Raw genomic sequence first — 51621 nt, 5'->3', positions numbered from 1 at the left:
TAATATCTAATGCCGGATATCGGTAAGCGCAAAAAATTAAATGGTTTCGAATTCTATAATTCTTCTCAGAAAATAAAACAATAACACTTCTGACCCAACTGACTTCCTATTGAAGAGGGCGAAATATCATGCGAATCCTTGTAATTGAGGACGAGCCTAAAACTGCCGAATACTTGCATCAAGGGCTGACAGAAAGTGGCTATATAGTCGACCGTGCGGTAACCGGAGCAGATGGACTTCATCTTGCACGTCAACATGTCTATGATTTGGTGATACTCGACGTTAATCTTCCAGAACTTGATGGCTGGGGTGTTCTTGAACATCTGCGCCAAAGCAGCAATACCAGGGTGATGATGTTGACGGCCCGGGGACGGCTTGCGGACAAAATTCGCGGGCTCGATCTGGGTGCTGATGACTATCTGGTTAAACCGTTTGAGTTCCCAGAGCTGCTTGCCCGAGTACGAACCCTTATGCGTCGAAGTGAACACATTCCTGTACCGCAGGTACTCAAAGTAGCCGATCTGGAGCTCGATCAAGGGCGCCACCGTGCCTTTCGTGGCGCGCAGCGTATAGATTTGACGACCAAGGAGTTCGCGCTTCTGCATCTACTGATGCGTCAGACTGGAGAGGTACTCTCACGAACCCAAATCATCTCCTTAGTGTGGGATATGAATTTTGACTGCGACACCAACGTTGTAGAGGTTTCAATCCGTAGATTGAGGGCCAAAATTGACGATCCCTTTGATAACAAATTGATCCACACCCTTCGCGGGGTTGGTTACGTATTGGAGGCACGCGAATGAAGCCGGCGAGCCTGTCAATGCGACTTGGTTTGACGGTGAGTATCTTGGGGGCGTTGTTAGTGGTGTTTCTGGCTATATTGGCCTTTTTCGCGCTAACACATGAGCTGGATAAATTGGCGAAACATAGTCTGGAAAAGAAAATGGAGCAGGTGGAACACAGCCTCTCATTTTACGAGGATATGGCGGAGGTGAACTCGAAACCGCACTCCTTGCTGGATCAAGTCATGGGGCACGATAATCTAAATTTGTCCATCTATGACCTGACAAACCTCAGGACCCCAGTACTAAAATTCGGAACTGGTTTGTCGGATCCACGAATCGAATTGAAAGCTGCTAATGCCGCCATCGACAATCTTTCATATTCCTCAAATTCCGACAGCGAAGGTCGACACTTCCTCACCGCATCCAAACTCATCCGATTGAAGAATGGTAAAAATGTCGCCGTATTGCTGTCCATGGATAGTGCGAACGATGAAGCATTGCTCAGCGCGTATCTTCGATCGACGATTATTGCTCTACCGCTTTTACTGATACTCATTGGAATTAGCGCTTGGGCCGTGGTGCAACGAGGGCTCTCTCCCCTGAGAGAATTTCGAAAGGTCGCCGCCATGATCTCTGCCCAAGATCTCAGTCATCGTCTTTCAGTGGTAAAAATGCCTCAGGAACTGAGTGAACTGGCCCATGGTATCAATTTCATGCTCCACAGGCTCGACAGTGGTATTCAGCAGCTGTCGCAGTTTTCCGATGACTTGGCCCATGAATTACGTTCCCCAATCACCAATTTGATGGGAAAGGCACAAGTGACACTATCTCGGGAGCGACCTGCAGAAGAGTACAAAGCGGTGTTGGAGTCTTGCACCGAAGAGTTGGGCCGAGTCACCCGGATCGTCTCGGATATGCTCTTCCTCGCTCAAGTCAGTCATCCAGCGGCGCTCGTCCCGTTCGAGACAATTACCTTAGAAGATGAAGCATTGAAGGTCGTCGATCTGTTTTCACTGTCGGCGGAAGAAAAGCGGATCAGCCTAAGCGTCGCCGGAAATGGCAAGACCATTGGCGACAGGCTGATGATTCAGCGAGCAATATCGAATCTGCTGTCGAACGCTATACGCCACTGCCCGGCCGGCCAATCTATTTCAATTGTTATCGAAAGCCATGCCGAACGAGTCTCGCTACTTGTAGGCAATCCAGGCGCAGGGATCGAACCTCAGCATCTGACGCACTTGTTCGACCGTTTTTATAGAGTCGACACCAGTCGCTCCCGTGCGGAAGGTGGGACTGGTCTTGGCTTGGCGATTGTCAGATCGATCATGAGTCTTCATCAGGGAACAGCGGAGGTTCAGAGCATGCCTGGTAGCATTACCGTTTTCAGGTTGAATTTTCCAAACCTCGAAGGACAAACTTCCTGGCAGCAGGCAAGACGGGTTCAGGGGTGAGTTTCAATATCAAGCTTGCAAAATCCGCACTCATATCCCCCCATACCTCTAGAAATGCTCTGGTGGTGTAGGGGGCCTCCCCTTACGTGCCCTACCACTGACAGGGCTGTACGCGACGTATCTTTCTAGTGCTGCAAACCTTCGTTTTCTTCGAGCCCTTCATGAAACTGCGAATTCTCTAATTGAAGCGTCGTATGGCTTATATGGAACACTTCGCTCATGAGGTGTGTCACTTCAGCCAGTATTTCCTGCTCGGTGCGTGAGAAACGTTGGACGACAAGGTGTGCACTCATGACATTCCTGCCGCTGGTCAAAGCCCAGATATGCAAATCATGAATATCCTCAACGCCTTCAACCGCTCTTATTCTTAGCTCCACTTCAGCGATATCAATGCCCTCCGGAACGCCTTGCAACAGGATATTCATGCTTTCTTTAAGCAGGATCCAAGTTCTGGGAAGGACCCATAACCCAATAGCTGCGGCAACGATCGCGTCCACCCAAGTCCATCCGGTAAAGCGAATGATCAGTGCGGCTCCTATCACGCCTATGGAGCCTAGCATGTCACTCCAAACCTCCAGATAAGCGCCTTTGACGTTAAGACTTTCGTCACTGGCAGACATCAGCAAGCGCATTGAGACAAGGTTCACAACTAGCCCGATCACTGCCACGATCAGCATGCCTGTTGATTCTATTTCTGTCGGAGTTTTAAAACGCTGATAGGCCTCGTACAGGATGTAGACCGCCACCATGAACAACAGAATCGCGTTGAAAGCGGCTGCGAGAATCTCAAATCGTGCATATCCAAATGTCCTTTTTTTATCCGCTGCGCGCTTGGCGATCTGAATAGCGACCAATGAAATAGCTAATGCAGTGCAATCGGTCAGCATATGAGCTGCGTCCGATAACAACGCCAAGCTGCCGGTAATGAAAGCCCCAATGACCTCTGAGATCATAAAACTCGTCGTTAACGCGAGAGCGATCCACAGTTTTTTCTCATGTCCTGCACGTGCTTGACCGTGACTATGACCAGCGCTCATATGCCTCTCCATAGGTGTGTTAGCGGATGCGACAACGACTTAGACCGCACGTGTGGATCAATCTTCATTAAGAAGAGTTTCCAGCTCTTGAGAAAGTGGCATCACCTGAAAGGCACTGACCCGGGCACGACCAGCATTCCCCGAAGGCACTCATACTTTAGAAAATAGCAGTGCAGCGATAACTCGTGTTATTTGTCCCAGGATCTCCCGAGGATCATGTGTCTTGACGCCCACGTACAGCATCAAGACGTGTGACTTTGCACGTAGCAAAGTGCGGCGTTGTGAGAGGATGTGGGTACGTTCAAGCCAATAGTAAGCGCGCCCATAATCTCGGGACAGAATCGCCACCCGAGCTTCGTCGAAGCCCTCAAGAATTGCCCTATGCAAAATCTCTTTCAGCTTGGGCTCCAACTATTTTCAGGGTAACCATCTGCGTCACGATCAATTCTGTCATGACAGCCTGGGCAGAGGAGCATCAGGTTGGCAGTATCGTTTGTGTGCGCCTCAGCATCATGATCCGCACGTCCCCGAGGCCCCTTGGGACTGGCGGGTAGGATATGCGCCACTTCGCCCCATTTCATTGGCTTGCCGGCACGATAGTCGAACGTTAGATCTGCGCCGCACAGTTCACAATGACCAGCGGTCTGTGTCCATACGATCCGCTTCGTCTCATCATTCGTATTAAAGCGCCCACTCGCAGGCTTTGCGTCTTCTTGTTCTGCCATTCCGACCTACCCCCCGAGAAACATCCATGATCGAAAACGATGACGGCAAGATAAGATCATATTAAGGTCATTTGCCTCAATTTCAAGAGAGATATCAGGGTGACGAATGCTAAGTCGGCTTTGAGCAGGGTGCTTTTTTTGGCTCATCGAAACGCAGTGATGGAAGCGGGCGTTTTTCTAGCAAGTGCTGGTGGGGAATGGCACTGACCACAGCGTATGTATCGAAATTAGCGAGTTTATGCAAAATACATAAACTCGCTAATTTCGATACATACCGCGCGTAGAACTGATGACAACGAGATGTGCAACTCAAACGAGGCTGCAAGCGCAGCCCCTTTTGCACATTTTTTCCGCGTTAGTGCCTGCCAGGCTCAGCGGATAGGCGTCGACGGCGCATGAGGTGATAGGCCGCCGGAATGACGAACAGCGACAGCAACGGCGCCGTGACCATACCGCCAATCATCGGGGCGGCAATGCGGCTCATCACCTCGCTGCCGGCACCACCTCCTAAAAGTATTGGTAACAAACCAGCGATAACCACCGCAACGGTCATGGCCTTGGGGCGAACGCGCTGCACAGCGCCTTCACGAATCGCGGCCATCAACCCGCGTTCTGTGTTGTCACCGAGCTCTTGACGCTCGGCCCAGGCATTTTTCAGGTAGAGCAGCATGATCACGCCAAATTCGGCAGAAACTCCAGCCAGGGCGATAAAGCCGACCCCGGTGGCAACCGACAGGTTGAATCCCAACAGATAGAGAAACCATGCTCCGCCCGTGAGAGCGAATGGCAGCGTGGCCATAATCAGCAAAGCCTCATCAAAGCGTGCAAATGTCAGGTAAAGCAGGACGAAGATGATCAGCAGCGTGGCGGGGACCACCAGTTTTAGTCGTGCATTTGCCCTCTCAAGAAACTCGAACTGACCTGAGTAGCTCAGGCTCATGCCGGGCTGCAACTTGACCTGCTCGCTGACGAGCCGACGTAGATCGGCGACTACCGATGCAATGTCCCGGCCACGCACGTCGATGTACACCCAGCCTGAAGGCCGTGCGTTTTCACTTTTGAGCATCGGCGGCCCGTCGTTGACCTTGATCTTCGCCACTGTGCCAAGGGTGATCTGGCTGCCTAGCGGGGTGTAGATTGGCAACTGCTCCAAAGCGCTAAGCGAATCCCGCCACTCCCGAGGGTAACGGACGTTGATTGGGAAGCGTGCAAGCCCTTCAATGGTTTCACCGACATTTTCCCCGCCGATAGCGCCGGCCACGATCGACTGCACATCGGCGATATTCAGTCCGTATCGGGCGGCGGCTTGTCGGTCGATATCCACGTCGATGTAACGTCCACCGGTTAATCGCTCGGCCAGAGCCGAACTGACACCGGCTACGCCCTTGGCCACTCGCTCGACCGCCTGAGTCGCCGAATCGATTTCCGTCAGGTTGGTGCCGGCAATCTTTACACCAATAGGACTTTTGATCCCCGTAGCCAGCATGTCTATTCGGTTGCGAATCGGTGGTATCCAGATATTCGTCAGCCCAGGAACTCGCACCACTCGGTCCAGCTCCTCCACCAGTTTTTCCGGAGTCATGCCTGGTCGCCATTGCTCCTGTGGCTTGAACTGGATGGTGGTTTCGAACATCTCCAGCGGCGCCGGGTCGGTGGCAGTTTCGGCACGTCCCGCTTTACCGAAGACATGTTCGACCTCTGGCACGGTCTTGATCAGGCGGTCGGTCTGTTGCAGCAGTTGCGCCGCTTTCTGTGCGGACAATCCGGGCAGCGCCGAAGGCATATAGAGCAGGTCGCCCTCATTCAAAGGCGGAAGAAACTCGCCCCCCAAGCGCGACATTGGCCATAGCGCACTAAAAAACACCAACGCCGCCACAAGCAGCGTGATCCTCGGTCGCCGCAGCACTGCATCCAGAGCCGGCTGGTAGATCCGGATGAGCCAGCGGCTCAGCGGGTTGTTTTTTTCATTAGGAATCCGTCCCCGAATCCAGTAGCCCATCAAAACCGGCACCAAGGTCACTGACAATCCCGCTGCTGCAGCCATGGCGTAGGTCTTGGTGAAAGCCAGCGGGCCGAACAGCCGACCCTCTTGCGCTTGCAGGGTGAACACCGGAATGAACGAAAGAGTGATGATCAACAAACAGAAGAATAGGGCTGGTCCAACTTCAGTCGCCGCTTCGGTCATTACCTGCCAATGACGTTCACCATTCAGTTCCTCACCTGGATTGGCCACGTGCCATGCCTCAACTTTCTTGTGTGCGTTTTCGATCATCACCACAGCAGCATCGACCATGGCGCCGATGGCGATGGCTATCCCACCCAGGGACATGATGTTGGCGTTGAGCCCTTGGTAGCGCATGACAATAAAGGCCATCAGTACACCGACCGGCAGGGAAATAATAGCCACCAGAGAGGAGCGCAGGTGCCAAAGAAAGATCCCGCAAACCAATGCGACAACGATGAACTCTTCGATGAGCTTGTGGCTGAGGTTTTCAACAGCGCGGTCAATCAGTTTCCCACGGTCGTAGGTGGTGACAATTTCCACTCCGGCCGGAAGGCTGCTTTTCAACTCGTCGAGTTTGGTCTTGACCGCCGCAATGGTCTCGCGAGCATTCTTACCGCTGCGCAAAATCACCACGCCGCCAACCGTCTCGCCTTCGCCGTCGAGTTCGGTGATGCCACGGCGCATCTCCGGCCCCAACTGGATCGTGGCGACATCGCCCAAGTTCACCGGCACACCGCCCGATCCCAGCTTGAGGGGGATCGCCCGAAAATCATTGAGCGTCTTCAGGTAGCCGGATGCACGCACGATGAACTCGGTCTCTGCCATCTCCAGCACCGCGCCACCCGTTTCCTGATTGGCCTTGCCGATCGCTTCGGTCACCTCGGCCTGCGTAATACCAAGACTGGCCAGTTTGAGCGGATCAAGCTGCACTTGGTACTGCTTGACCATGCCGCCCACAGTGGCCACTTCCGCCACATTGGGCAGGGTCTTGAGTTCAAACTTGAGGAACCAGTCCTGAAGTGCGCGTAGCTGCGCCAGATCATGCCCGCCAGTGCGATCCACCAGCGCGTACTGGAAGATCCATCCTACGCCTGTCGCATCTGGCCCCAACGCTGGCTTGGCGCTGGCCGGCAAGCGGCTTTGTACTTGGCTCAAGTACTCCAACACCCGCGAGCGAGCCCAGTACAAGTCAGTGCCGTCTTCGAACAGCACATAGACAAAGCTGTCACCGAAAAAGGAATAACCACGCACCGTCTTGGCACCTGGTACTGAGAGCATGGTGGTGGCCAACGGATAGGTGACCTGGTTCTCGACAATCTGGGGTGCTTGTCCAGGATACGGGGTGCGGATGATCACCTGCACATCGGACAAGTCTGGTAGCGCATCAATGGGCGTGCTCTGCACCGACCAAATGCCCCACGCCGTGATAAACAGCGTCGCCAGTAGCACCAGGAATCGGTTGGTTACGGACCAACGAATCAGGGCTGCAATCATGGCTGGCCCCCTGATTTGTCCAGACGCTCAACACGCAAGCCGTCGTCGGTCTGATTCACACCTATCCGGACCTTGTCGCCCGTTTTAAGACCCTGCATCAGAGCGGGATTGGCGAGCGGGAACGTCATCGTCATGCCAGGCATGCCCAGCGTCTTAAAAGGGCCGTGAGCGAGAGTGACTTCTTTATCGTTGATCTCAACGATTTGCCCATCCGCTTCATGCAAACCGGCGGCGGCTGCACTGGTGGGTGAAGGTTCCTCTGATTTGGCAACGATGCCTTTAAGACTGGCCTCTGAGTCGAGCAGGAACTGGCCAGAGCTAACCACTTTTTGGCCCTCTTCCAACCCTTTCAATATCGCCGTCTTGCCATCGCTTTCCTGCCCAAGTTGCACCTCCACGGGACGATAGCGACCGGCGTCTTCAGCGAGCATCACCAGGGCACGTAGACCGGTGCGAATGACCGCCTCGCTCGGCACCCACAGCACACTTTGCTCCGTCGCGCGATTAAGGCTCACGCGTGCGGTCATACCCGGCCTGAGACGGCCTTGCGGGTTAGGCAATTCGACGCGCACGCGAAGGGTGCGACTATCGGGATTGGTTTCTGGAAGAATCGCGCTTACCACGCCGTTGAGCACGACGCCTGGGAACGCGGGCAAACGCGCCTCAGCCACTTGTCCCAGCTGTATCGACCCGAATTCAGTCTCCGGGACCGCCAGAGCCAGCCAGACGTTACTCAACCCATTCACGCGTGCCAGTGTTTGGCCGGCAGCCACTGTCATACCTTCGCGCACATCGAGTTCTTGCAACACCCCACTGATAGGGCTGGTGAGGGTCAGGTTCGGTTGGACTTTGCCACTGCGCTCTACTTGAGTAATCGATGCCGCCGGCATCCCGGTAAGCCGCAAACGCTGGCGAGCCGCTGCCAGCAAGCCCGCATCGCCGCTACGCTTAAGTGCGAGAAACTCCTCCTGAGCCGCAGACCACTCCGGGACAAGAATATCCGCCAAGGCGGCGTTGGCTTTGATCACATCGCCAGGAGCATGGGCATACACGCGCTCGACGAAACCCGCCGTACGGGCCTGGATGACGGCGACGTCACGCTCGTTGAAGGTCAATACACCTACAACGTCCAGACTCGAAGCAAACACACCTCGATTGACCGTAGCCAGTCGCACACCAAGATTCTGGGTCAGGCTTGGATCAATGCGAACAGTGGCGCTGTCCCCCTTGCTATCCGCGTACTGAGGGACCATCTCCATGTCCATGAAGGGCGACTTACCCGGCTTATCGAATTTCTGTTGTGGGTACATGGGGTCGTACCAATACAGAACCTTGCGATCGACTGAGGACTCCGGCTTCGGCTCCGATGCTGCATCCGGTACTGCGCTCACCCTCGGTTGAGCCAACCAGTAACCACCGGCGACTCCCAAAGCAATTGAGATGCTGACAACAAAAACCCCTTTCCATGTTCGAGAGATCATTGAGCGGACTCCCCATAGGCGAAATACAGGCGAGCGCTGGTGAGAGCACGCTGCTCTTCAACATCAATCTGCTTGAGACGGGCTTCGATAAGCTCGCGCCGAGCGGCCACGACGGAGTTCAGATCGCCTTTGCCGGCGCGATAGCTGGCCATAGTGAGCTCGACCTTTTCCTTAGCCAAAGGGAGCAGGCTGGTCTGGGCTCGATGAACGGCGCGGTTCAGGCGCTCATAGTCCGCTAAGTCATCCTCCAATTGCTGGGTGTGCTCGCGTGAAAGGACCTCACGCTCAGCCTCAAGCTGATTGAGTTCCGCATGCTTGGCTGCGATTTTTGGGTTTTGTCGCGAGTCAGGAAACAGTGGTAGATCCCATGAAAACTGCACGCTGACCATGTCGCCGAACTCTCGGCCGCGATGCTGATAGTCGACTTCCCAGCTCCAATCAGACCGCTTTTCCGCTTCGGCCTCGCGCACCTTGGCCTGCGCTTCGCGGGTCATTGGGGCAAACGCTGCCAATTCTGGGTGATGTTGAACGTTGTGAGAGTACCCAGAGGCTTCTACAGGCCATTCAGGCAAGCTGCCCACAGGTTTATCGTTTGCGGCTGGTCCAATCCAGCTCTTCAAAGCTGCTCGGGCTTGCGATCTCTGGCGAATCAGATCGTCCTGCTGCTCTTCCAGTTGTGCCGCCTCCTGTTTGGGCGTGACGGCATCAGCAGGTTGAGCGCGGCCACCGGCAATCTGCGCGCGGACGGTATCGGCCAGCAGGCGGTTTTCCCTATAGAAGTCCTGGAACAGCGCGTCTTTACGCTCAACGGAATAGCTGCTGATCCAGGCCAGCGCCGTGGCCTGACGAACCTTTAGACGTTCGACCAGACGCTCAGCGGCAGCGCGGTCAATGGCTGCATCAGCAACCTCGATTCGGGCTTTTCGTTTGGCGCTGTTCGGCATTTCCTGACTGACACCGACCATTTGCATGGTCATGAAGTCCTGATCGATGCTCCAGCGATCCGGCCCCCCAATGGGATAGTTCTGTATACCTACCAGCAACTTGGGATCGGGTAGTTCCCCGGCTGGGATGGCTGCACTAGTGGCGGCACGAATTTTTGCATCTTGTGCAGTCAGCGACGGCGCATTGGTTTCAGCCAGCTGCAAAGCATCATCGAGTGTCAACGCAGCAGCGAAACTCGGCGTGGCCAATACGCTTGCCGCCAAGATGGCCACGAGGGGCCGCCCTGTGCAATAGCACTTGGATTTCATGTTCACGATTCCTGTGATGATCCACTGCGTGCTTCATGAGAGATGCACGCAGATATCCCATACCGCCTGACGCGGAATGAGGCTCAGTGTGGTACAGGAATCAAATGCGGGGAGGTCGCCATACCCCTGATGGAGTTTGGACAGGATGGGAATCTATGGAGATGGACGCTGCGAGGGGGCTCGACAGGGTCACCGGAGGCTTGATGATGGAGACTTGCAGCATGCCGCCGGTCTTGCACTCCTGGCCCGGCTTACAGGGTTTACCGTGCTCGGTTGGGCTTTTCATGTCATGGCAGCAGTCTTGGCCCATGCCGTCCATCATCGCCATGCCCATGGTTTGCATCGGGCACGGCTCTGTCGGCGCCTGAACACCCGCCATCCCGCTGAAGGGAAGCGCCAGGCTAATCAGGAAAATCAGGCAAAGCCGTAGATAGCGTGTCATGGGCTGAAGTGTAGCCAGTAGAAATGGTGCTAACAATCACGTTCTAGGCTTCTTGGTTAGCTGCCAGAAACCTCTATTGCGCGCTCATTTCCATTTCAGGACTTAGCGTGCCTAACCATGCGACAAGACAGATGATGAGGATTGCCATCAGGAATTCGAATTTCATGCTGCGGCGCAAGGCATTGACCGCTACAGAGTATTGACCATTGCGAACCGAGCGCTCCAATAGCGGGCTTAAGTGAAAGCGGTTCAGCGTCGCTAAAACGATCATCCCGGCAAAGAGCAGGATCTTCAAAAACAGCAACTGGCCATAGGTACTGAGCATGACCTCATCAAGGTTGGGACCGACGATGAAAAGGTAATTTACTACTCCCGTAACGCTTATGATCGCAACAATCACACCGCCGGCCGACTCAAAGCCAGTCAGCACGCGGGCAAGAATACGTGCTTCCTCCTCACCCTTCAGCGATTTCAACCGCAGCAGTAGAGCGAAGGCCGCTAGAGCACCCAACCAGCCACCTGCCGCTAATAAATGGAAAATGTCGCTGAGAAAATGCCAGTAGCGGCGGCTGCCTTCGTCCATGGCACCATGCCCTGTCCAGGCTAGCGTGGCCAACGCGATTGCTCCACAGGCGGTGACGATCCAGAGGCTGGGTGTCGGATATCGTTTATTCAACGCGACGCCCAGAATTGCCCCCACCAAGGCGGCTATCCGAACCATCCAGGTCAACCCAACATCGGTGCCCATGATGACCATTTCAAAAATGTGGTGATGTAGCTCCATAAGCTCCGATACACCGCTCATTGCTTTTGCAAGCAACAACATCGCAGCAAGGGACAGAGCTACACCTGCAATAGAAGTACCGTAAAGAAGCGACTCAAAGTTCAAGACCGTGCCCGATACCCTTTCCTTTCCCCTGAGACTGTACAAGCCGAATATGGCCAGTCCAAATAACAACATCAGGTCAAAATAGAGAGCAAAGCGAACCACGATATTTAATGAGTCGCTCATGGATCATTTCACTTTGAATGAAAAGTTGCCGGTGATCGGGTGGGTGTCCGAAGACACTGCACGCCATTCAACTTTGTAGGTACCGGTGGTCAGCGGTGCAGCCGGCGTAATCACCATCGTTTTCGGATCACCACCAGCAGCGACAGCGGCCTTTACACCCATGGGGGAGTTAGGCATGCCAGGCATGTCGGTCATGATCAGCTTTGCACCGGAAAACTGAGTGGTGAGATTCTCAGAAAAATGCAGTTCGATTTTCGACGGAGCCGCCGCATCCGAGCCTTCTGCCGGAGTGGAAGAAAGAAGTTTTGGATGTGCCTGGGCCACTGCACTCAGAAGCAAACCAGCAGTGATTGCAACGGCCACGGACGTAGTTTTAAGGAATGACATGCAAGACTCCTCACAGCAAGCGCTGTTGATTCGAGGTTTTTTGGGAGGAACTAGTTTTTAATTTCTTTAAAAACCACTGTTGATTAACTCGGAGCCCCCGTCCTCTTCGCCAGGTTGAACAGGAGAAACTCGCTAGCCCTAACGTCACAGTGCGAGAACACGATGCCACACGATCACAAACTGTTCGATTACATTTCAGTCAGCTTGATCCGATGTTTGGCATCTAATCGTTGAGCGTAGCAAGGCCTGAAAAGAGACGGCGTACCGCAGGACCGGGGAGCTCAATCACTCTGAAAAATCCGCAGAGGCGTAGCTAAACGCACAACGCCAAGACGCCGTTGGTCCCAAATGTTTTGTCGCTCAGCTAACCGTCGAATCGACGGCCGGAAACTCAAGATGAAAAGCCGTTTTCCCGTCGCCTGACGTACACCAGATCTTGCCATCGTGCGCTTCGACAATTGATCGGGTAATCGACAGACCTAGCCCTGCGTTGCTTGGACTTCCTTCTCGCCGCGCTGGGTCCACGCGATAAAAACGATCAAACAGCTTTTCAAGGTGTTCGGGGGCAATGGGCTCACCATGGTTTTCCACGACAACCGTTACCGACGCATCCTTGTGCTGAATATCGACACTGATTGACGTCCCTTCATAGGTGTAGCGCAGCGCATTTGAGAGCAGATTGGAAATCGCTCGGTGGAGCATAAGAACATCACCTCGCACGCTCCCCCGTCCTGAAACCTTGAGCTCGATCCCTCGTTCATCAGCCAACAGGCGGTAGTACTCAAGCAATTTTTCCACGACAGCCACCAGGTCTATTGGCTTGCTCTCGTGCGTAATTAGACCATTGTCAGATTTCGCCAGAAAAAGCATGTCATCAATCATCCGGCTCATGCGCTTCAAGTCATCAAGATTGGAGTACAAATTGTCTTCGTAGTCCTCGATGTTTCTTTTTCTCGAAAGCACCACTTCAGTGTGGGTCATCAAGTTGCTCACGGGGGTCCGTAGTTCGTGGGCAATGTCTGCCGAAAAGTTGGATAACCGGACAAATGCATCGTCGAGCCTGGATAACATGGCGTTGAACGACAACACCATCTGTTGAAGCTCTTTCGGAACGGGTGCCAGGGGAATACGCTCCTTGAGTGATTTTGCTGACATGGAGGCAGCAACCCGTGTGACCTGGCGGATAGGCCGCATGCCACTGCTAGCTACCATCCAGCCGAGTGCAGCACTGACCAATGCGCTGATCACCAACCCTATCCAAAACCATCGTTCGAGCGTCTCGAAAAAGGACATATGCTGCGTAACGTCAAAAATCAACATGACAGTTAATGGCCTTTCTTGTCCCGTCACTACGGATTGCGCAGTCACACCACGGAACATCTGCTCTTGCTCCCGCCATTCCCAGACGGTTGTGTTTGTGGTTGTTCGAAACGCCTTCGGAACGTCGACCGGGCCGGGATCCGCAAACAGCACCTTGCCGTCGCCATCGATGATAAGCGCAGTCAAATCACGGTGTGCGCCCAGCAGCGCTTCTAACTCCGGTTTAGCCTCGCTGAATTGATCGATGTTGCTCAGCCCGGACAAGATCCGCTGGGTCGAGTGGAGTTTTTCGTACAATGCCTGCTGATCCAGCATCTTGAAATGATGCCGGCTGAGGTTATTGAAACTGAGTCCGGCGACCGTGAGCACGGCCGTTACCGCGAGCATAAACATCAGACTCATACGAGTCGTCAGGGACATCCGGTTCATCACGACTCCGAATCTGGTGCATCGAGCATGTAACCCATTCCCCTTGAGGTATGAATCAACTTGACCTCAAAATCGTCGTCTATCTTGGCCCTGAGCCGTCTCACTGCAACCTCGATAACGTTGGTATCGCTGTCGAAGTTCATATCCCAAACCTGGGAGGCGATAAGAGACTTTGGCAGCACCTCCCCTCGACGACGCAGCAGAAGCTCAAGCAACGCGAACTCTTTGGCCGTAAGGTCTATGCGTTTGCCTCCTCGGATGGCTCGACGCTTGAGCAGGTCCACTTCAAGGTCAGCCAGTTTCATAAAGGTTTGCGAAGGTGCGCTGCTACCGCGACGCAGCAGCGTTCTGACTCGAGCAAGCAATTCAGAAAACGCGAAGGGTTTGATCAGATAGTCATCCGCACCGAGTTCAAGTCCCTTCACTCGGTCTTCAACGCGGTCTCTGGCGGTGAGAAAAAGCACCGGGACGTCTTTCCCGGAAGCGCGCACCTTCTGCAGGACTTCCCAGCCATCCAAACCCGGCATCATGACGTCGAGAATCAGCAGATCATAGGCTTCGCTCAAAGCGTGCTGAAGCGCCTCTTTTCCATTCGTGAAACGGTCGACATTGAACCCGGCCTCGTTGAGCCCTTGCTGCAAATAGATACCTATTTTTGGTTCGTCTTCAGCGACAAGAAGTCTCATGAGGTCGTTCTCAGATAAAGGTTAAGCGGAGTCTGCAACGAAAACTGGCAGCCAACCAGCAACTGACAGAAAAGTAATCTTGGCTTCAGGTAGATGTCAGCGAGTGCTGGCTAGGGTTCAGACATGAGCACTTCATTGGTGCTCGACCGACCTCTGAGCGATGAATCGTATGGAAGTCGGATTCCCTCATGAGGAGCTACCCCGATGAACCACCTGAAAATGCTGTTTTTTGTAAGCTCGATACTGGTCTCGGCTTCTGTGTGGGCTGAAAGCGGCGGAGATCGTGTGATTGAGCGTATGGAAGGTTTGCGCGACAAGGCCGAGGCCACGTTGATGAAAGCTGAACAAGCCCCTGAAGGAGAGCGTCACGTCCACATGGCAGAACACATGAAGATGCTTGGCGACATCATGAGCCAGCTCCACAACGATCACCCAGATGCCTCAATGTCACCCCAACAGCATCTAGCCTGGATGGAGAAGCACGACAAAATTGTTGACGACGTTTTGCGCCAGATGCAGCGCGAGCACAAATTGATGCTTTCAGAAAACCATCAATAAACGCCCCCAGGATAAGTACTTGTCAGCATCTTGTTGCGGCGTCAATTGGACGCCGTATCTATTTAGAAAACTGACAAAGAAGTAATGCCCAAGTCAGTTAGCTGGCAGCTGAGCATCATTAGCATAGCCAATGTTCCCACGTATTCCTGAGGTCACCATGAAAACTACGCTCGCTACCCCGTTCATCGCAGCAATGACCCTTTTTTTCGCTGCTACGGCTATGGCTAATGCTGGGCATGGACAAGACGACATAGGCCAGCCTGGTGTGGCCTCTGACGTTACCCGCACTGTAGAGGTCGAGATGGGCGACATTTTTTTCAAGCCTAAAAGCATTGACGTAAAACCTGGTGAAACAATCCGCTTTGTCCTTCGCAACGAGGGTTCGCTGCTGCATGAGTTCAACATCGGCAAAGCCGCTGCTCATGCAGCACACCAGAAAGAAATGGCAAGCATGTTCAAGAACGGAACATTAAGCCCTACCGGTACCGGGAAGATGAGCGGCATGAGCCACGGCATGGGCGGAATGAAGATGGTCGCAATGGAGCATGACGACCCTAACAGTGTCCTGATTGAGCCTGGCTCAACCCAAGAGCTGATCTGGACCTTCAACGACAGTGCAGGGCTTCAGTTTGCCTGCAACGTGCCGGGGCATTACCAATCGGGAATGGTCGGCGAATTTGATCTGAAATAAACCGGAGTCGGCTGTTTCTGCCGGCCCGACGCAAGAGTTGGCTACGCTAAGTCGCAAGTAACATAGCAACGCTTCTCAGCCGGGGTCCGTGCGGAAACATCACCGCACCACTGTGGAGCCGCAAATCAGCGTTGTACTGAATATGCTCATTTCTAGTAGCACCTTACAAGGGGAATAGACATGCCTACCACCTCTGGCCATCACGACCATAATCACACCCATGCTGCTTCCCGGGATGATGCTGATCTACATGACCCGGTGTGTGGAATGGCAGTCACTTCGTCGAGTAAATTTGCTGAGACTTACCAGGGACAGACGTATCGGTTCTGTAGCCTGAAATGTCAGGAGAAGTTTCGAGCGGACCCTGAGCGCTACAGTGGCCACGTGGTGCGCAACGAGTCAGGCAGCACAACGCCGGAGTCTGCGGTACAAACGGGCACTGAATTTACGTGCCCGATGCATCCTGAAATACGGCAGACCGGCCCCGGTAACTGTCCTAAATGTGGCATGGCACTAGAGCCTGTCATGCCGGCGCTTGATGAAGAAGAAAATCCTGAACTCCGGGATTTCAATCGCCGCTTCTGGTGGTCGCTGCCCTTAACCGTGGTCGTAACCGTGCTCGCGATGGCGGGTCACTCGTTACAACTTCTTCATGGTTCGGCTCAAAACTGGATCGAGTTCGCTCTGGCGACACCCGTGACCTTATGGGCAGGATGGCCTTTTTTTGTAAGGGGACTGGCCTCGGTTAAAAATCGCAGTCCCAACATGTGGACTCTGATTGGGTTGGGCACCGCCGCAGCTTATCTGTACAGCGTCATAGCAACGCTCTTCCCCCAAAGTTTTCCCTCCAATTTCATGCAAGATGGACGTATCGGCGTTTACTTCGAAGCGGCAGCGGTCATCATCTCGCTCACGTTGCTTGGCCAGATCCTTGAGCTCAAAGCCCGATCACAAACTTCCGCCGCCATTAAGTCTCTTCTCGGCCTTTCGCCCAAAACTGCACGCCGGATCAATGCCGATGGCCAGGAGGAAGACATTCCTCTCACACATGTGCACCTGGGAGACCACTTACGGGTCAGACCGGGTGAAAAGGTGCCAGTTGATGGTTCGTTACTTGAGGGTGAAAGTGCGGTGGATGAGTCGATGCTCACTGGCGAGCCAGTCCCGGTAATGAAGAAAGCTGGAGATAGCCTGATCGGCGCCACGCTGAATACGCATGGGAGCCTGGTGATGGAGGCCCAGAAGGTCGGTGCCGAAACCATGCTGTCCCAGATCGTACAGATGGTCGCGAGAGCTCAGCGTTCCAAGGCGCCGATGCAACGAATGGCCGACTCGATTGCCGGCTACTTCGTGATGGGTGTTATCGCGATTGCGATAATGACATTTATCGGTTGGGGGCTTTTCGGCCCTGAGCCCAGTTGGGTGTTTGGTCTAATCAACGCTGTCGCCGTGCTGATCATCGCTTGTCCCTGTGCGTTGGGACTTGCTACGCCTATGTCGATCATGGTGTCGACAGGTAAAGCAGCCAGCATGGGTGTTTTGTTCAGAGATGCCAGTGCAATTGAAAGCCTTTGCAGAATCGACACGCTGATTGTCGACAAGACAGGCACCCTGACAGAGGGACGGCCCGTGTTTCACAGCGTGGAGGCCACTCCCACCTTCAATCCCGACGACGTCCTTCACCTGGCTGCCAGCCTTGATCAGGGCAGCGAGCATCCTTTAGCACATGCGATCGTCGATCACGCCCGAGCCGAGAACATAAAGCTCACCAAGCCCGAATCCTTTGAGTCGGATTCGGGTATCGGCGTCAGTGGCGTTGTCGATGGCAAGAAGCTCCAGCTGGGGAACACAGCGTTGATGGAAGCCGCAGGCGTGAGCACCAACTCCCTACAAGAGCGCGCTGAGGTGTTGCGACTTGACGGCATCAGTATTATCTACCTCGCCGTCGACGGCGCATTGGCAGGTTTGTTGGCCGTATCAGATCCGATCAAGCCGACCTCAAAAGAGGCCGTCACCAAGCTTAAGGCTCACAACGTGAAAATCATCATGGCTACTGGGGACGGGCTTACTACCGCTCGGGCTGTCGCCAGGGAGATGGGGATTGAAGAGGTCCACGGTGAAGTCAAACCCCAAGACAAGGAACGTCTGGTGGCAGACCTACAGCAACACGGGCGAAAAGTGGCCATGGCAGGTGACGGTATCAACGATGCTCCGGCCCTGGCGCGAGCAGATGTGGGGATAGCCATGGGAACGGGGACTGACGTGGCGATGAATAGCGCGCAACTCACGCTGGTCAAAGGTGACCTGATGGGGATCTTACGAGCACGAGCTCTTTCGGTCGCCACAGTTAAAAACATGCGCCAGAATTTGGGCTTTGCTTTTCTCTACAACTCAATGGGTATACCTCTTGCCGCTGGTTTGCTCTATCCATTGACGGGGCACCTCCTGTCGCCAATGATCGCTGCCATAGCCATGAGCGTCAGTTCTGCATCTGTAGTTTTCAATGCATTGAGGCTGAGGAATACCCGAGTTGACTGACCTTCAAAATTGCAGCGGTTTTAACTCGGGGGAATGGCTATCCATGTGCTTTCTTCAGTCCCTTTAAGCGCGCATTCGCCCGTTGCACAGCGGCCATTTTTTCAGGCCGCTTCATGCGCTTCCACTTTCTGATGTCTTCCTTGCTTCGCCCGCAGCTCACACACAGATCACCACTGAGTTGGCAAACCGAGATACAAGGATTCTCGATTTCTTTTGCCATGGTCAGTCCCCCTTAGCTTTATGTAGTTGAGCCATGCGACGTTTCCAGTCGCCTATGTGCGTGCGTTGGCACTCTTGCTCCGAGTCAAAGCGGACATTGCGGTCTGAAACAGGCAGGTCAAGATTGGCCTCTTTCAAGGCGATCGCCGTCAACTCAAAGATGCGGGCCTTCGCATCAATCTCGGCCCGCTTCCTGTCAGCCAGGGTTTCGAACACCCAGATGACCTTTAGGGTTTCAGCCAACGCACTTAGGTCAGCGGTGTGAGTGAGCCAAATAAAGCCCTTTATCTCGTCCTTTGCTGTTTCGCACGCGTCGGTGAGCGTGACGATCAACTGGCGCTCGATTCGAGCCAGCTCACGTTTACCGGGCGGCATCGGTGTTTCCTATAGAGGCTGTGCTGGACAGGCGCTGAGTCATGTTTGTCGGAACTCGACGGTCAGGTGGCTGACTTCGTGAACCGGTTTGAGACGTTCACGAATGCTGTCGGCGTTCACAGTGGCTTCACCTAGAACGCTGACGATCGCCGCGCGCGCTTGAGGACCCACCCTCCAAACGTGCAAGTCTGTAATGGTAGCGCCACCCGGTTTCTCAACGAGTTCGCGGATTTCCTCGGCAACGTGGGCGTCGGTCTGATCGAGCAACACGCCCGCAGTTACCCCCATCAAGGTCCAGGCCCAACGCGCGATAACGAAAGCGCCGACGATACCCATGACCGGGTCGAGCCACACCCAGCCCAGATACCGACCGGCAAGCAATGCAGCGATGGCCAGAATCGACGTCAACGCGTCTGCAATGACATGGACATAGGCCGACCTCAAGTTGTTGTCGTTTCCGTTGTGGGCATGAGGGTGATCGTGGTCGTGGTCGTGGTCGTGGTCGTGCCCATGCCCCAGCAGCAGGGCACTGACAATGTTGACGAGCAAACCGACAACGGCGATGAGGGTCGCGGTGCCAAATTGAACCGGTGTTGGCTGCAACAAACGCATGACCGATTCAACGCCAATGCCCAACGCAACAATGCCGAGAATCAGCGCCGAGGCGAACCCGCCCAAGTCTCCAACCTTTCCTGTACCGAAACTGTAGCGCTGGCTGGTAGCGTGGCGTTTTGCGTATCCGTAAGCGGCCGCCGCGATGCCCAATGCGCCGGCATGGGTTGCCATGTGGAAGCCATCGGCCAGTAACGCCATCGAACCCGTGATATAGCCGGCGGTGATCTCCCCGATCATCATTACCACCGTGAGTGCTACAACCCAAAGCGTACGCTTGGCATTCTCGTCGTGCGCTGAGCCTAGAAACACGTGGTCGTGTGTGTAATCGATGTCTGTCCTGCTCATACGTGTTTACCTGGATGCATTCACTTGGAGTACCGGCGGATAGCTTCAAGAAGCTCTTCGACGCCCTTGTTACGCTCTTCTTCGCTGAGCGCAGGGTTCGCGACATGCTCTCGTGCGTGATCCTCGATGATCTCTTCCATCAGCCCGTTGATGGCACCCCGAGTGGCCGCAACAAGATGGAGTGTCTTGGCGCAGTCGAGATCCGATTCCAATGCTCGTTCAACAGCTTGAATCTGTCCGGCAATACGTTTTACGCGTTTAAGAAGATCGTCTTTGTGTGATGCGATGTGGCCCACGTGATACCCCCCTGGCTATATTAGCTCGCATGATAGGCGTACCCCCTATACCTATGCAAGGTTCGCGGGAGGACAGATCAAAGCTTTTTGACGGAACGAGAGGCTTACAAAATCGAGGGATCAAGCAAGAGAGCCGCAATGTGCCGTTAGGCGACCTCAACCGACCAGGGCCATAGGGCGCACTGGTCGAATCCGTTCAAACGGTAGTGAGCTGATTAACAACCGGGTGGTCAAGTTTGTGAAATTTCTCGAAATGACGCTCACGGCCTTGATTAGATAATTGTTGACCTTGCCACGGTGTCAACGTCGATGCTTTAGCTGCGGGGAAAAGACACCGCTCAGCACGAGGATAATTAACATGGTCGTCTTAGATGTATCAGGCATTGGTTGCGGCAGCTGCGTCGGCAAAATCACCAGAGCGATCCAGGCACTGGACGGCAACGCTACGGTCTCAGTCGATCGATCAACCGGTAAGGTGAGTGTTGAAAGTAGCGAAAACGCGGAACAGCTTCGTAAAGCTGTGGAGGCTGTTGGTTTTCCTTCCAAGATCAGCCATTGAATGGAGACGCCTGCTCCTGAGTAGAGCGTCGTCTGATGGTGAATACCTTTGAATCCGAAAGTACCTGAGCCGCTGTATCGGCCAAAGTTGGCTCGCATGCGCCTATGCTGCTAGTCACCGCGCAGAGCTTTGAGCAAACCCTTGAATGCTCCATTTAGCCGAGTAAAAGCGGCATCGAAACGTATCGCGTTTTCCGTGTATTTCGCGACCTCGACCTGCTGATCGACAGTATTTTGGTCCAAGGCAGGCTGAGCCGGCGTGCTGTAAAGCAAGTCGCGCCCGTATATAGCCACCGCCGATTCTTTCTTAAGAAAATGCTTTGCGTTTGTTGTTTTCAAAGAAAACGCAGTGGTAGCAGGTTCTTTGGTTTGGCTGGCGAGCACAGTAGAAAAATCCAAGTCTTGGGCTTTGAAGTTCGGAGTGTCAGCGTTCGCGATATTGTTACTTAAGATCTCAGCTCTTTGGCCACGATAAACTAACGCTCTTTCTGCGGAGCCTAATGCTTTCTCAAAATTAATACTCACAATCAATCACCCTCGGTGGCATTACTATCTTCTTTGATCATTGAACACCCAGCTGTTGCAGCAGAGCATTCAAGTCTCCTATTAATTTTAATGCAGAGACCTAGAACATCGCCTCCGTGAGAATTAATGGAACCCAAAGCAATGATTACACTTCAATCTTATATTCAATAAAAGTCGCGCAATGCGAAAAGATGGAGACCATACGTATTAAATAGCGTGTACTTCAAGAAAAATATTCCAAACTGACACAACTGTAATATTGGCCTAAGCTTCCTGACAGGGGGTGTCTCTTATAGTCCAACTGAGTCTTTTGCTCACCCCCAAAGAGTCCAATCCATGATGTGATTCAGAGGGGATATTTTCACACATCTGAGGTAGCCCATATGAACACCATCAAAACCTTGTTCGTCGTCGCAGCGCTGACTGTTTCCACTCTGGCCATGGCTGAAGGCGGTGGTGACCGGACTTTCGCACGTATGGAAGTGGCCAGGACGAATTCGATGGAATCGTACCAGGTAGCTCAAACGCAGAGCGCTCAACCGCCTGTCGCTGAAAGCAAAGCCAAAGCGATGGACCATAAAAACTGCTGAACGATCAGGCACGCGGCCAAGCTGACAGAAATGTAATCACGAAGGTGGTTTAGATGTGGCAATTTCTGAGCTCGCTTGCAATGAAAAATTCGTCTTTTTTTCGGTACGCGAAGCTCATCTTGCCAACTCACGGGTTGATTTGAACGGCTCCCTTTTGACTGATTGGAAATAAACGGCATGCATTCCAAAACCTCTAGACGGACATTCGTTAAAGGCCTGGCCGCCGGCGGCATCCTTGGTGGCCTTGGTCTGTGGCGCACTCCTGTATGGGCAGTGACCAGTCCCGGCCTGCCGAGCGTCCTCACCGGCAACGAATTTGATCTGTTTATTGGTGAAACGCCGGTAAACATCACTGGCTCGCCGCGCACAGCCATGACCATCAATGGCTCGTTGCCGGGGCCTTTGCTGCGTTGGCGCGAAGGCGAGACGGTCACTCTGCGCGTGAAAAACCGTCTGGAGCAAGATACCTCCATTCACTGGCACGGCATCATTTTGCCTGCCAACATGGACGGTGTACCGGGTTTGAGCTTCCATGGCATCGCGCCCGACGGCATGTACGAGTACAAGTTCAAGGTGCATCAAAACGGCACGTACTGGTACCACAGCCATTCTGGGTTGCAAGAGCAGGCCGGTGTTTACGGGCCAATAGTCATCGATTCGAAAGAGCCTGAGCCGTTTCAATACAATCGCGACTATGTGGTGATGCTGACTGACTGGACCGATGAGGATCCTGGTCGCGTCATGGCCAAACTCAAGAAACAATCGGACTACTACAACCACCACAAACGTACCGTGGGCGACTTCATCGACGACGTCAGCAAGCAAGGTTGGTCTGCTGCCGTCGCCGACCGGAAAATGTGGGCCGAAATGAAAATGAACCCCACTGATCTGGCAGACGTCAGCGGGGATACCTACACCTACCTCATGAATGGCCAAGCGCCGAACGGCAACTGGACCGGTATTTTTAAGCCTGGCGAGAAGCTGCGCCTGCGCTTTATCAATGGCTCAGCGATGAGCTATTTCGATGTTCGCATTCCTGGTTTGAAAATGACCGTGGTGGCGGCCGACGGCCAATATGTCCAACCAGTCAGTGTCGATGAATTCCGCATCGCCGTGGCAGAAACCTATGATGTGATTGTTGAGCCTGCCACCGAGGAGGCTTACACAATCTTCGCCCAGTCCATGGATAGAACCGGCTATGCGCGGGGGACCTTGGCAGTTCGTGAAGGACTGAAAGCACCGGTACCGGCGATCGATCCGCGTCCGCTGTTGACCATGGATGACATGGGCATGGGCGGTATGGCTGGCATGGACCATGGCAGCATGGCTGGCATGGGCGGCGGCGATATGAAACCGGGTGACATGTCAGGTATGGCTGGCATGGATCACAGCAAGATGCAGGGAATGGACGAAGGTGGCATGACCGGGATGACCGGCATGGACAGTGGTGACATGACTAATATGGCCGGCATGGACCATAGCAAGATGGCAGGTATGGACAAAGGTGACATGTCCAACATGGCTGGCATGGACCACAGCAAGATGGCGGGGATGGACAAAGGTGACATGCCCAACATGGCCGGCATGGATCACAGCCAGATGGGAGGCATGGGGGGCATGGGAGGCGAGATGCAATCTCACCCAGCGTCCGAAACCAACAACCCGTTGGTTGACATGCAGGCCATGAACCCAACGCCAAAACTGAACGATCCAGGTATCGGTTTGCGGAACAACGGTCGACGCGTGCTCACTTACTCAGATCTGAAGAGCACTTTCCAGGACCCTGATGGCCGAGAGCCCAATCGCACCATTGAGCTGCATCTGACCGGTCACATGGAAAAGTTTTCCTGGTCCTTCAACGGCATCAAATTTTCTGATGCTGAGCCCCTTCGCCTCAAGTACGGGGAGCGTCTTCGCATCACCTTGGTAAACGACACCATGATGACGCACCCCATCCACCTTCATGGAATGTGGAGCGACCTTGAAGATGAAAACGGCAAGTTCATGGTACGTAAGCACACAATCGACATGCCACCGGGTACCAAGCGCAGCTATCGAGTCACCGCCGATGCTTTAGGTCGCTGGGCCTATCACTGCCACCTGCTTTTCCATATGGAAATGGGCATGTTCCGTGAAGTACGGGTTGATGAGTAAAGGAGACGATCTGTGAGCACACACCTAAATCGTAAATCGCTGGTCGGTTGCCTCTTTGCCTTTGGCCTGATGGGTGGATTCTCCTGCGTAGCATTGGCAGTCGAAGAACGTGGTGATCCTTCACCTGCTACTTCTGCGGATGCGCCGAACAAGACTGCGACCACGTCAAACGAGGCAACGCCGAATCACGCGACGATGCCTCATACCAAGATGCGCCATGAGTCGATGGATCATGACCAAGAAAACAAGAAGGCGGATTGAGATCATGACCAGGAATTTTTTACGCCCAACGTTGATGGTATTGGCAGTTTCTACGAGTCCTGTCTTCTTTGCCGTGGCTCACGCCGCTGAAGAGATGGATCACTCCAAGATGAACCATGGCTCCATGGGAGCGATGGACCATAGCAACATGGGGGCTATGGAGCACAGCAAGATGAAAATGGACGACGGTCAAATGACCGGCATGGAAAGTATGGATGAAGGGACGACGACAACCAGTCGAACCCCTATCCCCGTTCTTACCGATGCTGACCGTGCAGCCGCCTTCCCAGATGTCGCTGGTCATGGTGTCCACGACAAAACAATCAACTCTTTCATGCTGCTGGATAAGTTTGAATACCAGGATGCTGACAACGGTAGTGCGTTGGCCTGGGATGCGAAAGGATGGATCGGCGGTGACATTGATCGACTGTGGTTGCGCTCGGAAGGCGAACGTACCAATGGCGTGACGGAAAGCGCTGAATTATCCGCGCTCTGGGGGCACTCCATCGGACCGTGGTGGGACGTCGTCACCGGTGTACGACAGGATTTCAAACCAGGGTCCCCTCAAACCTGGGCCGCACTCGGCATTCAGGGCATGGCCCTCTACAACTTCGAGGCCGAAGCAACTGCCTACATCGGTGAGAACGGTCAATCGGCTGCTCGACTGGAAGGCGATTACGACATTCTGCTGACGAATCGATTGATCTTGCAGCCGACGGCCGAGGTCAATTTTTATGGGAAGAATGACCCTCAGCGCGGCATCGGGTCCGGATTAGCCAACACCGAAGTGGGGCTCCGATTGCGTTATGAGATTGTCCGCCAATTTGCCCCTTATATCGGGGTGAGTTGGAGCCGTTCCTATGGCAATACGGCAGACTTTGCACGTGAGGAAGGTGAAGATGCCAGCGAGGCACGCTTTGTCGCCGGTATACGGATGTGGTTCTGAGAACCGGGCATGAAGATTACACTGAAGGCACTAATAGCTGCTGGTCTGGCCACCGTAGCAGCGGCTGCCGGCGTGGTGTATTTCGGCGTGATCAATGTCGGGGCGGATGATCCCCACTCTGCCCCCGTCTACGCGCTACTTTCTATTGCTCGGGATCGCTCGATACACGTGCGCTCGCGCGACATTCAGGTCCCCGACCTGAGCCAAGAAGCTCTCATCCGTGAAGGTGCTGGCAACTACAACTCGATGTGTGTCGGTTGCCATTTGGCTCCGGGGCTTGCAGGCACCGAACTGAGTAACAGCCTTTACCCTGCACCTCCGAATCTTTCGAAACTGGGCGTCGACGGGCACCCAGCTGCAGCTTTTTGGATCATCAAACACGGAATCAAATCCACCGGCATGCCCGCGTGGGGCAAAAGCATGGCCGATCCCTACGTATGGGGGATGGTTGCATTTCTCCAGCAGCTTCCGTCACTGGATGCAGAGCAATACAAAGCTCTGATCACGAGTAGCAGTGGCCATCAACACGGTGGTGGCGAAAGCGTGATGCACAACCATGAGGGTCAGCATGGAACGATCCAGGGGCAAAGTGGCGCAGGTGCTGCCGACCAAAGGGCGGAAGTCCGCGCTCATGATGACGAGAAAAACACGGCACATGCCCATGGCCCCTCCGCAGCGCCATCTGCAAAGGAGCCTGCTGACCACGCCGATCATAAGGGTAGGGAAGCTTCAGATGACGCGGCCCCGACTCCAACCGTACAGCCCAAATCACATACACATACTGATGGGAAGGAACATACCCATGCGAAATAATTCTCTTCGTCGCAGACGGGCACTTCGTCTCGCTGCTTTCGTGGCTCTGTTCATCAGTTCAGCCAGTCACGCAGCAGAGCCATTGACGATCGATGTACATCGCGACGCTAATTGCGGGTGCTGCAAGAAATGGGTCCAGCACCTTGAAGCCAGCGGCTTTACCGTCGTTGATCACGTGGAAACCAACATGAGCGCGATCAAGCGCGGTTTCGGAATTTCTCCTGAGCTCTCGTCCTGTCACACAGCAACCATCAACGGAAAGTTTGTTGAAGGTCACGTGCCCGCCGAGCAAATCATTGCGATGAGCAAACGTGATGACCTGCTCGGGATTGCCGTTCCAGGCATGCCGGCCGGCTCCCCAGGAATGGAAGTGGACGGGAAACATGACGCGTATAAGGTAATCGGCTTGTCAAAGGCAGGCACAGACCACGTCGTCGCTGAATACCCGAAAACTGATCTTCTAATCTCGCTCCTGCATGGTGAAGGTCATGGCCGTGCAGAGGACATAGCTCATTTCGAACGTAAAAAAGGCGCCACTAGGGCGCCTAAGCCACCTCCCAAACCAAAGGAAAAACAAGGAGGCGGGATGTATCAGGTGGTCGAGCAATTGTTTACTGCACGTTAGAAACCCCTCGACTGACGGACATGATTTCATAAAGTGGATAACTTCAGGCTTTCCTGAAAATTAATTCTACGTCAGCGAGCAGTAAGCTAGTTTCGGACAAAGGAAAATTATGCAGTTCTTAAATAATTTTCATTGTCTAGCTTCCATGGGGGCAGTTGTCGGCCATGACCTTATATTCCACGGTGTTAAGCTTGCCCGTAGAGTCTTCATAGGTCATGCGTGAAGGAGCAACCCCACAGGTTTTATTGGCTTGCGTGACACTGACGACCTTCTGGATATCGAGGTTCATACCATATTCATAATGAACAACTTCAGGAGGAGTCTTGCCGTTCCTTGAGGCATATTGCTCCATTGCTTGTTGGTTCTCTTGCATCATTCGACCATACACGCGGTCACCGCCTCCTTCAGCCATGGCTAATGAAGATAAGGTCAAAATCGAAGCGGCGCAAAACGCTTTCACTGCTGTCATTGCTTTCATGATTTTCTCCTAAAGCTCAATTTACTGAGTTAAAGAGTAACAAGTGAAAGCTTTCAGAAAGCTGCCGCGAAGGTTACTAATGTGAAAGGTGGACGCTACCCCCGCATTTACGCTTTCAAGCCAGATAGGATTTTTGTTAACACCCAAGGTTGGCAGACGGTGACGGAACAAAGATGCCCTCAAAAGCTTATTTGAACCGGTGGTCCCTCCCAATTCCTCGATACGCCGGTAGACCTGAGCAGGACCTCCGCGTCGACCCCGGTTCTTGCCAGGCTTTCCAGATCCCACTCGAAGAAACTGCAAAAAGCCAGGAAAACCTTGCTTGATACCGCTGAGGTCAATCTTACCGTCGAGTAATTCACGGGGAGCTTCATCCTGATGAGTTCAGAGACAGTCCACACTAAAGTTCTTAGACGGAAATGCCATACTGACTCCTGATGAATCTTGATCTGTTGATAAGTAAGAGGGAACCTCTGCTTGCGTAGATCCAGCTCATGAGGTAACGAACCTGGGAGCAGCGATTGTAAATTCCGAATGTTCACTCTCTTCGGATCTTTCGTAACTTTATACAGCTCATCTACGCCCGCTTCGATAAGGGCTGCATAGGCGTCGTCTCTTGAGTCGATGGACTTTTCGACCTTAACTGTAGCTTTTTTAGGTGCATGGAGTTTTGCCATTAACCATGCGTTATCATTTTCTAGAATCCATTGCGTAGGTTTGTACGCCTTCTTCCAGAGGTACTCGATATCGGCATCGGTACGTAGCGCTAAAAGCAACTCGATTTTTTGGCGATATCTAGTTTTTTGGCTTAGACGCGATTCTTCGACTTTGGGCGCTCGCGGAGAAACAGCGGCACTCAGCAGGATAGACTCATTTTTCAGAGCCTCTTCAAAGCCATCTGCACTGGAAAACAAGTGAAGAGCAATGATCAAATGCCGCGCGAGCGGCATATTTAGCTGACCTTTGTCTGATTTGAGCCGGATCCATTGCTCATGCTTCCCGGTGTTATAGGCCGGATCAATTTGCGCCAAAAGCTCGTCGCCGTAAGCGCTTTGGATGCTGTCGAACAGTTTTGCAATACCCGCATTTTTTCCGAAAATGAATCCGCGCTTCTTGCATTGGCGGACGTAGCACGAACTCAATACCGTACTGCCTATCGGAGGGATATTGCGTTGCAGGATATCGTGTGCGAACAGAGCGACTTTCTGTTCCATCTTTGACCCCTTGTGTATTGCTGCGCTGTTTAACGGGCTCCAGCCGCATGCACATGGCTCAGTCAGATTGGGAAGCAGCTTCAATTTACGGTAGAACGGGCGAGAGCACTCGGGGCAGGCATGGATCAATGCGTCGCCATGACGCCAACAGACGGCAACACCGGGTATCTGGTGAGATCGATGCCAGTAGGCAGAACCCCGCTCAATCAGATCTTCCTGAACGCAGGTAGGACAAAGCTTAGCCTTGCCATGGGTGGACTCTTCTCTGCGGGGCACCCGTACCACCCCGTCATAACCCAGTGGCCCTACGTCGTTCTCCGGCCCCTGCTTAACGCCAAGAAACGGCCGGTAAGCAGGAAAAGTAGTATTGCTACTGATCAACTCTGCGAGATTGCTCTCCGATTGCCCCGGCAGCCTGTGCGCGAGCCTCTCGATCTGCTTGGGTACGATGCCACCGATGCAAAAGGGTTTCGATGCGAACAAATCGCGATAGGTTTCCGTCGCGGTTCTGTTACCTGACAGATAGTGATATCGGGTGACACGAGAGTAAAGCATTTCATCCGGCATCGAAACGGGGAAAAATAATAGATCAGACATCATTTACCGATTAAAGGTAGGGCTCGAAGAGAATGTGCATCCGGGGGCAGTATATATGCAACCCCTAAAATTCTGTATCCGGTCTGGATTTGAAAATGACACAGCCGCTCAACTTTGAATCGTAGTGAATTCATCTAACTCCTGCCGCGCCCGTATTCCTCGAATACAAAACACGTATCGATAAACCCGCGTAGGTCAGCCCATGCCGGTTGCAAAACTATTTCGGTTGATCGCGGGTTAGTACGTTTACATGCTGATCGTGATGGTATGCCGGACCTTTTCTGGAGGTGAATTTTTTCATTAACAGCAAAATAACGGGTTTATGGTGAATTGATTTAGAACTTTTTTAGATGGAGGGGGAATGTCCAGCTGGATTACAGCATGGGTCGAATGCTCGCGACCCGGTAGAGCGAAGAACGTGATACAGGCTTGCCCTCCGAGAGCAATTGGCATCTAGCCCATCGCAGACGCCTATCGTGAAAGCCTTCGATTGGTTCACATACTTTGTCGAGCATCGCTGCACAGAGAGGAAGCTTGCAGAGCTGTTTTTCGAAGCGGGATAGGACATGAAGCTCACGACCAATCCTCGTACGCGAAATGCGGACAGGCTTACCCGCAAGAGCATAAAGCGCGTCAGCACACTGACGGACTTCGCCGGCCAGTCTCGCATCGAGGGCAGCGAACATTTCGGTGCTATTTAGACGAGGCGTACGATGTGGGCTTGGGTTTGCAGTAGACTCCGAAAGCCACTGCCTATCGTGGCGATACAGCCACGCATACCCCCTGCATGCATGTGCTTTGTAAAATCGATAATCAGCCTCGAAAGCCGCGCGTCTTGCGCATAGCTCAATGTGAAATCGTGCCTCCCTCCAATCATCTTGCCCGCCAGGTACATTTCGGATGTGACGATAGACATACGCCAATGAAACGCTTAGAACCGCAGCGATCTTTTTGGCATCAGCTCCTTCAAGAGCATGTCTCCACACAGCGGCTGACGAACAGTCCAGGCCTTGACCAGGCATCACCGCAGAAGGACGCGTGGGAAGTCTAATGTGAGCTTCCGGGCCACATGCCACCGCCTGTTTCACAGGGCATTGGCCATGCAGCAAGCTCACCATGTCAATGCCCAGAGCACCAGCCAATAAAATGTATTTGAGCGGATGGTGGGAGGTTATAGGCGTACGAAGCAGCTTGGTGACCCATGAGGCGGGTGTACCTGCACGAACTTCCCCGAGTATAGAAAATTCCCATTCTTGCGGGAGTGCGGCAAAAAAATCGGTCATGTGCTCCGCCAGCATGTGCAGGTGCAAGCGATGGTTATCAGAAGCAAGGTTGAGCTGCGTTGCCCTGTGTAAAAGCGTGCAGCGCACCGCCTCCGCCGACAAAGCAGTGACTTCAGACTCAAGGACCTGAAGTGAGCGCAAAGCTATTTCGTGAAGCGGCGGCATGCACCGCAACGGGGTGTCGAGGAGTACTGTGTGTGCTTGCACATTCCCATCATTGGGCAGATTGAGTTGTCGAGAGCTGCGGCTGGACCAGCGAGGATCAAGGATCCTGAGTGACGTGCCGTGATGCGGACATACCAGCACGCCTGGAAGCATGTGGACCCTGTGCCAGTAAGCGACTCCCCGTTGAGCCTGATCTTGGGCGATACATTCTGGGCATAACCGCACTCGGGAGGCGAATCCAATACGGCTCGCGTTGACGCCCAGCTTTAACATCAAGCCTTTCCCATCAGCGGTCATCAGCGTCCGAGCGTGTTCAACCTGGCTCATCCTCAAAAACGGCGCATAGTAGGGTAATAATGTGTGGCGCATGAGGACCTCGGCTACCGATAGCTCGGTACCGCTGGGTAGCGCGTCGACAAAATCCCCTAGATGGCTCGGGAATGCCACATTTTGTGAAAATGCTGCCGCCGATTTCAGTCCGGCAAATGCTGCTTGGCAATTACGAACACCACAAAGACGGGTGTAGCGAGAAATCACGCTGTGCAGCGTCTCGTCGGGAAACGCGGCGGGGAAGAAATGGAGTTTAAGGTGCACTTCACCACCCTCTGACTCACGATTTGTGATACATCGGTGAGAACTCAAACAGGTCCTCGTTGAGCCAGCCCGCAGCGCGCAGAGCGTCGAGGGGAGCGTCATGTTCGCTAAGCGCTTTAGCCTCTGAGCTTTCCACAGCAGTAGCAATCGGCGATGGGTGGTCTTTCGCAAGGATGCTTGGAGATGGGTCTGCCGGCTTCTCACGGGATACAACGCTTCGAAGCAAGGCAAGGCGATCCTCTCGTGCCAAACCATCGAAGACCATCATTTCGCTCAGCTGATCCTCAATCGGCAGCAAATCGTCGAACTGCCGCATCCGCTTCGGATCTCGGCTACGCAGAGCTGAAAGGGCTGGCTTTAGAATCTGCATTTTTGAGTTGCTTACCTTCACCAGGATCTCAGCAGTCAAACACTCCGAGCCACTCTGGACCGCATAACGCTGACTCAATACCAGCAGCTTGACCAGGAAATCTGTGACGCCTTGAGTGTGCTCATACAGCATGTCAAAAATCTCGTCGGTCAGCTCAGCAGTCTGTTTGCACCACTGATAGCTCCAAAGATTTTCGACCAACAACCGCCACTCCTCATCATCCTTTTCGAAGCGTTTGAATTCGAGCGTACCGGCACCACAGACTCGGCGGGCAGTCCGCATGGCTTCAGAGAACAAGCTAATCGTCGAATTCGTGCCACTGAAAACGACCGGGATACCAATGTTGTTTACCAAATGCAGAAAAAAATTCAGCATGCTCTCCTTACCACCGGTTTTCGCCAGGTGGAGGTTTTGCAGCTCGTCGATCAATAAGGCGCCGATGAAAAATGTGCTGGCCACCTGCTCCATCTGTTGCAGCGCATCATTGATGTTTCGATGCCTGTAGCGCTTGTGGTAGTCCTTGTCTCCTAGAGCGTCACCCACCGCATAAAAAAACTGCTGACAAAATCCAGCCAGCGATCCATCCCGAGGGCAGTCAAGCTTCAGCCATGTGATTTGGGTATGAACAAACTGCTTTCCCTCATAGCGCTCATGACGGATTGTCTGTGGATAAAGGCTCAAAATGGCGTGGAGTGCCGTTGACTTGCCAATGCCGCTCAGGCCAACGACGGTAAACGTTTCTGCAGTGGACTTGAACGCATCGTGGTAACGCTGAGCCCCAGATAAAGAATGCAAATGCCGGACGGTAGCGGGCGACATCGGGTTACGCCCAACATACCCTCGACGAATGAGCAGTGAGAACAGGGCCTCCAATTCCAGATGTAGCAAGAACGGCTGTACCACGGTTCTTAGCCGGTCGATACAGTGAATTCGAGTGGCTCCTTCGAGAGTCAGCTCTTTCGGATCCACCGGCTGAGGAAAATTCGAGATCAGCTCAACAGCCGCCGCCTCTGACAATATCGGAGGCAAAGCTTCGATAAGCGGGTTACCCGCATACTCACTAATGTCCTGTCTGACGTAATTGGCAAACGTCTGTGCACCTTTCATTTTGCCTGTCCTGGCCGAATTCTTTTGAGCAAATCGATAACCTGCGCAGTGCGCTCGCCGGCATATGAATCATGCGCTTTCGGTGTCAATTCAGATTGAAGTGAAGCTGGCTCCGCCCTGACGCCTTCAGGAACAACCGCATTTTCACGCTCACGGAGACGTTCTTCTGCGCGGTTCTCGCGGATGTTTCCAGTGGCCTCTGCCTTGGTGGGCGGAGCAGGTTCCAGTTTTCGTTCTGCGAGTGCATGACTGATGATCTGGTGGACCTGATCGCTAAGCTGCACACGGCTTTCCAGCTCGGCTCGCCGGCGAGTAGGCGGTTTTTGGCGATAGGCTTCGAGCAGATCAAAAATCTCGTCCGAGCGGTAATTCGCGTAACCGGCATCCGATCGTCGAAGATCACAACGGATAAACTGCTTGGCCTCTCCCTGAATCCAAATGTGTGCCGCAGAGTTCGGATCGAACCAACACTCTATTGACCAAACGCCCCCTTTGCGAGCCTTGGCAAACCAATCTTTCTCTATGGCCATATCACACACGTAGTGCATGCCGCGAAACATCACTCCGCCCTTTTGAACGGTCGCGCGCTCACGGGGTAAAAGGTGGAGATAAACCAGCTCGTCGGGACGTTTGTTGGATTCCATCAGGTCGTTGTCGCAGGCCCAATTCCATATCCCGTTGGGCGTAGGTTCAACGCCGTCATTCATCATCGCTTGAGTCAGTCGGTCAGGCTGTCGATGGTGCCGGTTATAGTGGAGCACGCAATTAATGAGGATTTGGGTGAACTCTTTGAGATTCAGCGTGGCATCGAGCCGGTAATCTCGCTCGCCGCGCTCTTTGTCCCGCGCAGCCACCCCGCCAGGTAGCCATCTGATACCCGTCAAATCATTCAAAATGCCAAACCGACTTTCTACCATAGGCTTCCAATCAGGCCGATAAGGTGGAGCAGTGCCCATCTCAATTCCCAATCCTGAGGATAACCCCTCTGCTGCGAGTGACAGCATCTCTCCCCGGTCGGCGTAAATCTGGTGGGGCAGGTGGTGACAATTCCAATCATCTGCATTGATTTCAACGCCGTTCTGAGCGCAGAACTCGACTTTGGAGGTAAACGCGTTGAACAGCGCTTGTCTCGCCCCATTCCAACTAGGGCCCTCCAATCCTACATAGAGACCAGCAATCATTCCGGAGAAACTATCCACTACGATATAAACGACGGGCCGACCAATGAGCATCCGTCTAGAGTAGCTGTTGACCAAATAAATATCGGCAATCGTTGCGTCGATTTCGAACTGATGACAGGGTCCACGCAGCCAATCGCGAACGGTACCTGAAAGCGGACGGCAATCCTTTAACCACCTTCTCAACCCTTTACGGCCACGCTCGGTTGCAATCTCGTCGAAAAAAATCTGTCCCCAATATTGGAACTGCCTCAAGCTGGGGAGTTCTGAACTAGGCAACAAACGAAGCTCTTCTTCACTGTTTTTGGAGATGTCTCGAACAGAGTAGAATCGTCTCAACATTTCGTCATATGCGCTCGAAATAGAAGATTTCTTATCTCTTACATAAAGAGCATATCCAACACGGATGCATCGTTTATCAACGGCACTGAGCATCTTGGAAGGCGAAGTAAGAACGCCTTGAAATTTAGGCTTTCGCCCTGGTGGCCTGCTCGGATCATATTTTCTATCGGCAATACCTACTGCCGTATAATTGTTAAGCAATGAGTTGCGAACTTGACCATAAGACCAATAGCGGTAAAGAAGCCGATAGATGGTTTTCCGCTGGATTCCGAGCTCTGACGCCCGTTTGCTAACAAGTCGGCCTAACTCACCTCGTACAAATATTTGTCCTGGGTATTCAGGATCTAGCAGAGGGGCGATGACGGCCCACTTTTCGTCCCGGCCTTGCTTGGCTCTCTCATCCAACTGTTCCTCAAGCACAAGCATAAACTCTGGCGTGGTAATGGCTGCTGGTTTGGTGTGACCAGACGCTATCGAGCGACGCAGCTCCTCCAGACCAACCGCGTACGGCTGTCGGGGTGGGTCAGCTAGATCTATCACAACTGCTAAGTCTTGCGTTTCATCGTGGTAAAGGAGCCTGGCTATCGTAGCGATGACCGACAGATCGGTTACAGGCTCGAAGACGTCATTAACGAGAACAGTCATGACATTTTCTCCTTCAACGATACTTGGACAGGGCTCGGGGAAACTTCGAAGTCAGGGACTAGACCAGTAAGGTGGAGAGGAGTGTTAACCAAATCTATTTTCAGTATTTTGTTCCAAACCAGATGGAAGAAAATTGCTTGAGCGTCTATGTAGGAAATGGAAAGAAGGGACGCTATTTTTCTTAGACAGGTGGCCAAGGTCCACGAATATTCCCGGGAGTTTGCTAGGCACTCGATAAAATTCGAATGCAACGGGGCTTTCATTAAATCACGAGAGAGCTTCGAGTATTTTCTGATAAGTCCAAGATTTTTGATCAAATCCCGTGTCACAAATTCGTCTGTGACGATTTTCCAATCAACACCTTGGCTTTCCCAAAAGCGCTTTTCAATCTCAAGTTTTTCAAGCGTTCTTTTACTGCCGCTGCCAACTAAATCGGAACGATACTTCACCGTCCTCGCTACCGATTTGAAGTTTCCGCTCGGGTCCTTAACAGTTAACAGGAAATCTGTTGTCATCACATAAGGCAGTGTTGTTCTAGGGTATCTTGGATAACGTACATCGATCGCCGACGCTATCGCCTGCGCACGCTCTGTGGGTAGTAACGGGTATTGCTCCCGGATATCCACGACGTCTTCAGAAAATTCACACACAAGAAAGTAAGAACGCTCGAGATCTGACAGGAGGTGATGAATCCTCTCGATCCTCACACCTTGGATCTTGTGCGAACGACCAATCGACGGGACATCTTGTACCCGCAGCCAAGGCACGTAGCTTGCCCCGGCGCCTTCGCCAAATCCATTTGCAATGTGCCGTTCAATGTCCTGCTGTGATGCAAATTTACGACCTCGCAACCCACGCCTCCTCAGTCGATGCGGACCGCTTCACCTCGCGTCGAGAAAAAGTCGTAGAAGGACACGACTGCCAAAGCGGCCGTATTCAAAACATTTTCCAGACTACACCCGGTAAAAGTTGAAGCGATGAATCCAGACCAAAGGAAAAGCCTGGACAGGAAAACCCCCGTAGATACGGGGGTTTGAGCCTTGTGTCAATCTATGTTCTTAAGTGTCAAACTTTATTGTTTTGTGTCAATCCTTATTGTTCAAAACCAAGAGCTTAGATCAACGGTGGATAACTTATTCCACGGTGACCGATTTCGCCAGGTTGCGCGGCTGATCAACGTCGGTGCCCTTGAGCACGGCGACGTAGTAAGACAGCAGTTGCAGCGGAATCGTATAAAGGATCGGCGAGAGAATGTCGTGGATGTGCGGCATTTGCACCACATGGGTACCTTCGCCGTTGGTCATGGCAGCCTTCTCATCCGCGAACACGATCAACTCGCCGCCGCGAGCGCGGACTTCCTGCAGGTTGGATTTGAGCTTTTCCAGCAGTTCGTTGTTCGGCGCGACAGTGACCACCGGCATGTCGTTATCCACAAGTGCCAGCGGGCCGTGCTTGAGCTCGCCGGCCGGGTAGGCCTCGGCGTGGATGTAGGAGATTTCCTTGAGTTTCAAGGCACCTTCCATCGCGACCGGGAATTGCGCACCACGGCCGAGGAACAGGGTGTGGTTTTTCTCGGCGAACAGCTCGGCGATTTTTTCCACGGTGCTGTCCATCGCCAGCGCTTCGCCGAGACGGGTCGGCAGGCGACGCAGTTCTTCGACGAGTGTGGCTTCGACGCCGTTAGCCAGAGTGCCGCGCACCTGACCCAGCGACAGGGTCAGCAGCAACAGGCCTACCAGTTGTGTGGTAAAGGCTTTGGTCGAGGCCACACCGATTTCGCGGCCGGCCTGGGTCAACAGGGTCAGATCGGATTCGCGCACCAGCGAGCTGATGCCGACGTTGCAGATCGCCAGGCTGGCGAGGAAGCCCAGCTCCTTGGCATTGCGCAGCGCCGCGAGGGTGTCAGCGGTTTCACCGGACTGCGAGATGGTCACGAACAGCGTGTCTGGCTGCACTACCACTTTGCGATAACGGAATTCGCTGGCGACTTCGACCTGGCACGGAATACCGGCCAGCTCTTCGAGCCAGTAACGCGCGACCATGCCGGCATGATAACTGGTGCCGCAGGCGACGATCTGCACATTGCGCACTTTGGCAAACAGCTCGGCGGCTTGCGGACCGAAGGCCTCAACCAGCACCTGATTGTTGCCCAGGCGACCTTCGAGGGTGCGTTGGACCACGGCCGGTTGTTCGTGGATTTCCTTGAGCATGTAGTGGCGGAACTCACCCTTGTCGGCGGCTTCGGCACCATCGGTGTACTGCACGGTAGCGCGTTCGACGGCATTGCCGGTTACATCCCAGATCTGCACGCTGTCGCGACGGATTTCAGCGATATCGCCTTCTTCCAGGTACATGAAACGGTCAGTGACCTGACGCAGAGCGAGTTGGTCGGAAGCAAGGAAGTTCTCGCCCAGGCCCAGGCCGATCACCAATGGACTGCCACTGCGCGCGGCGACCAGACGATCCGGTTGCTGTGCGTTGATCACTGCCAGACCGTAGGCGCCATGCAGCTCCTTGACGGTCGCTTTGAGCGCGGCAGTCAGGTCCGGTTGTTCCTTGAGCTTGTGGGTCAGCAGGTGGGCGATGACTTCGGTGTCGGTGTCCGAGCTGAACGAGTAACCCAAAGCTTTAAGTTGCTCACGCAGGGCTTCGTGGTTCTCGATGATGCCGTTGTGCACCACCGCAATGTCACCGGAAAAATGCGGGTGGGCATTGCGCTCGCACGGCGCGCCATGGGTAGCCCAACGGGTGTGGGCGATACCGAGACGGCCGGCCAGCGGCTGTTCGGCCAGCGCGGTTTCCAGTTCGCTGACCTTGCCCGGACGGCGCATGCGTTCCAGGGTCTGGTCGTTGGTATAAACCGCCACACCGGCGCTGTCATAGCCGCGGTATTCGAGGCGCTTCAGGCCTTCGAGAAGGATGGCGGTGATATTACGTTCAGCTACTGCGCCGACAATGCCACACATGGTTATTTCTCCTGACTGACAGCCGCACAGATCAAAGTGATCCCGCGGGCCTGAAGCTGATCGCGTGCCTCGACAGACAGGCGATCATCGGTAATGAGGGTATGGATGCTGCTCCAGGGCAGCTCCAGGTTGGGAATCTTGCGACCGATCTTGTCGGCCTCGACCATGACGATCACTTCTCGCGCAACGTCGGCCATCACCCGGCTGAGGCCGAGCAGTTCATTGAAGGTGGTGGTGCCGCGCACCAGATCGATACCGTCAGCGCCGATGAACAGTTGATCGAAGTCGTAAGAGCGTAGTACCTGCTCGGCGACCTGGCCCTGAAAGGATTCCGAGTGCGGATCCCAAGTGCCGCCGGTCATCAGCAGCACTGGCTCGTGTTCCAGTTCGCTCAAGGCATTGGCGACATGCAGCGAGTTGGTCATCACCACCAGACCCGGTTGCTGGCCCAGTTCGGGAATCATCGCGGCGGTGGTGCTGCCGCTGTCGATGATGATGCGCGCGTGCTCGCGGATGCGTTTGACCGCCGCGCGGGCGATCGCCTGCTTGTACTTGGAAATACTCTGCGCCGTTTCTGCGACCAGCTCTTGCGGCATGGTGATCGCACCGCCATACCGACGCAGCAACAGACCATGGGTTTCCAGCGCAGCGAGATCCTTGCGAATCGTAACTTCGGAAGTTTCGAAACGCTTGGCCAGCTCATCCACACTGACTTCGCCCTGCTCGTTGAGCAAGGCGAGGATGTTATGACGACGCTGAGGAGTGTTGCGTTTGGACATGGCGGCTTAAGTTTCGATTCGAAAGATAACGCAAGCAATGAAACTCTATCGAAAGGTTTCCGTCAAGACGCGGGGAGAAAAATTCAGAAAGATTGAAATGACTGTGGGAGCGAGCCCGCTCGCGAAAGGGAGTCTCAGCCACTGAAGACGTGACTGACAAACCGCATTCGCGAACAGGCTCGCTCCCACAAGAGGTTGTGGAAAAATCAGGATTTGTTGATTTTTTCCGGCCGCTTCCAGCCGTCGATGTTCTTCTGACGGGCTCGGCCAACCGCCAGCTGAGCGTTATCCACATTTTGCGTGATGGTCGATCCGGCCGCAGTGGTTGCACCGTTGGAGATATCCACAGGGGCGACCAGCGAGTTGTTGGAGCCGATGAACACGTCAGCACCCAGGACGGTTTTCCACTTGTTGGCGCCATCGTAGTTGCAGGTGATGGTGCCGGCGCCGATGTTGGTGCGCGCGCCGATCTCGGCATCGCCCAGGTAAGTCAGGTGGCCAGCCTTGGCACCTTCGCCCATGTGTGCATTTTTCAGCTCAACGAAGTTACCCACATGAGCGCGCGCTTCGAGCACAGTGCCCGGGCGCAAACGCGCGAAGGGACCGGCGTCGCTGCCTTCACCGAGAATGGCCCCTTCGATATGACTGTTGGCCTTGATCACCACGCCTTTGCGCAGGGTACTGTCCTTGATCACGCAGTTCGGGCCGATCTGTACGTCGTCTTCAATGATGACCTTGCCTTCGAGGATCACGTTGATATCGATCAGCACGTCGCGGCCGACGCTGACTTCGCCGCGTACGTCGAAGCGGGCCGGGTCACGCAGAGTCACGCCCTCAGCCATCAGGCGACGGCCGGCGCGCAACTGGTAATGACGCTCCAGTTCAGAGAGCTGCTTGCGATCATTGGCGCCCTGCACTTCCATTGGGTCGTGCGGTTGTTCGGTAGCCACCACCAAACCATCGCTGACCGCCATTTCGATTACGTCGGTGAGGTAGTACTCGCCCTGCGCATTGTTGTTCGACAGGCGACTCATCCAGTCCGCCAGACGATCGGCCGGCACAGCGAGGATGCCGGTGTTACCTTCGGTGATCGCACGTTGCGCTTCGCTGGCGTCTTTGTGCTCGACGATCGCCGCGACCTTGCCGTCAGCATCACGCACGATGCGGCCGTAACCGGTCGGGTCGTCCAGCTCAACAGTGAGCAAACCCATCTGGCCCGGCACGACATGCTTGAGCAGACGTTGCAGGGTTTCGACTTCAATCAGCGGCACATCGCCGTAAAGAATCAGCACAGTGTCGGCATCAATGAACGGCACCGCCTGGGCGGTGGCATGGCCAGTGCCCAGTTGCTTGTCCTGCAACACGAAATTCAGGTCATCAGCTGCCAGACGCTCACGCACCACATCGGCACCGTGACCGATCACCACGTGAATGCGCTGTGGATCAAGTTGCCGAGCGCTGTGGATAACATGGCCGAGCATGGAGTTGCCGGCAATCGGGTGCAGCACTTTGGGCAGCGCCGAGCGCATGCGAGTGCCTTGACCGGCCGCGAGGATAACGATTTCGAGAGACATGACTGGCTACCAATCCTGGGTGGTCAGCAACTGCGACCGGTTTGTGGGAATTCGGAAAAGAAAAAAGGGTAGCCGAGGCTACCCTTTTTTATCAATCGTACAATAAGCGGCTGACGGATTAACCGCCAAACTTCTTGCGGATCTGCTGGACGGTGCGCAGCTGGGCTGCAGCCTCGGCCAGACGAGTGGCAGCGGCGCCGTAATCGAAGTCCGCGCCTTTTTCGTTCAGGGCATTCTCGGCAGCCTTGAGAGCTGCCTGAGCCTGAGCTTCATCCAGGTCGGCAGCACGTTGCACAGTATCGGCAAGTACCTTGACCATGTTCGGCTGAACCTCGAGGAAACCACCGGAGATGTAGAACACCTCGGCTTCCCCGCCTTGCTTGATCAGGCGGATCGGACCCGGCTTGAGATTAGTGATCAGCGGCGCGTGACCCAGAGCGATACCAAGATCACCCAGTGCACCGTGCGCAATCACCATCTCGACCAGGCCGGAAAAGATTTCCCCTTCCGCGCTGACGATATCGCAATGGACTGTCATAGCCATCTGATTGCCTCAACCTAAATTAGCGCCCGTTGCCGGGCGCCGGGATTACAGTTTCTTGGCTTTCTCGATCGCTTCTTCGATGCCGCCAACCATGTAGAACGCTTGTTCTGGCAGGTGGTCGTAGTCACCGTTGAGGATGCCTTTGAAGCCAGCAATGGTGTCTTTCAGGGAAACGTATTTACCCGAAGCACCGGTGAAGACTTCAGCCACGAAGAACGGCTGCGACAAGAAGCGCTGGATCTTACGAGCACGGTTAACCAACTGTTTGTCGGCTTCCGACAGCTCGTCCATACCCAGGATCGCGATGATGTCTTTCAGCTCTTTGTAACGCTGCAGAACATACTGAACGCCGCGAGCGGTGTCGTAGTGGTCCTGACCGATCACGTTCGGGTCCAGCTGACGCGAAGTCGAATCCAGTGGATCTACCGCTGGGTAGATACCCAGAGAAGCGATGTCACGGGACAGAACGACGGTGGCGTCCAAGTGGGCGAAGGTGGTCGCTGGCGACGGGTCGGTCAAGTCGTCCGCAGGTACGTATACCGCTTGGATCGAGGTGATCGAACCTTCCTTGGTCGAAGTGATACGTTCTTGCAGAACGCCCATCTCTTCAGCCAGGGTCGGCTGGTAACCTACTGCCGAAGGCATACGGCCCAGCAGTGCGGATACTTCAGTACCGGCCAGGGTGTAACGATAGATGTTGTCGACGAACAGCAGAACGTCGTTACCTTCGTCACGGAACTTCTCGGCCATGGTCAGGCCGGTCAGTGCTACGCGCAGACGGTTTCCCGGCGGCTCGTTCATCTGACCGTAAACCAGTGCCACTTTGTCCAGAACGTTGGAGTCCTTCATCTCGTGGTAGAAGTCGTTACCCTCACGAGTACGCTCACCCACACCGGCGAACACGGAATAACCGCTGTGCTCGATGGCGATGTTACGGATCAGTTCCATCATGTTTACGGTTTTGCCTACACCGGCACCACCGAACAGACCGACTTTACCGCCCTTGGCGAACGGGCAGACCAGGTCGATAACCTTGATGCCGGTTTCCAGCAGGTCGTTGCCGCCTGCTTGCTCAGCGAACGAAGGTGCTGCGCGGTGAATGCCCCAGCGCTCTTCGGTGTCGATCGGGCCAGCTTCGTCGATCGGGTTACCGAGGACGTCCATGATCCGGCCCAAAGTCGCTTTACCGACCGGTACGGAGATGGCTGCGCCAGAGTCGGTGACTTCCAGACCGCGCTTCAAGCCCTCGGTGGAACCCATCGCAATGGTACGCACCACGCCGTCGCCCAGCTGCTGCTGAACTTCCAGGGTGGTTGCGGCCGCGCTTTGTACAGTCAGCGCGTTGTAGATGCTCGGTACGCTGTCGCGTGGAAATTCCACGTCGATAACGGCGCCGATGATTTGAACGATACGTCCGCTACTCATAGCTGGATCCTCTGAATATTTGAACCGTTAAACCGCGGCAGCGCCGCCGACGATTTCCGAGATCTCTTGGGTGATCGCAGCCTGACGCGCCTTGTTGTAGATCAGCTGCAAATCGCTGATCAAATCACCGGCGTTGTCGGTAGCGTTCTTCATCGCGATCATCCGCGCAGCCTGTTCAGCCGCGTTGTTCTCGACCACCGCCTGGTAGACCTGCGACTCGACGTAACGGACCATCAAGCCGTCAAGCAGCTCTTTGGCGTCCGGTTCGTAGAGATAGTCCCAGTGGTGCTTGAGATCCTGATCCGGGGTTGCCACCAGTGGAATCAACTGCTCCACGGTAGGCTGTTGCGTCATGGTGTTGATGAACTTGTTGGACACCACGGACAGGCGGTCGATACGGCCGTCCAGGTAGGCATCCAGCATCACCTTGACGCTGCCGATCAGGTCATTGATCGACGGCTCTTCACCCAGGTGGCTGATAGCTGCAACGACGTTACCGCCGAAGTTGCGGAAAAAGGCCGCACCCTTGCTACCGACTACACACAGATCAATCTCGACGCCGTTTTCGCGGTTTACCGCCATGTCCTTGACCAGGGCCTTGAACAGGTTGGTGTTCAAGCCGCCGCACAGACCACGGTCACTGCTCACGACGACATAACCGACGCGCTTGATTTCGCGGTCGATCATGAACGGGTGGCGGTATTCCGGGTTGGCGTTGGCCAGATGCCCAATTACCTGGCGGATACGCTCCGCATAAGGACGGCTAGCAGCCATGCGCATTTGTGCCTTGCGCATTTTGCTGACCGCCACTTTTTCCATGGCGCTGGTAATCTTTTGCGTGCTTTTGATGCTCGCAATCTTACTGCGAATCTCTTTTGCGCCTGCCATGTAACACCTATCAGGTTAGCAAGCGGGAGCCTCGCGGCTCCCGCTGCGGCTTACCAGGTTTGGGTGGCCTTGAACTTCTCGATACCGGCTTTCATGCCAGCGTCGATTTCGTCATTGAAGTCACCTTTAACGTTGATCTTGGCCATCAAATCGGCGTGATCGCGGTTGAAGAAAGCGATCAGCGCTTGTTCGAAGCTGCCGACCTTGGCGATTTCAATGTCAGTCAGGAACCCACGCTCAGCGGCATACAGCGACAGCGCCATGTCAGCGATCGACATTGGTGCGTATTGCTTCTGCTTCATCAGCTCGGTAACGCGCTGACCATGCTCAAGTTGCTTGCGGGTCGCTTCGTCCAGGTCAGAAGCGAACTGGGCGAATGCCGCCAGTTCACGGTACTGAGCCAGAGCGGTACGGATACCACCGGAGAGCTTCTTGATGATCTTGGTCTGAGCGGCACCACCCACACGGGATACCGAAACACCGGCGTTCACTGCAGGGCGGATGCCCGAGTTGAACATGGCCGATTCCAGGAAGATCTGACCGTCGGTGATGGAAATCACGTTGGTCGGAACGAACGCGGAAACGTCGCCAGCCTGGGTTTCGATGATCGGCAGTGCGGTCAGGGAACCGGTTTTGCCGGTCACTGCGCCGTTGGTGAACTTCTCTACGTATTCTTCCGAAACGCGGGATGCGCGCTCCAGCAGACGGGAGTGGAGATAGAACACGTCGCCTGGGTAAGCTTCACGGCCTGGTGGACGGCGCAGCAGCAGGGAGATCTGGCGGTAAGCCACTGCCTGCTTGGACAGATCGTCATAAACGATCAGCGCGTCTTCACCGCGGTCGCGGAAGAATTCACCCATGGTGCAACCGGAGTACGGTGCCAGGAATTGCAGCGCAGGAGATTCCGAAGCACTGGCAGCCACGATGATCGTGTTGGCCAGGGCGCCGTTTTCTTCCAGCTTGCGAACCACGTTGGCGATGGTCGATTGCTTCTGACCGATGGCTACGTAGACGCAGAAAATGCCGCTGTCTTTCTGGTTGATGATCGCGTCGATCGCCAGAGCGGTTTTACCGATCTGACGGTCACCGATGATCAGCTCACGCTGGCCACGGCCGACAGGGATCATGGCATCGACAGCCTTGTAGCCAGTCTGTACAGGCTGGTCTACCGACTTACGCCAGATCACGCCTGGAGCAACTTTCTCGACCGCGTCGGTCTCGGTGTTGCCCAGTGGACCTTTGCCGTCAACAGGGTTACCCAGAGCATCGACTACGCGGCCCAGCAATTCCTTACCAACAGGAACTTCGAGGATGCGGCCGGTGCACTTGGCGCTCATGCCTTCAGCCAGCGACTGGTAGGAGCCCAATACCACGGCACCTACGGAGTCCTGCTCCAGGTTGAGAGCCATACCGTAGACGCCGCCCGGAAACTCGATCATCTCGCCGTACATGACGTCGGCCAGACCGTGAATCCGCACGATGCCGTCAGATACGCTGACGACAGTGCCTTCGTTACGGGCTTGGGAGGTCACATCGAGCTTGTCGATGCGGCCCTTGATAATTTCACTTATTTCGGAAGGATTGAGTTGCTGCATTGCTCTGCTGCCCCTTCAAACTCAAGATTTCAATGCTTCGGCAAGTTTCGCGATTTTGCCGCGAATCGAGCCATCGATAACCAGGTCGCCGGCGCGGATCACGACACCACCAATCAAGGCAGCGTCCTCCGCAACTTGCAGGCGCACTTCCCGGTTGAGTCGTGCACTGAGAACCTTGGCGAGTTTGTCTTGCTGTTCTTGGTTCAATGCAAATGCACTGGTCACTTCAACGTCTACCGATTTCTCTTGTTCGGCCTTGTACAGGTCGAACAGAGCGGCGATCTCCGGCAGAAGCAGGAGACGGTCGTTTTCGGCAACGACGTTGATGAAATTGCGTGCCTTTTCATCAAACTTGTCGCCGCACACGTCAATGAACGTGGCGGCCTTTTCTGCGCTCGTCAGTCGCGGGGCCTTGAGCACGCGCTGCAGGGTGTCGTCTTGCGACACCGCTGCTGCCAGGCCGAGCATGGCTGACCAATTGGCCAGTTGCTGGTGGGCCTGAGCGTGCTCGAAGGCCGCCTTAGCGTAAGGTCGGGCCAACGTGGTCAGTTCTGCCATGATCGCCCTCGCTTAGATTTCAGCAGCCAGTTGGTTAACCAGCTCTGCGTGCGCGTTTTGATCGATTGTGGCACCCAGGATCTTCTCGGCGCCGCCAACAGCCAGCAAGCCCACTTGGGCACGCAGCTTGTCTTTGACGCTGTTCAGTTCCTGTTCGATCTCGGCTTGAGCCTGAACCTTCACACGGTCAGCGTCGATACGGGCTTTTTCAACAGCCTCTTCGACGATCTGGTTACCGCGTTTCTTGGCTTGCTCGATGATTTCAGCTGCCTGAGCTTTCGCTTCGCGCAGTTGCTGACCCGCTTTCTCTTGGGCCAACTCCAGGTCGCGAGCTGCACGGCTGGCAGCGTCCAGACCATCAGCGATCTTCTTTTGACGTTCGTGCAGAGCAGCGATGACCGGAGGCCATACATACTTCATGCAGAACAGTACAAAAATCAGGAACGCAACGGACTGGCCAATCAGGGTCGCATTAATGTTCACGCCAACACCTCGCAGTTACGTTGTCCATCACACCAAATTACCCGGAAGATCCGAGTAATCAGCCAGCGATCTGACCAACGAACGGGTTCGCAAAGGTGAAGAACAGAGCGATACCAACACCGATCATGGTTACGGCGTCGAGCAGACCGGCAACGATGAACATTTTTACTTGCAGCATTGGAACCATTTCTGGCTGACGCGCTGCGCCCTCCAGGAACTTGCCGCCCAGCAGGCCGAAACCAATTGCGGTACCCAGTGCGCCCAGGCCGATCAACAGTGCAACAGCGATAGCGGTTAGACCAACTACAGTTTCCATCTTTCCTCCCGACTTTTACGTCGTATGGTTTAGGTTTTTTAGATTAAAGCGGTAAAACAAATCGTTTCAGCTGCCCCGCAAGGAGCTCCCTCCCGTTTGACCGGGAGGAACATCAGACTAGTCGAGACTGGTCTTAATGGTTTTCTTCGTGCGCCATCGACAGGTAGACGATGGTCAGCATCATGAAGATGAACGCCTGCAGGGTGATGATCAGGATGTGGAATACAGCCCACGCCCACTGCAGAACAACGCCCAGGCCGCTGAGCCAGAGCAGGCCGCTGCCGAACATCACAGCGATCAGAATGAACACCAGCTCGCCGGCATACATGTTGCCGAACAGACGCAGAGCCAGAGAGATCGGCTTGGCGATCAGGGTGACGAATTCCAGCAGGAAGTTCACCGGGATCAGCAGGGCCTGAACGAAGATGTTCTTGCTGCCGAACGGGTGCAGGGTCAGTTCGCCGATGAAGCCGCCGATGCCCTTGACCTTGATGCTGTAGAAAATGATCAGTGCGAACACCGAGAACGCCATGCCCAGAGTCGCGTTCGGGTCGGTAGTCGACACGGCGCGGAACGGGATGTGGGCATCGCCGGAGATCAGGATGGCCAGCTGAGGAATCCAGTCGACCGGTACCAGGTCGACGGCGTTCATCAGGAACACCCAGACGAAGATGGTCAGCGCCAGCGGTGCAATCACCGGGCTACGGCCATGGAAGCTGTCTTTCACGCTGCCATCGACGAATTCGACCAATACTTCAACGAAGTTCTGCAAGGCACCCGGCTGACCCGAAGTCGCTTTCTTCGCCGCCATGCGGAAAAGAAGAACGAAGATCAGACCCAGCGCGACCGACCAGCCGAGGGTATCGACGTGGAAAGCCCAGAAGCCCATTTCCTTGGCCTCTGCTGCGGTGTGGGCAAAGCCCCAGCCGCCGTTGGGTAGCTGACCGAAAGTCAGGTTCTGCAAGTGGTGCTGGATATAGCCCGAAGCGGTTGTCTCTGCCATGGTTGCCTCAAACGCCCTAAGGTCTCGAAAGTCTTGTTCTCATCAGCAGGGGAGCGAACCAGCTGACCGACTGCGTCAGCACGAACACGCCGAATACTGCGATCGGCGCCAGTGGCTTCACACCTGCGAACACCAGTGCAAACAGCACTGCCGTCAAAATAAGTTTGCCTGCCTCGCCGGCATAAAAAGACCGGACGATGGACTGGGCTGCTCGGGCGCCGGAAAACCGAAATGCCCTGTGAGCGAAATAAACATTGGGCAGCAAGGCTATCAGGCCTCCGCAAAGTCCCGAGTATCCGGCAACGACTCCATGCCATTGCCAGAGCGCCAAAGCGGCAATGAGCAGAATGACAAATTGAGCCATCAACACCGGAAAAACCGCCAGGCGATGGAAAGGCAAGCGGTTTGGCGTGCGGGTTTCCATCACAGTTGCTCTCCAATGGTCGGCTGCCGAAATTCAATAACTTGGCATAATTTGTGCCGACAAAATGCGCGCAGAGTATAGGGGCGGTTCTGCCCCTATTCAACTGTCAGGTAGTGATTTCCGACTGCGCGCTACATGAGGAAATGTTTCAGCGGATGTGTGCGAGCACGCCTTGAAGCTCGTCGAGCGAGTTATAACCAATCACCAATTGGCCTTTGCCCTTCTTGCCATGGCGAATCTGCACCGCAGAGCCTAGGCGCTCGGCCAGGCGCTGCTCGAGGCGAGCGATGTCCGGGTCGGGTTTTGCAGCTTCCACAGGCTCCGGTTTGCCACTCAACCACTGACGAACCAGTGCCTCGGTTTGGCGCACAGTCAGCCCTCGTGCGACAACATGTCGCGCCCCTTCGACCTGCTGATTGTCCGGTAGACCGAGCAAGGCACGTGCGTGACCCATTTCCAGGTCACCGTGCGACAGCATGGTCTTGATCACTTCAGGCAGTGCAATAAGTCGCAACAGGTTAGCCACAGTCACCCGCGACTTACCCACAGCCTCGGCAACCTGCTGCTGAGTCAGCTGGAATTCCTGTTGCAAGCGCTGCAAGGCGACGGCTTCTTCGATCGGGTTGAGGTCTTCACGCTGGATGTTCTCGATCAGCGCAATCGCAATGGCGGTTTCATCCGGCACATCGCGAACCATCGCCGGGATGGTTTCCTGCCCGGCCTGCTGACTGGCGCGCCAGCGGCGTTCACCGGCAATGATCTCAAACCGACCGCCGCCAATCGGGCGCACCACGATCGGCTGCATCACGCCTTGGGCCTTGATCGACTGCGCCAGCTCTTCCAGGGCCTGCGGGTCCATGTCGCGGCGCGGCTGATATTTGCCGCGCTGCAGCAGGTCCAGCGGCAGGTGTTGCAGTTCGCGGGTGTCGGCCTGCGCGGCTTGTTCTTCCAGCGCGCTGACCGTCGGACCACTCAGCAGTGCATCCAGTCCACGTCCGAGACCTCGTTTCTTGACGGCCATGGGGATTCCTTAAGTTGGCTGAGCAGCAGCAATGCGTGAATTTTTGCGCTGACGACGAACCATCTCGCCCGCCAGAGCCAGATAGGCCAGGGCGCCACGCGATTGCTTGTCGTAAGCCAGCGCCGGCATGCCGTAGCTCGGTGCTTCGGCCAGGCGAATGTTGCGCGGGATCACCGTGTCGTACAGCTGATCGCCGAAGTGCTCCTTGAGCTGCGCCGAAACATCGTTCATCAGGCTCAGGCGCGGGTCGTACATGGTCCGCAGCAGGCCTTCGACTTTCAGGTTCGGATTGAGCAGTTCAGCGATGCGCTTGATGTTATCCACAAGGTCGCTCAAACCTTCCAGCGCAAAATATTCGCACTGCATGGGGATAATCACCCCGTCAGCGGCGACCAGTGCGTTGAGCGTGAGCATCGACAGCGACGGTGGGCAGTCGATCAGAATGTAGTCGTAGTTGTCACGGATCGGCGCCAGCGCACTGCGCAGACGGCTTTCCTTCATCTGCATTTCCAGCAGCACCACTTCGGCCGCGGTCAGATCGCGGTTGGCCGGCAGCAGTTGATAGCCGCCGTGCTCGGAGAAGTGCATGGCCTGGCCCAGGTCGCATTCACCGATCAGCAGATCGTAGACCGAGTTTTCCAGACCATGTTTATCCACACCGCTACCCATGGTGGCGTTGCCCTGTGGATCGAGATCGATCAACAGCACCCGGCGCTTGGTCGCGACCAGGGATGCTGCGAGGTTGATGCAGGTGGTGGTTTTGCCCACACCACCCTTCTGGTTCGCTATCGCGAATACCTTAGCCATTCTTGCTTGTGTTCCCAATCATGCCGTGCGGCGCAGTATCAGCAGATGGCGTTGGCCTTGGCAACCGGGGACGGCCAGGGCGTGTTCGCTATCGAGTTTGAAATCTGCCGGCAATGCTACCAGCTCATCGGCCGGATGAACGCCCTTCATTGCCAGCCAGCGTGTATCGGCATCGCCCAAGTGGCGAGTCCAGTTGGTGAAGTTTTCCATGCTGCTGAACGCCCGGGAAATGATCCCGTTGAACGGCTGCGCAGGCTGGAACGCTTCGACGCGACTGTGGATAACTTGCAGGTTATCCAGCTTCAGTTCGAGCTTGACCTGGGTCAGGAAGCGGGTTTTCTTGCCATTGCTGTCCAGACAGGTCACTTGCGAGCCCGGATACAGGATCGCCAGCGGGATACCGGGCATGCCACCGCCACTGCCTACGTCGAGCCAGCGCCCGTTTTCGATGAACGACATCACGCTGAGACTATCGAGCAAGTGCCGCGAAACCATTTCGTCCGGATCGCGCACGGCGGTCAGGTTGTAGGCCTGGTTCCATTTGATCAACAGGGCCAGATAACCCAGCAGCAATTCGTGCTGGGTTTCTGTGAGATTGACACCGAGCTCGCGGGCTCCTGTGGATAACTCTTCGGCGTGTTGCGAAGTGACCTTGGCACTCAAGCGCTTTGCTCCAACTGACGGCCCGCGCCGCGTTTTTTCAAATGAATCATCAACAGCGAAATCGCTGCCGGGGTCACGCCCGGGATCCGCGAAGCCTGGCCCAGCGTTTCGGGACGTGTGGCGCCGAGCTTGCTCTGGATCTCCTTGGACAGACCGGAGATGTTGGTGTAATCGATATCCACAGGCAATTTCGTGTCTTCGCTGGCGCGCAGACGAGCGATTTCGTCCTGTTGGCGGTCGATGTAACCGGCGTATTTGGTCTTGATCTCGACCTGCTCGGCGACCTGTGGATCTTCGGCGCCCTGCCCGGTCACTTCGACCAGACCGGCGTAATCGATTTCCGGACGGCTCAACAGGTTGAGCAGGTTGTATTCGTGAGTCAGCGGTGTGCCGAATTTCTCGGCAATCGCATCGCCCTGCGGGGTATTCGGCCTTACCCACGTGCTTTTCAGGCGCTGCTCTTCCAGTTCGATGCTTTCGCGCTTCTTGCAGAACGCCGCCCAGCGCGCGTCATCGACCAGACCGAGCTCGCGACCTTTTTCGGTAAGACGCAGGTCGGCGTTGTCTTCGCGCAGAATCAGGCGGTACTCGGCTCGCGACGTGAACATGCGGTACGGCTCTTGAGTACCGAGGGTGATCAGGTCGTCGACCAGAACGCCGATGTACGCTTCATCGCGGCGCGGACACCAGGCATCTTTGCGCTTGGCCCGCAGCGCGGCGTTGGCCCCGGCGAGCAGACCTTGAGCGCCAGCTTCTTCGTAACCGGTGGTGCCGTTGATCTGACCGGCAAAGAACAGACCGCCGATGACTTTGGTTTCCAGGCTGTACTTCAGGTCGCGCGGATCGAAGTAGTCGTACTCGATCGCATAACCCGGACGCACAATGTGCGCGTTTTCCATACCGCGGATCGATTGCACGATCTGCAATTGCACGTCGAACGGCAGGCTTGTGGATATCCCGTTCGGATACAGCTCATGGGTGGTCAGACCTTCCGGTTCGATGAACACCTGATGGCTTTCCTTGTCGGCAAAGCGATGAATCTTGTCTTCGATCGACGGGCAATAACGCGGGCCGACGCCTTCGATTTCACCGGCAGCGGAATACATCGGCGAACGATCGAGGTTCGCCGCGATGATTTCGTGGGTGCGGGCATTGGTATGGGTGATCCAGCAGCTGACCTGACGGGGATGCTGTTCCTTGTTGCCCATGAACGACATCACCGGAATTGGTGTATCGCCCGGTTGCTCGGTCATCACCGAAAAATCCACAGATTTGCCATCAATACGCGGCGGTGTACCGGTTTTCAGGCGCCCGACACGCAATGGCAACTCACGCAGACGGTGGGCCAGAGCAATCGACGGTGGATCACCGGCGCGACCGCCGGAGAAATTCTGCAAACCGATGTGGATAAGTCCGCCGAGGAATGTACCGGTGGTCAACACCACAGAATCGGCGAAGAAACGCAGCCCCATCTGTGTAACCACACCACGGACTTGTTCCTGCTGGACGATCAGGTCGTCAGCAGCCTGTTGAAATATCCACAGGTTCGGCTGGTTTTCCAGGATTTCGCGAACAGCTGCCTTGTAGAGAATCCGGTCGGCTTGTGCACGGGTGGCCCGTACGGCCGGACCCTTGCGGCTGTTCAACACGCGAAACTGGATGCCGCCCTTATCGGTAGCCATGGCCATCGCGCCGCCGAGGGCGTCGATTTCCTTGACCAGGTGGCTTTTGCCTATGCCTCCGATAGCCGGGTTACAACTCATGGCACCGAGGGTTTCCACGTTATGCGTCAGCAACAGGGTTTTTGCCCCCATGCGTGCTGACGCCAGTGCTGCCTCGGTACCGGCATGACCGCCGCCGATGACGATCACTTCAAAACGGGAAGGGAAATCCACCACGCACCTCGTGCCTGCTTAAGTAGGTCATTCAGGAAATAGTTGAGCTCAGGTTGCTGGACCTGGTCGGCAAGTATAGGGACTTCGCCCT

Annotated in this window: 48 protein-coding genes and 2 pseudogenes; 12 read left to right on the top strand and 38 right to left on the bottom strand. The window is 54.8% G+C overall.

All coding sequences use genetic code 11. The features are described 5' to 3' along the window. The first annotated feature begins 128 nt into the window (after positions 1-128). A complete protein-coding gene (locus tag F8N49_RS03355; RefSeq protein ID WP_039593197.1) occupies positions 129-803 on the top strand; it encodes a heavy metal response regulator transcription factor in 675 nt (224 codons plus the stop codon). After that, entirely contained in the window at positions 800-2236 is a 1437-nt protein-coding gene (locus F8N49_RS03350) for a heavy metal sensor histidine kinase (RefSeq protein ID WP_151550776.1), read from the top strand. The genes F8N49_RS03355 and F8N49_RS03350 overlap by 4 nt, the downstream gene beginning before the upstream one ends. Before the next feature lie 125 nt (positions 2237-2361). On the opposite strand, the gene F8N49_RS03345 is transcribed toward F8N49_RS03350, so the two are convergent. The 11 genes and pseudogenes from F8N49_RS03345 to F8N49_RS03295 form a co-directional block, all read right to left on the bottom strand. Next, positions 2362-3273: a cation diffusion facilitator family transporter gene (locus tag F8N49_RS03345; protein ID WP_151550775.1), complete on the bottom strand. Its 912-nt coding sequence runs from the start codon at positions 3271-3273 to the stop codon at positions 2362-2364. Positions 3274-3330: 57 nt separating this feature from the next. Beyond that, positions 3331-3621: pseudogene (locus tag F8N49_RS03340) on the bottom strand (DUF3703 domain-containing protein). Positions 3622-3668: 47 nt separating this feature from the next. Next, positions 3669-3854: an HNH endonuclease signature motif containing protein gene (locus F8N49_RS28505; RefSeq protein ID WP_230383560.1), complete on the bottom strand. Its 186-nt coding sequence runs from the start codon at positions 3852-3854 to the stop codon at positions 3669-3671. 499 nt (positions 3855-4353) lie between these two features. Further along, the gene (locus F8N49_RS03330; protein ID WP_024014904.1) at positions 4354-7497 is read right to left on the bottom strand and encodes an efflux RND transporter permease subunit; all 3144 of its coding nucleotides are present in this window, start codon (positions 7495-7497) and stop codon (positions 4354-4356) included. Further along, complete coding sequence (locus F8N49_RS03325; protein WP_039593196.1) at positions 7494-8978, bottom strand: efflux RND transporter periplasmic adaptor subunit; 1485 nt, start codon at positions 8976-8978, stop codon at positions 7494-7496. The genes F8N49_RS03330 and F8N49_RS03325 overlap by 4 nt, the downstream gene beginning before the upstream one ends. After that, positions 8975-10231, bottom strand: a complete 1257-nt coding sequence (locus F8N49_RS03320; protein ID WP_024014906.1) for a TolC family protein — start codon at positions 10229-10231, stop codon at positions 8975-8977. Before F8N49_RS03320 ends, F8N49_RS03325 begins: the two co-directional genes overlap by 4 nt. A 100-nt stretch (positions 10232-10331) precedes the next feature. Beyond that, the gene (locus F8N49_RS28010; protein WP_080377434.1) at positions 10332-10673 is read right to left on the bottom strand and encodes a hypothetical protein; all 342 of its coding nucleotides are present in this window, start codon (positions 10671-10673) and stop codon (positions 10332-10334) included. A 73-nt stretch (positions 10674-10746) separates the two neighbouring features. Continuing rightward, on the bottom strand, positions 10747-11685 hold the full coding sequence (gene copD / locus F8N49_RS03310) for a copper homeostasis membrane protein CopD (RefSeq protein WP_024014908.1): 939 nt from the start codon (positions 11683-11685) through the stop codon (positions 10747-10749). Between the two features lie 3 nt (positions 11686-11688). Then, positions 11689-12072 (bottom strand): copper homeostasis periplasmic binding protein CopC, encoded by a 384-nt coding sequence (gene copC / locus F8N49_RS03305; protein ID WP_024014909.1) that lies wholly within the window; start codon positions 12070-12072, stop codon positions 11689-11691. 360 nt (positions 12073-12432) lie between these two features. Beyond that, complete coding sequence (locus F8N49_RS03300; protein ID WP_024014910.1) at positions 12433-13821, bottom strand: heavy metal sensor histidine kinase; 1389 nt, start codon at positions 13819-13821, stop codon at positions 12433-12435. Beyond that, entirely contained in the window at positions 13821-14507 is a 687-nt protein-coding gene (locus F8N49_RS03295) for a heavy metal response regulator transcription factor (RefSeq protein ID WP_019816984.1), read from the bottom strand. The genes F8N49_RS03300 and F8N49_RS03295 overlap by 1 nt, the downstream gene beginning before the upstream one ends. A 204-nt stretch (positions 14508-14711) precedes the next feature. Here F8N49_RS03295 and F8N49_RS03290 point away from each other — a divergent pair, with 204 nt between their 5' ends. The 3 genes from F8N49_RS03290 to F8N49_RS03280 all read left to right on the top strand — a co-directional run bounded on the left by F8N49_RS03290 (position 14712) and on the right by F8N49_RS03280 (position 18294). Continuing rightward, positions 14712-15065 (top strand): co-regulatory protein PtrA N-terminal domain-containing protein, encoded by a 354-nt coding sequence (locus F8N49_RS03290; protein ID WP_024014911.1) that lies wholly within the window; start codon positions 14712-14714, stop codon positions 15063-15065. Between the two features lie 157 nt (positions 15066-15222). Further along, positions 15223-15756 carry a plastocyanin/azurin family copper-binding protein gene (locus F8N49_RS03285; RefSeq protein WP_019816982.1) on the top strand — a complete coding sequence of 178 codons (534 nt, stop codon included), beginning with the start codon at positions 15223-15225 and terminating at the stop codon, positions 15754-15756. Between the two features lie 180 nt (positions 15757-15936). Further along, entirely contained in the window at positions 15937-18294 is a 2358-nt protein-coding gene (locus F8N49_RS03280; protein ID WP_116826528.1) for a heavy metal translocating P-type ATPase, read from the top strand. 37 nt (positions 18295-18331) lie between these two features. Here F8N49_RS03280 and F8N49_RS03275 read toward each other — a convergent pair whose 3' ends face one another. Genes F8N49_RS03275 through F8N49_RS03260 form a run of 4 tightly spaced genes read right to left on the bottom strand, consistent with a single transcriptional unit; the run spans position 18332 to position 20144 of the window. Beyond that, positions 18332-18514, bottom strand: a complete 183-nt coding sequence (locus tag F8N49_RS03275) for a DUF1289 domain-containing protein (RefSeq protein ID WP_024616838.1) — start codon at positions 18512-18514, stop codon at positions 18332-18334. Between the two features lie 2 nt (positions 18515-18516). Continuing rightward, the gene (locus tag F8N49_RS03270; protein ID WP_024014914.1) at positions 18517-18888 is read right to left on the bottom strand and encodes a hypothetical protein; all 372 of its coding nucleotides are present in this window, start codon (positions 18886-18888) and stop codon (positions 18517-18519) included. Between the two features lie 39 nt (positions 18889-18927). After that, the gene (gene dmeF, locus F8N49_RS03265) at positions 18928-19848 is read right to left on the bottom strand and encodes a CDF family Co(II)/Ni(II) efflux transporter DmeF (protein WP_024014915.1); all 921 of its coding nucleotides are present in this window, start codon (positions 19846-19848) and stop codon (positions 18928-18930) included. Between the two features lie 20 nt (positions 19849-19868). Next, a complete protein-coding gene (locus F8N49_RS03260) occupies positions 19869-20144 on the bottom strand; it encodes a metal/formaldehyde-sensitive transcriptional repressor (protein WP_073470825.1) in 276 nt (91 codons plus the stop codon). Between the two features lie 358 nt (positions 20145-20502). On the opposite strand from F8N49_RS03260, the gene F8N49_RS03255 reads away from it, so the two are divergent. Next, positions 20503-20703: a heavy-metal-associated domain-containing protein gene (locus F8N49_RS03255; RefSeq protein WP_047292961.1), complete on the top strand. Its 201-nt coding sequence runs from the start codon at positions 20503-20505 to the stop codon at positions 20701-20703. Between the two features lie 110 nt (positions 20704-20813). Here F8N49_RS03255 and flgB read toward each other — a convergent pair whose 3' ends face one another. Next, entirely contained in the window at positions 20814-21227 is a 414-nt protein-coding gene (flgB, locus tag F8N49_RS03250; RefSeq protein WP_019816894.1) for a flagellar basal body rod protein FlgB, read from the bottom strand. Positions 21228-21610: 383 nt separating this feature from the next. Between flgB and F8N49_RS03245 the strand changes: the two genes are divergently transcribed. The 6 genes and pseudogenes from F8N49_RS03245 to F8N49_RS03220 all read left to right on the top strand — a co-directional run. Continuing rightward, on the top strand, positions 21611-21817 hold the full coding sequence (locus tag F8N49_RS03245; protein WP_019816895.1) for a co-regulatory protein PtrA N-terminal domain-containing protein: 207 nt from the start codon (positions 21611-21613) through the stop codon (positions 21815-21817). 177 nt (positions 21818-21994) lie between these two features. Next, a complete protein-coding gene (locus tag F8N49_RS03240) occupies positions 21995-23971 on the top strand; it encodes a copper resistance system multicopper oxidase (protein WP_024014918.1) in 1977 nt (658 codons plus the stop codon). A gap of 12 nt (positions 23972-23983) precedes the next feature. Beyond that, complete coding sequence (locus F8N49_RS03235) at positions 23984-24232, top strand: hypothetical protein (protein WP_143170045.1); 249 nt, start codon at positions 23984-23986, stop codon at positions 24230-24232. Further along, the gene (locus F8N49_RS03230; protein ID WP_039593195.1) at positions 24204-25178 is read left to right on the top strand and encodes a copper resistance protein B; all 975 of its coding nucleotides are present in this window, start codon (positions 24204-24206) and stop codon (positions 25176-25178) included. The genes F8N49_RS03235 and F8N49_RS03230 overlap by 29 nt, the downstream gene beginning before the upstream one ends. A gap of 9 nt (positions 25179-25187) precedes the next feature. Further along, a complete protein-coding gene (locus F8N49_RS03225) occupies positions 25188-25991 on the top strand; it encodes a cytochrome c (RefSeq protein WP_039593194.1) in 804 nt (267 codons plus the stop codon). Next, a pseudogene (locus tag F8N49_RS03220) lies at positions 25981-26439 on the top strand (DUF411 domain-containing protein); the annotation flags it as partial. The gene F8N49_RS03225 and the pseudogene F8N49_RS03220, both read left to right, overlap by 11 nt. A 313-nt stretch (positions 26440-26752) precedes the next feature. Here F8N49_RS03220 and F8N49_RS03215 read toward each other — a convergent pair. The 22 genes from F8N49_RS03215 to mnmG all read right to left on the bottom strand — a co-directional run bounded on the left by F8N49_RS03215 (position 26753) and on the right by mnmG (position 51530). Then, positions 26753-27085 carry a DUF2790 domain-containing protein gene (locus F8N49_RS03215; protein ID WP_039593249.1) on the bottom strand — a complete coding sequence of 111 codons (333 nt, stop codon included), beginning with the start codon at positions 27083-27085 and terminating at the stop codon, positions 26753-26755. 188 nt (positions 27086-27273) lie between these two features. After that, complete coding sequence (locus F8N49_RS03210; RefSeq protein ID WP_230082024.1) at positions 27274-28905, bottom strand: TniQ family protein; 1632 nt, start codon at positions 28903-28905, stop codon at positions 27274-27276. Positions 28906-29279: 374 nt separating this feature from the next. Next, the gene (locus F8N49_RS03205) at positions 29280-30947 is read right to left on the bottom strand and encodes a TnsD family Tn7-like transposition protein (RefSeq protein ID WP_073470823.1); all 1668 of its coding nucleotides are present in this window, start codon (positions 30945-30947) and stop codon (positions 29280-29282) included. Positions 30948-30963: 16 nt separating this feature from the next. Continuing rightward, complete coding sequence (locus F8N49_RS03200) at positions 30964-32424, bottom strand: ATP-binding protein (RefSeq protein ID WP_151550774.1); 1461 nt, start codon at positions 32422-32424, stop codon at positions 30964-30966. Further along, positions 32421-34589, bottom strand: a complete 2169-nt coding sequence (locus F8N49_RS03195; RefSeq protein ID WP_039593187.1) for a Mu transposase C-terminal domain-containing protein — start codon at positions 34587-34589, stop codon at positions 32421-32423. Before F8N49_RS03195 ends, F8N49_RS03200 begins: the two co-directional genes overlap by 4 nt. After that, complete coding sequence (locus F8N49_RS03190; RefSeq protein ID WP_039593186.1) at positions 34586-35440, bottom strand: TnsA endonuclease N-terminal domain-containing protein; 855 nt, start codon at positions 35438-35440, stop codon at positions 34586-34588. The genes F8N49_RS03195 and F8N49_RS03190 overlap by 4 nt, the downstream gene beginning before the upstream one ends. Positions 35441-35722: 282 nt before the next feature. Then, on the bottom strand, positions 35723-37555 hold the full coding sequence (gene glmS, locus F8N49_RS03185; protein WP_122698775.1) for a glutamine--fructose-6-phosphate transaminase (isomerizing): 1833 nt from the start codon (positions 37553-37555) through the stop codon (positions 35723-35725). 2 nt (positions 37556-37557) lie between these two features. Further along, positions 37558-38334 (bottom strand): DeoR/GlpR family DNA-binding transcription regulator, encoded by a 777-nt coding sequence (locus F8N49_RS03180; RefSeq protein WP_016772409.1) that lies wholly within the window; start codon positions 38332-38334, stop codon positions 37558-37560. A gap of 206 nt (positions 38335-38540) precedes the next feature. Further along, the gene (gene glmU, locus F8N49_RS03175; RefSeq protein WP_151550773.1) at positions 38541-39908 is read right to left on the bottom strand and encodes a bifunctional UDP-N-acetylglucosamine diphosphorylase/glucosamine-1-phosphate N-acetyltransferase GlmU; all 1368 of its coding nucleotides are present in this window, start codon (positions 39906-39908) and stop codon (positions 38541-38543) included. Between the two features lie 118 nt (positions 39909-40026). After that, entirely contained in the window at positions 40027-40452 is a 426-nt protein-coding gene (locus F8N49_RS03170) for a F0F1 ATP synthase subunit epsilon (RefSeq protein ID WP_016772407.1), read from the bottom strand. Between the two features lie 45 nt (positions 40453-40497). Beyond that, a complete protein-coding gene (gene atpD, locus F8N49_RS03165) occupies positions 40498-41877 on the bottom strand; it encodes a F0F1 ATP synthase subunit beta (protein WP_016772406.1) in 1380 nt (459 codons plus the stop codon). Positions 41878-41904: 27 nt separating this feature from the next. Further along, positions 41905-42765, bottom strand: coding sequence for a F0F1 ATP synthase subunit gamma (gene atpG / locus F8N49_RS03160; protein ID WP_007911960.1), 861 nt, complete (start codon positions 42763-42765; stop codon positions 41905-41907). Positions 42766-42815: 50 nt separating this feature from the next. Continuing rightward, a complete protein-coding gene (atpA, locus tag F8N49_RS03155; RefSeq protein ID WP_016772405.1) occupies positions 42816-44360 on the bottom strand; it encodes a F0F1 ATP synthase subunit alpha in 1545 nt (514 codons plus the stop codon). Between the two features lie 21 nt (positions 44361-44381). Continuing rightward, on the bottom strand, positions 44382-44918 hold the full coding sequence (locus tag F8N49_RS03150; RefSeq protein ID WP_016772404.1) for a F0F1 ATP synthase subunit delta: 537 nt from the start codon (positions 44916-44918) through the stop codon (positions 44382-44384). Positions 44919-44930: 12 nt separating this feature from the next. Next, positions 44931-45401: a F0F1 ATP synthase subunit B gene (locus F8N49_RS03145; protein ID WP_016772403.1), complete on the bottom strand. Its 471-nt coding sequence runs from the start codon at positions 45399-45401 to the stop codon at positions 44931-44933. A gap of 58 nt (positions 45402-45459) precedes the next feature. Then, a complete protein-coding gene (gene atpE / locus F8N49_RS03140; protein WP_003097235.1) occupies positions 45460-45717 on the bottom strand; it encodes a F0F1 ATP synthase subunit C in 258 nt (85 codons plus the stop codon). A 133-nt stretch (positions 45718-45850) separates the two neighbouring features. Further along, positions 45851-46720 carry a F0F1 ATP synthase subunit A gene (atpB, locus tag F8N49_RS03135; RefSeq protein WP_016772402.1) on the bottom strand — a complete coding sequence of 290 codons (870 nt, stop codon included), beginning with the start codon at positions 46718-46720 and terminating at the stop codon, positions 45851-45853. Positions 46721-46736: 16 nt separating this feature from the next. Further along, positions 46737-47144: a F0F1 ATP synthase subunit I gene (locus F8N49_RS03130; RefSeq protein ID WP_016772401.1), complete on the bottom strand. Its 408-nt coding sequence runs from the start codon at positions 47142-47144 to the stop codon at positions 46737-46739. A 148-nt stretch (positions 47145-47292) separates the two neighbouring features. Continuing rightward, on the bottom strand, positions 47293-48165 hold the full coding sequence (locus tag F8N49_RS03125; protein WP_007960777.1) for a ParB/RepB/Spo0J family partition protein: 873 nt from the start codon (positions 48163-48165) through the stop codon (positions 47293-47295). Between the two features lie 9 nt (positions 48166-48174). After that, on the bottom strand, positions 48175-48972 hold the full coding sequence (locus F8N49_RS03120; protein WP_016772400.1) for a ParA family protein: 798 nt from the start codon (positions 48970-48972) through the stop codon (positions 48175-48177). Positions 48973-48990: 18 nt separating this feature from the next. Continuing rightward, positions 48991-49635 (bottom strand): 16S rRNA (guanine(527)-N(7))-methyltransferase RsmG, encoded by a 645-nt coding sequence (rsmG, locus tag F8N49_RS03115; RefSeq protein ID WP_122698777.1) that lies wholly within the window; start codon positions 49633-49635, stop codon positions 48991-48993. Continuing rightward, positions 49632-51530 carry a tRNA uridine-5-carboxymethylaminomethyl(34) synthesis enzyme MnmG gene (mnmG, locus tag F8N49_RS03110; RefSeq protein ID WP_151550772.1) on the bottom strand — a complete coding sequence of 633 codons (1899 nt, stop codon included), beginning with the start codon at positions 51528-51530 and terminating at the stop codon, positions 49632-49634. The genes rsmG and mnmG overlap by 4 nt, the downstream gene beginning before the upstream one ends. Positions 51531-51621 lie beyond the last annotated feature (91 nt).

It is taken from the genome of Pseudomonas sp. GXM4, assembly GCF_008923895.1.
Taxonomy (GTDB): domain Bacteria; phylum Pseudomonadota; class Gammaproteobacteria; order Pseudomonadales; family Pseudomonadaceae; genus Aquipseudomonas; species Aquipseudomonas atacamensis.
This window is presented reverse-complemented; position numbering and strand designations above follow the sequence as displayed.

Coding starts and splice junctions, on each gene's coding strand:
- F8N49_RS03330 (WP_024014904.1), bottom strand. CDS start 7,497: ATGATTGCAGCCCTGATTCGTTGGTCCGTAACCAACCGATTCCTGGTG.
- F8N49_RS03345 (WP_151550775.1), bottom strand. CDS start 3,273: ATGAGCGCTGGTCATAGTCACGGTCAAGCACGTGCAGGACATGAGAAA.
- atpG (WP_007911960.1), bottom strand. CDS start 42,765: ATGGCAGGCGCAAAAGAGATTCGCAGTAAGATTGCGAGCATCAAAAGC.
- atpD (WP_016772406.1), bottom strand. CDS start 41,877: ATGAGTAGCGGACGTATCGTTCAAATCATCGGCGCCGTTATCGACGTG.
- atpB (WP_016772402.1), bottom strand. CDS start 46,720: ATGGCAGAGACAACCGCTTCGGGCTATATCCAGCACCACTTGCAGAAC.
- F8N49_RS03295 (WP_019816984.1), bottom strand. CDS start 14,507: ATGAGACTTCTTGTCGCTGAAGACGAACCAAAAATAGGTATCTATTTG.
- F8N49_RS03280 (WP_116826528.1), top strand. CDS start 15,937: ATGCCTACCACCTCTGGCCATCACGACCATAATCACACCCATGCTGCT.
- F8N49_RS03215 (WP_039593249.1), bottom strand. CDS start 27,085: ATGACAGCAGTGAAAGCGTTTTGCGCCGCTTCGATTTTGACCTTATCT.
- F8N49_RS03320 (WP_024014906.1), bottom strand. CDS start 10,231: ATGAAATCCAAGTGCTATTGCACAGGGCGGCCCCTCGTGGCCATCTTG.
- F8N49_RS03255 (WP_047292961.1), top strand. CDS start 20,503: ATGGTCGTCTTAGATGTATCAGGCATTGGTTGCGGCAGCTGCGTCGGC.
- copD (WP_024014908.1), bottom strand. CDS start 11,685: ATGAGCGACTCATTAAATATCGTGGTTCGCTTTGCTCTCTATTTTGAC.
- F8N49_RS03240 (WP_024014918.1), top strand. CDS start 21,995: ATGCATTCCAAAACCTCTAGACGGACATTCGTTAAAGGCCTGGCCGCC.
- F8N49_RS03225 (WP_039593194.1), top strand. CDS start 25,188: ATGAAGATTACACTGAAGGCACTAATAGCTGCTGGTCTGGCCACCGTA.
- F8N49_RS03130 (WP_016772401.1), bottom strand. CDS start 47,144: ATGGAAACCCGCACGCCAAACCGCTTGCCTTTCCATCGCCTGGCGGTT.
- F8N49_RS03325 (WP_039593196.1), bottom strand. CDS start 8,978: ATGATCTCTCGAACATGGAAAGGGGTTTTTGTTGTCAGCATCTCAATT.
- F8N49_RS03120 (WP_016772400.1), bottom strand. CDS start 48,972: ATGGCTAAGGTATTCGCGATAGCGAACCAGAAGGGTGGTGTGGGCAAA.
- F8N49_RS03230 (WP_039593195.1), top strand. CDS start 24,204: ATGACCAAGAAAACAAGAAGGCGGATTGAGATCATGACCAGGAATTTT.
- F8N49_RS03150 (WP_016772404.1), bottom strand. CDS start 44,918: ATGGCAGAACTGACCACGTTGGCCCGACCTTACGCTAAGGCGGCCTTC.
- F8N49_RS03125 (WP_007960777.1), bottom strand. CDS start 48,165: ATGGCCGTCAAGAAACGAGGTCTCGGACGTGGACTGGATGCACTGCTG.
- F8N49_RS03270 (WP_024014914.1), bottom strand. CDS start 18,888: ATGCCGCCCGGTAAACGTGAGCTGGCTCGAATCGAGCGCCAGTTGATC.
- atpA (WP_016772405.1), bottom strand. CDS start 44,360: ATGCAGCAACTCAATCCTTCCGAAATAAGTGAAATTATCAAGGGCCGC.
- F8N49_RS03285 (WP_019816982.1), top strand. CDS start 15,223: ATGAAAACTACGCTCGCTACCCCGTTCATCGCAGCAATGACCCTTTTT.
- glmS (WP_122698775.1), bottom strand. CDS start 37,555: ATGTGTGGCATTGTCGGCGCAGTAGCTGAACGTAATATCACCGCCATC.
- F8N49_RS28010 (WP_080377434.1), bottom strand. CDS start 10,673: ATGACACGCTATCTACGGCTTTGCCTGATTTTCCTGATTAGCCTGGCG.
- F8N49_RS03355 (WP_039593197.1), top strand. CDS start 129: ATGCGAATCCTTGTAATTGAGGACGAGCCTAAAACTGCCGAATACTTG.
- F8N49_RS03275 (WP_024616838.1), bottom strand. CDS start 18,514: ATGGCAAAAGAAATCGAGAATCCTTGTATCTCGGTTTGCCAACTCAGT.
- F8N49_RS28505 (WP_230383560.1), bottom strand. CDS start 3,854: ATGAAATGGGGCGAAGTGGCGCATATCCTACCCGCCAGTCCCAAGGGG.
- F8N49_RS03195 (WP_039593187.1), bottom strand. CDS start 34,589: ATGACTGTTCTCGTTAATGACGTCTTCGAGCCTGTAACCGATCTGTCG.
- F8N49_RS03290 (WP_024014911.1), top strand. CDS start 14,712: ATGAACCACCTGAAAATGCTGTTTTTTGTAAGCTCGATACTGGTCTCG.
- copC (WP_024014909.1), bottom strand. CDS start 12,072: ATGTCATTCCTTAAAACTACGTCCGTGGCCGTTGCAATCACTGCTGGT.
- atpE (WP_003097235.1), bottom strand. CDS start 45,717: ATGGAAACTGTAGTTGGTCTAACCGCTATCGCTGTTGCACTGTTGATC.
- F8N49_RS03300 (WP_024014910.1), bottom strand. CDS start 13,821: ATGAACCGGATGTCCCTGACGACTCGTATGAGTCTGATGTTTATGCTC.
- glmU (WP_151550773.1), bottom strand. CDS start 39,908: ATGTCTCTCGAAATCGTTATCCTCGCGGCCGGTCAAGGCACTCGCATG.
- dmeF (WP_024014915.1), bottom strand. CDS start 19,848: ATGAGCAGGACAGACATCGATTACACACACGACCACGTGTTTCTAGGC.
- F8N49_RS03245 (WP_019816895.1), top strand. CDS start 21,611: ATGAACACCATCAAAACCTTGTTCGTCGTCGCAGCGCTGACTGTTTCC.
- F8N49_RS03200 (WP_151550774.1), bottom strand. CDS start 32,424: ATGAAAGGTGCACAGACGTTTGCCAATTACGTCAGACAGGACATTAGT.
- F8N49_RS03180 (WP_016772409.1), bottom strand. CDS start 38,334: ATGTCCAAACGCAACACTCCTCAGCGTCGTCATAACATCCTCGCCTTG.
- F8N49_RS03350 (WP_151550776.1), top strand. CDS start 800: ATGAAGCCGGCGAGCCTGTCAATGCGACTTGGTTTGACGGTGAGTATC.
- F8N49_RS03210 (WP_230082024.1), bottom strand. CDS start 28,905: ATGTCTGATCTATTATTTTTCCCCGTTTCGATGCCGGATGAAATGCTT.
- F8N49_RS03170 (WP_016772407.1), bottom strand. CDS start 40,452: ATGGCTATGACAGTCCATTGCGATATCGTCAGCGCGGAAGGGGAAATC.